The organism is Streptomyces sp. NPDC018964 (assembly GCF_044390325.1).
GTDB lineage: Bacteria > Actinomycetota > Actinomycetes > Streptomycetales > Streptomycetaceae > Streptomyces.
Window position 1 is genome coordinate 51,164 of the sequence record NZ_JBIRYZ010000030.1, and the last position, 45,338, is coordinate 96,501.

Genomic DNA, 45,338 nt, shown 5'->3' on the forward strand with positions numbered 1-45,338 from the left:
GTGGTCGGGCGCCGGGCCCCGGGGGGGGCCCGGGGCCCGTCTCGGGTCCCGGGGGTGCGGGGTTGTTTCACGCCCCCGGGGGGGGGGGGGGGCGGCCCCCCCCCCCCCACCGCCGTGCACTGCCCGCTGTCGCCTTCGACCCCTGGACCGTGGTCGGTCCCGACCCCTGGGCCGTCGCCGACGCCGAATACCGGCCCGCCGACGACAGCCTTCTTCCGACGTGGTCCTTCCACCGCGGCGGTGCGGTGGCCGATCCGGGGCTCGTGACCGACGCCGATGCGGCCGTCGGTGGTGCGGCCGATGACGATGCGGCCGCCGGTGGTGTGGCCGATGGTGACGTGGCCGCCGGTGACGCCGCCGTCGGACGCGCGTCACTGCCCGCCGTCGAGGCCGGTGCGCGGTCGCGGTCCGTGGACGGCCTCCGTCTCCCACCGGCCGGCCGTCGGGCGGCCCCCGACACCGAGGCCGCCGCCCTTCCGGCCGCCGCCCCCGTCCCGCACCACCGCATCGGTGTCGTCGTCGAGGCCCTGCTGTTCCTCGGGCGGCGGTACGGGAGCCGGCGGCTCTCCTCACGGCTCACGGACCTGGTGCACGCCCTCGACGCCGCTCCGGGATCCTGGTGGCCCGCACGCCTGCTCGGCGGAACCCTCACACGCGTGGCCGACGCGACGCCGTACACGGACGTGCTGCGGCTGCTGGCCGACCGTCTCGTGGCCTGGCGGGAGCAGCGGTACAGCGTGCCGCCGGAGCTGGGGCCCGCCTTCTGGACCGCGCTCCGGCTGCCGCTGGAGACGCGGTGCGCACTGCTGCGCCGGCTCGTCCACGCCGACGGCCCCCCGCGCGGGAACGAACCCCGTTTCCTCGACGCTGCCGCCCGGCTGCTCACCGCCGACCCCGTCGCCGTACTGCCGTACCTGATCCGCTGGTTCGAGGACGAGCGGCCGCTGCCCGCCACCCCGCACGCCACCGTGGCGACCGCCGCGCAGGCGCTCCTGCACACCCACCGGCACGCGGCCCCGGACGCGTTGACGGAGGCGCTCGCCGACAGCGCGCACCGGCGGGCCGACCAGCTGCTCACCGTGCTGGCGCGGGAGGAGCCCGCCGTGATGTGCAGGGCCGTCGACCGGTGGGCGAAGGACGGACGGCCCGCGCGCCGGGCCACGGCCGTCACCCACGGACTGCGGGTCGCGCCGTACGCGCGCGACGACACCGACCGCACCCTGCTGCGGTACGCGGCGCTCGCCGTCCTCGTCCGCACCGCCGACCGCGAGCTGCACGGCGGCGCCCTCGCCCTCCTCGTGCGCGACCCGAACAGCAGGGAGCGCCACCTCCCGCGGGCCCTGGAGCGCTTCGCGGCCGGCGACCCCCACCTCCCGCCGAGCGCGCTCGTCCCCGCCCTCGACACCCACCCGGAGCCCGTCCTCGACGCCTTCCGGGCCAGGCTCGGCGGAGCCGGCGCGGACGAGGCGTTCCGCGTCCTCGCCGACGCCGCCCCACCCGCCCTGGCCCGCCCGGTCGCCGCACTCGTCCGGGAGACGGTGCGGCGGCGGCCGGAGCTGACCGGACACGTGGCCGCGTACGCCGACGGGCGGCTGGAGGGGGGCCCTGCCGCCCGTACCGCACTGCGGCCCCTGCTCACCGGACTGCTCGACGGCGGCCCGCAACCACTCCGGGTGGCCCTCGCCGGCGTCCTCGCCGGACCCGGCACACCGGCCTCCCGCCCACTGCGCCGCGAACTGCTCGACACCCTGCTCGCCCACGAGTCCGACCCCGCCGTCCTGGAGGCGGTGCTGCGCGCCGCGGCCCGGAACACCGGCCCCGAGCCGCGCGTCCTCGTCCACCGCACCGGGCTGCTCCTCGCCCGCACCACGGAGGGCGCCGCCCGCTTCGACCGCTGCCTGGCCGACCTGGGCCGTCACGTGCCGGGCTTCGCCGCCGCCCTGGCCGGCTGGCTGGCGGACGCCCCGGGCGAGTGGGCCGTGCTCGTCGGGCCCGCCACCCGCCGGACGGTCGAGGACCCGGCCGGCGCGGGCGTCCCCGCCTGACCCCGGCCGGCACGTGCACCCCGTCACACAGTCCCCATGCCGATGCGGGCCCCCGGCGGACGGCATGGCACCCTTAGAGCTGCGCGGAGAAGTCCGCGGACTCGGGTTCGTCCGACGAGGTTTCGACAAGGAGCAGTCACAGTGCAGCGCTGGCGTGGCTTGGAGGACATCCCCCAGGACTGGGGGCGCAGCGTCGTCACCATCGGCTCCTACGACGGAGTCCACCGCGGGCACCAGCTGATCATCCGGCATGCCGTGGACCGCGCCCGGGACCTCGGCGTCCCCGCCGTCGTCGTCACCTTCGACCCGCACCCCAGCGAGGTCGTCCGCCCCGGCAGCCATCCTCCGCTGCTCGCCCCGCACCACCGGCGCGCCGAACTCATGGCGGAGCTCGGCGTCGACGCGGTCCTGATCCTCCCCTTCACCACCGAGTTCTCGAAGCTGTCCGCCGCCGACTTCGTGGTCAAGGTGCTGGTCGACAAGCTGCACGCCAAGGCGGTCGTCGAGGGCCCCAACTTCCGCTTCGGCCACCGGGCCGCGGGCAACGTGGAGTTCCTCGCCGAGCAGGGCCGGGTCTACGACTTCGACGTCGAGGTCGTCGACCTGTACGTGTCCGGTGAGGCGGGCGGCGGCGAGCCGTTCTCCTCCACGCTCACCCGCCGCCTGGTCGCCGAGGGCGAGGTCGGGGGCGCCGCCGAGATCCTCGGCCGCCCGCACCGGGTGGAGGGCGTCGTCGTCCGGGGCGCCCAGCGCGGCCGCGACCTGGGCTTCCCCACGGCCAACGTCGAGACCCTCCCGCACACCGCGATCCCCGCCGACGGCGTCTACGCCGGCTGGCTGCACGCCCAGGGCGAGGCCATGCCGGCCGCGATCTCCGTCGGCACCAACCCCCAGTTCGACGGCACCGAGCGCACGGTCGAGGCGTACGCCATCGACCGCGTCGGCCTCGACCTGTACGGGCTCCACGTCGCCGTCGACTTCCTGGCCTTCGTACGCGGCCAGGCGAAGTTCGACACGCTGGAGGCGCTGCTGGAGCAGATGGCCGAGGACGTCGAGCGCTGCAAGGCCCTCGTGGCCGCGGCCGGGAAGCCGTAACCGGTCAGCTCCTCCCGGCGTGCGCCCAGTGGCACGCGACCTGGGCCGCGCCGCCCCCGTCGAGGATCCCCGGGTCACGGCCCCGGCACGCCTCCGCCACCCCCGCCCGGTCCGCCTCGCCGCCCGCCAGGACCTGGCAGCGGGCGTGGAACCGGCACCCGGACGGGACGCGGGACGGGTCCGGGGGCTCGCCCGTGAGGACCACCGGCTCGCCCGGCGCCTCGGGGAGGACCGACAGCAGGGCCCGGGTGTACGGATGCCGGGGGGCCGTCAGGACCCGCTCCACCGGCCCGGTCTCCACGATCCGGCCCAGGTACATCACCGCGACCCGGTCGGCGATGTTCCAGGCGAGCCCCAGATCGTGCGTGACGACCAGCGCGGACAGGCCCAGCTCGGCGCGCAGCCGCAGCAGCAGGGCGAGGATCCCCCCGCGTACCGACGCGTCGAGGGAGGCCACCGGTTCGTCGGCGACGAGGAGTTCGGGCTCCAGCACCAGCGCGCCCGCGATGATCACGCGCTGCCGCTGACCGCCGGACAGTTCGTGCGGGTAGCGCGGGAAGAAGTGTTCCGGCGGGCGCAGCCCGGCCAGGGCCAGGGCACCGGCGACCGCGGCCCGCTCGTCACCGCCGTGGCCGTGGATGCGCAGCCCCTCGGCCACCGCGTCGTACACCGTGTGCCGCGGATTGAGCGAGCCGCTCGGGTCCTGCGGCACCAGCTGCACGCGCCTGCGGTACGCCTTCAGGGAGCGGCCCGAGTACTCCAGTGGCCGCCCGTCGAAGGTGACCCGGCCCGCGGTCGGCTCGACCAGACCCAGCAGGGCGCGGGCCAGCGTCGTCTTGCCGCAGCCCGACTCGCCGACCAGGGCGACGATCTCACCGGGACGGACGTCCAGGTGGACACCGTCCACGGCCCGGGCGTCCGGGGCGCCGTGCCGGCCCGGAAAGGTGACGTGCACGCCCTCGGCGCCGAGGAGGGGGGAGGAAGTGGTCATGGGGTAGGGGGCCTCTCTTCCCGAGGGGAGTCCGGTCCACCGGGCGTCGTGCCTCCCGGAGCGACCCGCACGCACGCCGCCCACCGGTCAGTGCCCGCCGCCAGGAGCGGTGGGTCCTCCGTGGCGCAGGAGTCCAGCACCACCGGGCACCGCGGGCGGAACGCGCAGCCCGACGGCAGCGCCGCCGGGTCCGGCGGATCGCCCGGCAGACCGCGCGGCGCGAAGCGTGCCGCCGGGTCGCCGATGCGCGGGAACGCGGCCGACAGCGCCCGGGCGTACGGATGGCGGGCGGCCTCGTACACCTGCCTCGCCGGGCCCTCCTCGACGATCCGGCCCGCGTACATCACCGCGAGCCGGTCGCACGTTCCGGCGAGGACCGCCAGATCGTGGCTGATCATGATCAGTCCGACGTCCTGGTCCGCGACCAGCCGCTCGATCAGCCGCAGGATCTGTGCCTGGACCATCACGTCCAGCGCGGTCGTCGGCTCGTCGGCGATGATCAGCCGCGGATCGCAGGCCAGCGCCATGGCGATCATGACGCGCTGCCGCTGACCGCCGGACAGCTCGTGCGGGTAGGCCGTCGCGCGGGCGGCCGGCAGACCGACCTGCCCCAGCAGTTCCCCGGCCCTCCTCCGCGCCCCCGCCGCGGTGGCCTTCCGGTGCAGCAGGACCGGCTCGGCGATCTGGTCGCCGACGCGCCGCACGGGGTTGAGGGAGTGCATCGCCCCCTGGAACACGAGGGACGCCCCGGCCCAGCGGACCGCCCGGACCCGGCCCCACTTCATGGCCAGTACGTCCTCGCCGTCCAGCAGGACCTCGCCGCCCACCCGGGTCCCCGCCGGCAGCAGCCGCAGCAGTGCCAGCGCCAGGGTGGACTTGCCGCAGCCCGACTCCCCGGCGATCCCCAGCTTGCGGCCCGCCTCCAGCCGCAGGTCCACCCCGCGCACGGCGGCCGCCCCGCCCGCGTACGCGACCGTCAGTCCCCTGACGTCGAGCAGGCTCAACGGGACACCCCCAGCCTGGGGTTGAGGACGGACTCCACGGCCCGCCCGCACAGCGTGAACGCCAGCGCCACCACGGCGATGGCGACGCCCGGCGGCACCAGGTACCACCAGTGCCCGGCGCTGACCGCCCCCGCCTCCCGGGCGTCCTGCAGCAGCCCGCCCCACGACACCACCGTCGGATCACCGAGCCCCAGGAACGCCAGCGTCGCCTCCGCCAGGATCGCCGAGGAGATGATCAGCGTCGTCTGCGCCAGCACCAGCGGCATCACATGGGGCAGCACGTGCCGGGACATGACGTGCCGATGCCCGCCGCCGAGCGCCCGCGCCCGCTCGATGTACGGCCGGGCCTCCACCGCCAGCGTCTGCGCCCGTACCAGCCGGGCCGTCGTCGGCCAGGTCGTCACCCCGATCGCCACGACGGTCGTCAGCAGCGAGCGGGACATCACCGTGGCCAGCGCGATCGCCAGCACCAGCGTCGGCATCACCAGGAACCAGTCGGTGATCCGCATCATCACCGTCGCGTACCAGCCCCGGAAGTGCCCCGCCGTCACCCCGACCACCGTGCCGATCGCCACCGACAGCACGGCCGCGAGCAACCCCACCAGCAGCGACACCCGCGCCCCCCAGATCACCAGGCCGAGCAGGTTCCGCCCGAACCGGTCGGCACCGAAGGGGAGTTCGCCGCTCGGGCTCTCCAGCGGGCTGCCCGGCGCGTCGGTCACGTCGGTCACCTCGGAGCCGACGAGCAGCGGAGCGGCCACGGCGAGCAGCACGAACAGCGCGAGCGTCACCAGGCCGAGGACACCGGCCCGGTGCGTGCGGTACCGCCGCCAGAACCGCGCGGCCGAGGCCCGGCGCCGTTGCCACGCCAGGGCGCGCGGGCGCGCGGCCGGGGTCTTCTCGGTCGTCATCGGCCCACCCGGGGATCGAACAGCGGATAGATCAGATCGGCGAGCGTGTTCATCAGGATCACCGCGGCGGCGAACACGAGGAACAGGCCCTGCACCAGCGGCAGATCGGGCACGCTCAGCGCCTGGTAGAACAGCCCGCCGAGCCCGGGCCAGGAGAAGACCGTCTCCACCAGGATCACTCCGCCCACCGTCCGCCCGAGGTTGATGAAGATCAGCGTCACGGTCGGCAGCAGCGCGTTGGGCACGGCGTGCCGGCGCCGTACGAGGTCGTCGCGCAGCCCTTTGGCCCGCGCGGTGGTCAGGTAGTCGCCGCCCATCTCGTCCAGCAGCGCCGACCGCGTCACCAGCAGCGTCTGCCCGTACTCCACGGCCACCAGCGTCACCACCGGCAGCACGAGGTGGTGCGCCACGTCCACGACGTACGCGAGGCCCTCCTCACCGCCCGACTCCATGCCACCGGTCGGGAACAGCCCCGGCAGCGGGCCGACGCCGACCGACAGCGTGACGATGAGCAGCAGCCCCAGCCAGAAGGACGGCAGGGAGTACAACGTCAGCGCCAGCCCGGTGTGGAACCGGTCCGCGAACCGCCCGTGCCGCCACGCCGCCCGGGTGCCGAGGACGATGCCGAGCACCGTGTACAGCACGAAGGCGGTGCCGGTGAGCAGCAGCGTGTTCGGCAGCGCCTCCGTGAGCTTGTCGACCACGGGCGCGTTGAACTGGTACGACGTGCCCAGATCGCCGGTGAGCGCCTTGCCGCAGTAGTCGGTGAACTGCTGCCACAGCGGCAGGTCCAGCCCGAACTGCTCCCGGTACGCCGCCAGTTGCTCGGCCGAGACCTGCCGTCCCCCGGTCATGAACTTCACCGGGTCGCCGGGGATCAGCCGGAACAGGAAGAAGCCGGTGACGAGGACGGCGAGGAGGGACACGGCCGCGCCGGCCACTTTGCCCGCCACGTACCGCGGACGGACGGTGGCGGCACGGCCGCCGCGGGGCCCGCGGCCGGTCGCCGGCCCGTCCTCCACCGGACCGGCGGCGGCCCCCGTGCTCCCGCCCGCGGACGCGGATGCGGATGTCGCGTCGGAGGTCATGGATTCCCGTCCGCCGCCTACTCGCGGTCCTCGGCCGTGGCCCGTCGCCGCAGCGCGGCGAACGCCCCCAGCCCCGTGAGGACGACGACACCCGCGACGATCCCGACGACCACGCCCGTCGACGACGGACCGCCGTCCCCGTCTCCGGAGTCCGCCGCCGGCACCGCCGACCACCAGCTCCAGTAGCCGTCCTGGCCGTAGATGTTGCCCGCCTTCGCCGGCATGGTGGTGATCGACTCGATGTGGTCCGTGCGGTACGCCTCGACCGCGTTCGGATACGCCATGACGTTCATGTACCCGAGGTCGTACAGCCGCGACTCCATCCGCTTGACGATGTCCGCCCGCTTGCCGGGGTCGTACTCGGCGAGCTGCCGGGCGTAGAGCTCGTCGTACGTCTCGTCGCAGATGAAGTTGTCGGTCGCGCCGGTCTCCTCCGGGGTCGCCGGGAGCGCCGCGCAGGTGTGGATGGACAGCACGAAGTCGGGGTCCGGGTTGACCGACCAGCCGTCGAAGGCGAGGTCGTACTCGCCGGCGAGCCAGGGGTCGGTCACGTTGTCCAGGCAGTCGAGCGTGACCCCGATGCCGAGGTCGCCCCACCACTCCTCGAGATACTGGCCGATCGCCTTGTCGTTCGGGTCGGTGGCGTGGCACAGCACGCGGTAGTCGAGCGGCCTGCCGTCCTTGCCGACGCGGTCGCCGTCACTGTTCTTCCGGTAACCGGCCCGGTCGAGCAGCCGGGCCGCCTCGGCCGGGTCGTACGCCAGCTCCTGGTCGGCCGACGGTTCCCAGAAGTACTGCGGGAAGCGGGGCGGGATGTACCCCGCCCCCTCCACGGCGTGCCCCTGGAACACCTTGTCGATGACGGTCTTCCGGTCCACCGCCATGAACAGCGCGTTGCGCACCCGCCGGTCGAGCAGCGAGGGGTGCCCGTCACCCATCTTCTCGCCGTTTTTCGCCCTGGCGCCCGGGTTGGTGGCGAGGGCGTAGAAGCGGCGGCCCGGGGCGTCGTTGACGTGGATGTCCTCCTCGCCCTTCAGCGAGTCCGCCTGCGCGGGCGTCAGGGAGGGCGACCCGGCGACGAACGACACCTCGCCCTTGCGCAGCGCCGACACCGCCGCGTCCTGGTCCTTGTAGTAGCGGAAGACCAGTTCGTCGAACTTGGGCGCCCCGCGCCAGAAGTCCTTGTTCGCCTTCAGCCGCACATGGCTGTCCGCCTTGTAGTCGGTGAGGACGAACGGCCCGTTGCCGACGACGGGGAAGTCCTCGTCGTTGTTGAACTTCGCGTAGTCGTCGACCTTCTCCCACACGTGCCTGGGCACGATCGGCACGTCCAGCGCCGTCATCGTGGCCTGCGGCTTCTTCAGCCGGATGACGAGCTCGGTGGGGCTCGGCGCGGTCACCTTCTCGAAGTTGGCGACGAAGCTGCCGTTGGCGGTGGCGGCGCCCGGGTCGGACATCATCGTGTTGAACGTCCAGGCCGCGTCCTCGGCGGTGACCTGCTTGCCGTCCGACCAGGTGGAGTCGGAACGGATGGTGTACGTCCAGGTCAGCTTGTCCGGCGACGACTCCCACGCGGTGGCCAGACCGGGGACGACGTGGTTGTCCTCGGGGTCGTAGTTCGTCAGGTACTCGTAGGTGAGCCGGTGGATGCTCGTACTGAGCAGCCGTACCGCCAGGAACGGGCTGAGCGAGTCGACGCTCTGGGCCACCGCGACGGTCAGCACCTTGGTGCCGTCGTCGGCCGCCCGCGCCTGATCCGGTACCGGGGTGGCGAGTCCGGCGCCGAGGGTGAGCGCGGCGGCGCCGGCCGCCATGACGAGCCGGGTGCGTCCCGGGGTGCGGTGGTGACCGCCGTACTGATCGTTCGTGTCCATGGTCGCTGACCTCGCGTCATCGCTCGGACGGGAAGGACGGGCTGATCAGATGAGTGATGAGTGTGTCTATCAGCGACGGCTACGAGCGTCAACGGCGCGTGCACCCCGTGTGGCCTGCGAAAACAAGGAGTTTACGCGCATGGTGCCGCTCATTGGTCGAGACCATTGACGCGTCCCTGGCCAACGCCTGACGGTGGATCCCGCGGACCGGGGCCGAAGGGACCGCCGGTCCGCCCGGTCCGCCCGGTCGGCCGGACGGCTCCCTAGGCCAGGTCGACCGGCCGTGTCCGCAGCTTGGCGGCGATGCGGGCCAGGGCGCGCTGGTCCGCGGCGGTCAGCGGGTCGAGTACCAGCCGGCGCACCGCGTGCACGTGGGTCGGCGCGGCCGCGACGACGACCTCGTAGCCCGCGTCGGTCAGGGCGGCGATGGTGAAGCGGCCGTCGTCGGGGTCGGGGTACCGCTCGACCCACCCCCGCGCCTCGAACCGCTTGACGACGTTGGACAGCCGGGAGAGCGAGCCGTTCGCGAGGTACGCCAGCTCGCTCATGCGCAGCCGGTGCTCCGGGGTCTCGGAGATGTGGCTGAGGGTCAGGTACTCGAAGAGCGTGAGGCCGGCCTCGCGCTGCAACGGCGACTCCAGCCGTCCCGGCAGCAGCAGGACGAGTGAGATCAGGCCGGTCCAGGCCTCCTTCTCGTCCGCGGTGAGCCACTGGGGTTCACCGGGTGGGGCACCGCTGGCGTCGGGGACTGGGGCACTGCTCATCCGGACAGGTTACCAATCGCCCATAACTTCACGCATGAAGTCAATCGTGGTATGTTCACTTCATACGTGAAGTCAATCGAGAGGATTTCCCGATGTCTGGCACCACCACGGACGTCTCCCGCGCCCCGGAGTTCTTCGTCACCCCCGGCTACGGCCCGAAACACCTGGACCTGCTGCACTACAGCCAGGCGGTGCGCGTCGGCGACCGTGTCGAGATCTCGGGCCAGGGGGGATGGGACGACGACACGAACTTCCCGGAGTCCCTGGAGGACGAGATCGTCCGGGCCTTCGACAACGTCGAGAGGACCCTCGCCGAGGCGGGCGCCACCTGGCGCGACGTCATCGCCGTGGACTCGTTCCACATCCCCAGCGCCACGGACTCCATCGGCGAGGACCACAACCGGGTCATGGTCGACCAGTTCCGCCGGCGCATGGGTGAGCGCGCGCCCATCTGGACGCAGATCGGGGTGGCGGCGCTCGGCGCACCGGGCATGCGCGTCGAGATCCGCGTCACGGCCGTCGTCGGCCACGAGGGCTGACCCGCCGCGAACAGCGCCAGGGGCGGGCCTCCCGTCACCCGGGAGACCCGCCCCTGCTACGCCGGAACGCCCCTTACTGCTGCGGGGGCGGCTGCTGTCCGGGCGGGGCCGGATAGGGCTGGCCCGGGACCTGCGGGTACGGGTGGCCGGGCTGCGCCGGGGGCTGTCCGGGCTGCGGCTGCTGGGGGTACGGGCCCGGCTGGCCGGGGACGGCCTGACCGGGCATGGGCTGACCGGGGGCGGGGTGGCCCGGAACGGAGTGACCGGGGAAGGGCTGGCCGGGGAAGGGCTGACCGGGGGCGCCCTGGCCCGGCAGCGGCGGGGCGGCGACCGGCGGAGGGTTGCCGTCGGAGGTCCACAGACCGTGCGACTGCTGATGCCGTACGAAGTCCTCGGCGACCATCGCCGCGAGGTTGAAGTACGCCTCCCGCACCTTCGGCCGCATCATGTCGAGGTCGACCTCCGCACCCGCGGCCAGGTGCTCGTCGAACGGTACGACGATCACGCCTCGGCACCGGGTCTGGAAGTGCGCCACGATGTCGTCGACCTTGATCATCTTGCCGGTCTCGCGCACCCCGGAGATCACGGTGAGGGACCGCGAGACGAGGTCCGCGTACCCGTGCGCGGACAGCCAGTCCAGCGTCGTACTGGCGCTGCTCGCACCGTCCACGGACGGCGTGGAGATGATGATCAGCTGGTCGGCGAGGTCCAGCACGCCGCGCATGGCGCTGTAGAGCAGGCCCGTACCGGAGTCGGTGAGGATGACCGGGTACTGCTTGCCGAGCACGTCGATCGCGCGCCGGTAGTCCTCGTCGTTGAAGGTCGTGGACACGGCCGGGTCCACGTCGTTGGCGATGATCTCCAGACCGGACGGCGCCTGGGAGGTGAACCGCCGGATGTCCATGTACGAGTTGAGGTACGGGATCGCCTGGACGAGGTCGCGGATGGTGGCCCCGGTCTCGCGCCGCACCCGGCGGCCGAGCGTACCGGCGTCCGGGTTGGCGTCGATCGCGAGGATCTTGTCCTGCCGCTCGGTGGCGAGGGTGGCGCCGAGGGCGGTGGTCGTGGTCGTCTTGCCGACGCCGCCCTTGAGGCTGATGACGGCGATGCGGTAGCAGGACAGCACCGGCGTGCGGATCAGCTCCAGCTTCCGCTGCCGCTCGGCCTCCTCCTTCTTCCCGCCCAGCTTGAAACGCGAACCGCCGGCCGCGGGGCGGCTGCTCTTCGCCTTCTGCTTCCTGCTGTTGAGCAGCCGGTCCGAGGACAGCTCCACGGCGGCGGTGTAACCGAGGGGCGCCGCACCGGGGTTGGTCGGCTGCCGCTGGTCGTGCTGTATGGGCTGCGGCCAGGCGGCCCCGGTACGCGGATCGACGGGCTGCTGCGGCACACCGGGTTGCTGCCCCTGCTGCGGCTGCGGGGGGATGCCGGGCTGCTGGGGCTGCTGGGGCTGCTGGGGGAAGCCGTAACCGGCGGGCGGGGCCGGGGGAGTCGGGGCGGCGCCCGGCTGCGGGAAGCCGTAACCGGCCTGCGGCGGGCCGGGCACGGGCGGGGTGCCGGGCTGGGGCTGCGCGGAGGGCTGCTGCGGGACCGCCGCACCGGGCTGGGGGGCCGACGCCGGGGCGGCGCCCGGCTGGGGGAAACCGTAACCGGCCTGCGGGCCGGGTGCGGGGGCGGCCCCGGGCTGCGGGTGCGCCGCGCCGGGGGTACCGGCGGGCGGGAAGCCGTAACCGGCGGGCGGGGCCGGGGGAGTCGGGGCGGCACCCGGCGGCGGGAAGCCGTAACCGGCGGGAGCGCCGGGCATGGGCGGGGTACCGGGCTGCTGCGCGGGGGGCTGGGGGAAACCGTAACCGGCCTGCGGGGCGGTCTGCGGATTCCAGGCGGCGGGCGCGGGCTGCGGTGCCTGGGGCTGGAACGGCGGCTGCTGGGCGGGGGCGGCCGGCTGGTCCTGCGCCGCCGCGGGCTGGGGCTGCGCGCCCGCGTCCGCCGGCTGGGCGGGCGCCTGCGGCGGCTGCGCGGGCCACTGACCGGGCGGCACCGGGGCGGCGGGGTGCGCCGACGGCACCGGGGGCACGCCCTGCGGCGCCGGGAGGGGCCAGGTGGACGGGGCGTCGGGCGCGGCCGGGACGGCACCTTGGGGCGTGTCCTCCCCGGGCGCCGCACCGGCCGGCACCGCGGCGTCCACCGGCCCGGTGTCCTCGGGCCCGGCCTTCGGCTCCGCCGGAGCGGCGTCTCCCTCCACGTCGGTCACCGAGGACTCGGCGTCCTCGGTTTCCACCTCGTCGGCCGTGACGTCCCCGGTACCGGAGACCGCGCCGGCGCCGGGCTCGCCGGCCGTACCGGAGGCTTCCCCGGAACCGTCGGCGTCCGACGGGGTGTCGGGGGTCCCCGCGGCGCTATCGGCGTCGTCGCGGGTTCCGCCTTCTTCACCGGACGGCTCCAGCCGCACCTCGGCCTCGGACTCGGCTCCGGACCCGGCCTCGGTCTCGGTCTCAGCCCCGGGCTCCGCTTCCGCGCCCGCCTCGCGCTCCGCGATCTCCCGCTTCAGCGCGGCGGCGGAGAAGCGGATCGTCGCACCGCTCTCCAGGTCACCGTTGTCGGCCTGGACACCACCGGCAGGGCCGTCCGGCACGGCCGGAGGGAAAGCCGCCCCCGGCTCCGCGGGCTCCTTCTCCGCGTCCGGCCGCTGCGGCTCGAACCCGCTCCCCACCGGAAGCCTCGGCACCGCCACCGGCTCCCCGGAGGGCGGCGCGGGCGACGTGAACGGCGCGGCGGGCGCGTGAGGCGCGAACGGGGCGCCCGACGAGGGCGCGGGCGCCGGCGGAGCGAAGGGCGCCCCAGGCGCGGGCGCGTGCGGCGGCGGAACGGGCCCACCGGAGGGAGAGACCGAAGGAGCCGGAGGAACCGGAGCGGGCGAGGAGGCCGACGGACCGGACGAAGCGGACGACGCCCCCGGCTCCGAACTCCCCGAAGCGTTCTGCGTGTACCAGGCCGGCGGCGCGTAGTCGATGGTGAACTCGCCCGTCGTCTCGATGGCGGACTCCGCGTCGGGCTGGTCATCGCCGGGTGTCGCCCAGCCCCCGCGCGTCCCGTCCCGATCGCTGCTCACAGTTCCTCCTGGTGTGGTCGAGCACCCTTGTGCCGTGCTGGGGCGACCATTTCTCGTCGTCCGACGTGTCCGAAAAGGAAACGAAGTCGTCCGAACCGGCCCTCCCTGTAGGACGCCGATGCCCGGACCCCGGGTTCTGGCGTCGCGCCGGGTACCACCCTAATCACCAGTAGCCCCGCCCCGTCAGCCCCGCCCACCTGGCAGCACCCGCGGTGGGCGTCACGCGCCGTCACCCACCGGCCGGCAAACACCTACAGGCGCGTCAAACCGCACATGACGCCCAAAAGACCGTGAGCCGTCAGGTCAGTCCATGCGACGCGGCGTCCCCACCAGACCGACCTCGGCGTCCGTCGGCTGCGTCATCACGTACTGCCGGTCCCGGTCCGTACACCACAGGGTGACACCGTCGGCGAGCGTGGGAAGCGCCTCGTACTCGGCCCGGGGCAACCCCGTCACCCGTCCGATCTCCACCGCCTCGTCGGGCGAGACGCGCTGCACACCCACCAGGCGTGCCTGACGCACCAGCCTGGGCGCGACCGGACTCAGATAGGGCAGAAGCGTGAGGACGGACTGCCAGGGCGCCGAGGTCACCCGCCCGCGCGGCGGCCGCATGCCGCAGTCCCGGATCACCAGGACGGGCCCCGTCGCCGAGGCACCGAGCGGCGGCACCCGGCCCACCTCGTGCACGGTCATCCCGGACTGGCCGCCGCCGACCGCCTGCACGACCTGCGCCCAGTGCCCGGGCCGACCGGTCTCCACCGCGACCCGCGCCCCCGTCGCCGCCGCGCGCAGCGCCAGCACCTGCGTCGTCCACAGACCACCGATGAGCAGGATGTCGAACGGTGTCGGGCGGTTCACCCCGAGGACGGCGGGCTGCCCCTCGGCGTTCACACCCACCACGACTCCGTCGTCGCCCACGGGTAGGGCCAGCATGTCGGCCTCGTCCAGGGACAGCGTGTGCCGTGGGTGCCGGGGGCCCAGCAACCCGAACCCGGTGCGCAGGCGGTCCCGCAGACCGGCGGACGGCCGCGTCCCGGTGACCGGACCGGCCGGTGGGGTGGATGTCGGCATGGCCATCAGCGGGCACCTCCGAGCGGCAGAGTGGCGAGCACACCGGGCAGTTGCTCCCGGTCCAGACGTACGATCCCGGTCCGCACCCGGCGCGCGGTCTGCTCCAGCGCGCGGCGGGCCTCGGCCAGCTCGGTGCTGCTGCGACCGGTGACCCGCACGTGTCCGGTGACCGCCACGTCCCGCTGTCCGCCGCGGGCCAGGGTCAGGCTGAACGTCGTCGCCAGCGCGGGAACCGCCGTCAACTCGGCGACGAGCTGGGGCAGACCGTCACCGGGACCGCCGAGCGGGGGCCAGCGGCGGACCCAGTACGTGGTGTGCCTGCGGTTGTCGCAGCGCCAGCTGCGGCTGGACTCCTCGGTCCGCCGCCGGGGCGCGTCGCTCTGCCCGGCCTGGGCGGTCACCATGGGGTTGGCGCACGCCGACGTACCGATGGCGGCCGTCAGTTCCTCCTCGGTCAGCAGGCTCACCCGGAAACCGGCGCCCGTCAGCCGGCTGGACAGGTGCTCCGCCGACCTCACCAGGCACTTCTGCGCCCCGAGGAGCCCGCCGCCACGCGCGGCCACCGCGTCAGGACAGAGCTCGTGGTCGAGTTTCAGCGCGATCCACATGATGCGGACCGCCGGCGAGACGCTCTGGGCCTGCAACTGCTGGTAGTTGGTCACCACGACGGACTGCTGGGGCAGGTGGGGCGCGGGCGCGGGCTGCGTGTGCAGCACGACCTGGGCCGACTCCAGCCGGATGCCGTCCACCTCCAGCGCGTCCCGGACCAGCGCGAGCGGAAGCGGCCTGCGACCGCGCTCGGCACGCAGGGCACCGGCGTCGGCCTCCACCTGGAGGACGGCGCTGAGGAAGCTCCCGTCACCCACCATGCCCACCGGCCGCCGGTCACGGTCGCCACCGTGGTCGTAGGTGTGCGTCCGCAGGTTCGGCTCGCACTCCACCGCGGGCATCAGACCGGGGTCGACGTCCGGCGGCACCGGGGCCTTCGCCGCTCTCCGGAGGCGGGCACGCAGGGCCAGCCGGCTGCTCAGCCAGTCCGGCAGGGAGTGTCCGCGCCGCCGTACGACCGCGAGCACGCAGAGGAGGACGGCGACGACGGCACCCGGCATCAGGACGAAAGGGCCGATGAGCCAGCCGCACACCACCAGGGCGGCCGCCAGCTCCAGCAGCACCAGCCGTTGGACCAGGAAGGAGCCGCCGTGCCCCGAACGCGTCCGCAGACGGGGTACGGCGGTCCTCGATATCGCCGATTGCGATCGCGACCGGGTCCGTGGCGCGGAAGCCATCACTGAAAAACCCCCGAACTCTCCCTAAAACACTGCCCGCAGGAAACCGGCAGGGCCTCAGCACCCTACCCGTGCCACACACCCGAACGCGCAGCAGGCATAGTAGGGGGCCGGACTGACAGTCGGGGTTCCAGAGGCAGCCGGGGGTGCGGGGACCGATGTCCAGTGGCCACCCACTGAACATCCACCGGTCCTCCACTTCCTCGCACGGGGAGAGAACGAAAGCAGATGGCATCACGGCGCGACGAACTGAACGCCTACACCTTCGCGAAGCGCCGCACGCTCGCGTCCTTCCTGCGCCCCTCCCCCTCGGGTTCGGAGGAAGACGCCCCCAAACCGCTCAGGGCGGTCGTACCGGGCGTCATCGTCGGCGTGGTCGTCCTCGCCGTCTTCGGCGCGATCGGCCTGTTCAGCCCCACCGCCCCGAAGGGATGGGACGAACCGGGGGCACACGTAATCGTGGCCAGCGACTCCACCACGCGGTACGTCGTGCTCAAGACGGAAGGCAAGAAGCAACTGCACCCCGTCCTCAACATGGCGTCCGCGAAACTCCTCCTGGACCCCGACAACGACAGCGTCATCACCGTCAAGGAGAAGATCCTCGACAGCGGCGAACCACCGCACGGCGCCACGATCGGCATCCCCTACGCGCCCGACCGGCTGCCCTCGCCCGAGGAGGCCGAGACCGCCAAGCGCTGGGCGGTCTGCGAACGGCCCGGCGCCGGCGGCCGCGCCATCCAGAAGGCGGCGTTCGTCCTCGCGGAGAAGGAGTGGTCCAGGACCGAGGGCTCCGGCCGGCTCACCGGGGGCGAGCTGATGTACGTCGTCGGCCCGGACGGCACCTCCCCGTACGTGGTCGACTCCCGCGGCTCCGCCTACCCGCTGGCCGACCCGGCCGACAAGGAACTCCTCAAGGCCCTCGACACCCAGGGACGCGCCCCGCAGCGCGTGTCCCAGGAGTGGCTGGACACCCTTCACCAGGGCGACCCGGTCTCCATCCCGGAGATCCCGGGCACACCGGGCGAGGAAGCGGGAGCCGCCGAGGCCCTCCGCGAGTACGACAAGGTCGGCATGGTCATCAAGGCGTACGAGGGCCGGCGCATGCAGTACTACGTCGTCCTGCCCGGCGAGGTGGCACGCATCTCCGAGTTCACCGCCACCCTGCTGCTCAACAGCGGCGACCTGGTCGGCGTCGGACAGGCGGGCGAGGCCCAGCAGGTCAGCCCCGGCGCGGTCGTCGACAGCACGGACTTCGAAGGGGAGGGCGACTGGCCGTCGTACCGGCCGAAGACGGTCAACGACGGCACCACCGCGACCTCCGGCCACAACACCGTCTGCAACGTCCTGCGCTCGGTGGACGCCAAGAACGGCAGGACCACCCTGTCCACCTGGGTGGGCACCGACTTCCCGGCACAGTTGCCCACCGGCTCGTCCAGCGCCTACGTCACCCCGGGCTCCGGCCAGCTCTACCGGCAGTTCCAGGGCACGGAGACCGACGCCGGCGGGGTCTTCCTGGTCACCGACACCGGACTGCGCTACGCCCTGCAGTCCAACAGCGACAGCGCCACGGACGACGAGGGCATCGGAACCTCCGACAAGCAGCGTGAGCAGACACTCAACGAGGCCAAGATCGCCCAGACCCGCCTCGGCTACGAGAAGGTGGCGCCCTCTCCCGTCCCGGCCCAGTGGTCGACGTTCCTGCCCACCGGGCCGCGCCTGTCGGAAGCGGCCGCGCGGCAGCCGCAGGGTTCCTAACCGCCACGGCCCGTCAGGAAGCGACCAGACATGCCGACACACACCCGCACCGGACGCGACGCCACCGAGCGGACCGACGACGTACGCGCGGCCCGACACCCTCGCGCACTGCCGCGCACGACGCTGACCGTGCTCACCGCCACCGTCCTCACGGGGACCGTCCTGGTGTTCCCGGCGGCCCCCGCGGCACGGGCGGACGACACCGGACGGTGCACGTTCCCGTCCAAGAAGTACGAGGGCCGCCCGTGGGCGCTGCAACGCGTCAACCTCGACGCGCTGTGGGCACAGTCGAAGGGGAAGGGCGTCCGGGTCGCGGTGATCGACACGGGCGTCGACGTGAAGAACCCCCAGCTCTCCGACGCCGTCGACGCGTCGAAGGGCAGGAACTTCCTGCCGACGAAGAACGCCGAGGGCGAGAAGATCGAGCGCGGCAACGCGCAGGGCACCACCGACACCGTCGGCCACGGCACCCGCGTGGCCGGCATCATCGCGGCCCGCCCCGCCGAGGGCACCGGCTTCGTCGGTCTGGCTCCCGAGGCCACGATCATCCCGATCAAACAGAACGACGCGGAGGGCAACGGCACCGCCGAGACCCTCGCGGCCGCGATCCGCCACGCCGTCCAGGCGGGCGCCGACGTCATCAACATCTCCCAGGACACGGCCAACGCCGTCCGGCCCGACCCGAGCCTGGAGGAGGCGGTCGACCACGCCCTGGACCAGGAGGTCGTGGTCGTCGCCTCGGCCGGGAACGACGGCCTCGGCGGCAACGTCAAGGTCACCTACCCGGCCTCCTACGAGGGCGTCCTCGCCGTGGCGGCGTCCGACCGCAACAACGAGCGGGCACCCTTCTCCCAGTCCGGTGAGTTCGTGGGCGTGGCCGCCCCCGGCGTCGACATGGTGTCCACCGTCCCCGGCAACGGCCACTGCGCGGACAACGGCACCAGCTTCTCCGCCCCGTACGTGGCCGGGGTGGCGGCACTGCTGAAGGCCAAGTTCCCGAAGTGGACCGCCCGCCAGATCGTCGCCCAGATCGAACAGACCGCGGAACGCTCGATCCCCGGCCACGACCGCCTGGTCGGCTGGGGCGTGATCGACCCCGTCAAGGCCCTCACGGACGTCGATCCGGCCCGCCCCGTGGAATCCCCCCGGGCCGAGGAGGGGGCGATCCACGCGAAGGCACCCGCCGTGGCCCCCCTGCACTTCGGCGAGACGGCCGAGGAACGCAACACCCGTCTGGGGACGTACGTGGTGGTCGGAGGCCTGGTCCTGGCGGCGGGCCTGGCCGGGGCGGCGGTCGCGGTGAGAGACGCACGACGCAGGCACGGAGGCCGAGGAGGCCACGCATGACGCAACTGTCGATGATCTGCCTGATCCTGGCCGCCGTACTGCTCGCGATGGCCTGCCTCAAGGCGGACCGCGTACGGGCCTGGCGCGAGTCCCTCAACCCGTCGGCCCCGGACGTCCCGGACTCGGCCTTCGTCGTCACGCGCCTGGTGCTGGTCACGATGGCCGTGCTCCTGACCGTCGCGGGATGCCGCGGCCTGGCCGTCGAGGACGACGCGAAGTGGAGCGCCGACGAACTGACCAGCGCCGTGGAGGGCGCGGTGACGGCCCTGGACGGCACGTCGAGACTCGAGGGCGCCAGCGGCAGCGACGCCGCGGTCGACGAGGAGAACGCCACGATGATCGAGACCGAGGTCGTGGAGCACGGCGGCGGCGACGCCCCGCAACTCGGAGTCGACGCCAGCCCGACCGCCGGCAACACGGCCACCGACTCGACCTACACCGTCTCGGGCGACGGCGCGGGAGTCGCCTTCTGCGTCCACGTGCAGCGCACCCGCTCCAAGAAGCACGACCAGCTGTTCCCGAGCCTCGGCGCAGGCGACGGAACGAGGATCCCGGGCTACGCGTACACGGTGACAAGCCGCAAGGGCGCCTGCTGACCCCTGCTCCGACGGATCGGCGACGGCCGAGTCGCTGCCGGGCACGGCGACCCGCGCCTTGTCCCTCAACCGGTTGCAGAACCCGAAGGCGGCCTTGCCCCTACCCCGGTTGCTGGCGTAAAGGTTCTGGGTGGATCCACCCGTTCCGGCCGGGATGGCAGGTGAAGCGCACCTGGATGTCGACATCATGTCCACATGCGCGGTGCGATGGGAGCATCGGTCGAACGTCGGCCGAAAAGGCACCTACAGGGCACAGCCGTAACTGAGTTGGCACACATCACGATTGGCTCTGTCGTACCCGTTGGTTAGAGTGGCGATCACGACTGGTTTGCGAACGTAGGGCGCACAACTGGCCAACTGGCCGGCCTCGGCCGACGGTGTCACGGGGAAACGGGGAGGGAGCGACGTGCTTCCAGCAGACATGGTGGGTGGCGTGTCCGCCACCAGGGCACTCAACTTGGAAGTCGCCGACGAGGCGCTGACCACGTTCGTGAAGCGTGTGGACGGCGTACTGCGCGACCTGGAGAGCTCCGCCGCCAACCCCACGCGGGTCGGCGGCCAGACCATCAAGCCCACGTCGCTGAACAGCGGCAGCACGGCCGCCTTCCCGGAGGCGCACGGGCTGTACCTCCAGTACAACCGCGTCCACGAGGAACTGACCGCGCTCTCCAGGACACTGCACCTGCAGATCGAGGCGATCGGCATCGCCGTCAGGGGCGCGCACGTGGGCTTCGACAACCTCGAAGAGGAACAGCGCCATCGTTTCCATGAGATCCAGGCGCAGATCGGACAGATTCAGGACGCCAGGGACGGCGAACAGCGCGCCAAGGGCGGGGACACCAGCGGGAGCCTGTGACGATGACCGACAACAAGCACGAGGCGGACCTGGAGCGGGTCTCCCAGCAGAACTTCCTCACGGACTTCACCCGAGGCGTCGAGGAGCGGCCTGCGATCGACCCCTTCAGCAGACTGATGCGCACGGCGGTCGAAGCGACCCCCGTCGGACAGGCCCTGCAGGGGCGCACGAACTTCGAGAACCACAGCCTCAACGCCATGGTCGACCTGGTCGAACAGACCGACCCGGAGGACCTGGAGTCCTCGGGCAAGGCCCTGTGGTCGGCGCGGGACGCCATCAAGGACGCGGCCAAGGAACTGGACGGCCACATCGAAAGGGTCCACTGGGTCGGGGAGTCGGGCGAGGCGTTCCGCAAGTGGGGGCGGTCGCTCGTCACCGACACGTACGCGCTGAGCGACTTCGCCGGCGGGGCGGGTGACCAGATCACCGCCGCCGCCGTGGGCCTTGCGGACGTCCGCAAGGCGATGCCCCCTCGCGACACTCGCGCGGAGGCCACGCGCCCCGGCCAGTTCCCGAAGGACGAGCGGGTCGAGAGCAACGACGAGTACACCGCGGCCCTGAAGGTGGAGAAGAACCGCCAAGAGGCGATCAACCAGATGAACCGGTTGTCGTCGTACTACGCGGTGTCCCAGGAACAGTTGGCGGCGCTGGAGCCGCCGAAGTTCAAGACGATGCCGGATGTGGGGGTGCCGAAGCCGGAGCCGGGATACGACCCGGGGCCGGTCGGGAGATTCGAAGCGCCGAATTCTGGTGTGGTTCGGGGAACCGAGCCAGGAGGCACCGAAGAACGCCGCCTGGCAACTGCTGTGGATGGGCATACTGCTTCGCAGAGCATGCGCGGTCCCGCAGTACCAGAGGATGCCGCCATGGATCGGAGTATCGACTTCGGCGCACCCGTCGGGACGACCATTGACAGCGTCGGCACACTGCCGCCCCCGACAGCGACCGCCGCAGGACAAACGACGCCCACTAATGCCCCCGGTACTGCCAGCGGGACGGCCAATCCCGCCACGAACGGCTTCGGTGCTCCACTTCCTCCGGTTCTCTCGGGCCATTCCGACGGGCGGTCAAACGGCGCGCGTCCTACCTTGCCTGTCACGGCTCAAGGGCGGACGAGTGCGGTCCGTGGGAGCGCTTCGGGCGTGACGCCAGGACACATGGCGGCCGGAGCGCCCTTGGGCCAAGTGGGTCGAGCAGCAGCCACGGGAGCGCCGGTCGCTCAGGGCAGGACCTCCGCAGCCCCGTCGTTCCCCATGGGGCCGGGGGTGAGCGGTGGTACGCCGAGGGCCGGCGGTACGGCGGTGCCGCGGACGATGGGCAGCACGGTCACCGGTGCCGGCAGCACGGGCGGCGTAGTCGGAGGTCGTCCCTCGACTGCTACCGGGGGCCCGGTGAGAGGCGGGCAGAGGATCTCTCAGGGCACGGTAGTCGGTGCCGGAGCAGTCTCCGGTTCCCGGCCCGAGGTCGGCGGACCCGGACAGTCCGGTGTCTTCGGAGCGGCTGGTTCCCCTGCACGCCCCGGTTCGAGCACAGGCAACGCCCGAGGAGGCTCCGCTGTGCCCGGAATCGTCGGGAACCCTGCTGGACGACAGTCCGCCGCCAACGCAACGCGCAACGGCATGACTCAAGGCGGAACCGGGCTGGTACGGGGTCCCGGTGGCCGTGGCAAGCCTGGTAAAGACCGCAGAGCGGAGAGGACGCAGCGGCCCCCGCGCGTGGCCGGAGACGAGGAGACGGGCGAAACCGGCAAACCGCGGCACGATGCGCCGCCAGTCAACTAAGCGCTAGCGAGGACTCACCACACCATGAAATCAGGGACACGTCGAGGGCGACGCGTACGTGCCATGGGCGCCGTCGTGAGCGCCCTGGTCACGGCGAGCGTGGCGTTCGCCCCGGGTGCAACTGCCGCCGATGTCCAGTCGGAGCAGTGGTACTTGGAACCCATGCAGGCCGAGCAGATGTGGAAGGTCAGCACGGGCAAGGGCATCAAGGTCGCGGTCATCGACTCCGGAGTCAATCCCCATACGGATTCACTCAAGGGTCAAGTCCTCGCCGATGAGGTCCCCGAGAGCGTTGCTTACGGCGCCACTGACGACTACAGCGGTCATGGAACGACTATGGCCGAACTGATCGCCGGTACAGGAGCGAACGGTGGTATCCAGGGACTTGCCCCCGGAGCGAAAATCGTTCCGTATCGGATCCAGATGAAGGAACAGAAGGACGGTGAGGAGAGGCAGAATACTGCTATGCAGCTGGAAGCCCTCCGAGCTGTTGCAGACACCGACGCACAGATCGTCAGTATGTCATTCGGCTCAAGTACTCCTTACCCTGAGATTGAAGCGGCGATTAAATACGCCGCTTCAAAGGGCAAGCTGTTGATTGCTGCCGTGGGAAACGATGGTGAAGAATTCATCGATTATCCGGCGGCCTACCCATATGTCCTGGGTGTCTCGTCCATTGATGAGTCCAGCAGAGTGTCGGATTTTTCCTCCTACGGGCAGTACGTTGACCTTGTGGCTCCAGGGGAAAACATCCCGGCATACTGCCAACCTGATTTCACTACCTACTGCCACGACCTCCAGGGCACAAGCCAGGCCACCGCCATCACCGCAGCTGCCGCCGCCCTCATCTGGTCCGCACACCCCGACTGGACCGCTAACCAGGTCACCCGCGCACTGATCGACACCGCGGGCCGCAAGTGGGCGAAGGACAAGCCGACGCAGAAGTCCGGATACGGAACCATCCGGCCGCGCACGGTGCTCGCGGACCCGGACTACGACGCTGGCGACCCCTACTCCGATCCGCTTGGCAAGTGGAACAAGAAGGATGGGGAGAAGCTGGTGACGGAGATCGCGCCGTCCTCGGCAGCTCCCTCCCCGTCTGCAACAGGCACGTCACAGGGCGCGGGGTCCACTTCCGCGGACAAGGCGGCCGGAGCAGGATCGAAGACGGAGACCGTGTCCGCGGAGTTGTCGGACGACAGCAACACGCTGTGGATCGCCTTGGGTGCCGCCGCGGCGGTGATCGTGATCGGCGGGATCGCCTTCGGGGTGGTGCGCGCACGACGCGCACGCTGACACCAGCTCCGCCGCCCGCTCGTACCCGCCCGGCTCGAGAAGACCGGAAGACTGAAGGGCCGAACCGGGTGGGAGCCGTCGTATCACCGCCGTAAACCACTGAGCCACACCAGTTGGAATCCAGAACAGAGACAGGGAGGGCCGGCTGACCATGGCCGTCGACCAGAAACTCGAAGATGCAGCAGTAGTCAAGCTGCAGAAGGACATGTACGAGAAGTTCGAGAACATCCGGAAGCGGGTGCGCAGCCTCCAGGGTGTGATCGACAGCCTCGAGGGCCAGTGGCACGGCATCGGTCGTGCCGCGTTCGACACCAAGCAGTACGAGATCAACACGTCCCTGCAGAACATGGGTCGCGTCCTCGCCGACGTCATCGACGCGATGACCACGGCGCGCAACATCAAGGACAGCAAGGAAGACGAAGTCCGCGCCTCCGTGAACAAGATCAACGTCCTGGACGGCGCCCCCACGGTGCAGTCGTCCCCGTTCAGCTCGTTCTGAGCCGGCGGAATTCCCGGTAATCGGTCAACAGCACACACGAGCGAGACGAGGTAGACAGAGATGAGCCGTAACAACGAGGGACTGCAAGTCGGCTATGACGGTCTCGACGTCGCGGCGACCACCATCGCCAACGAGGCGAAGCAGCTCGAGGAGGACCTCCAGCAGCTCCGGCAGATGGTGGTCAACAGCAAGCAGTACTGGACGGGTAAGGCGCAGGACACCTTCGACGAGAAGCTGCGGCGCTGGGACAAGGAGGCCAGCGACATCCACCAGGCCCTGATGGGCATCGGACATGTCGTGGGTTCGTCCGGCGGTACGTACATGGAAGGCGACCTGGCGGCGTCCCGGTACCTGCAGTGATCCCTTTCCCGTAACCGGCCGTCACTCGTCATGACCGCCGGATCGGATCGGGGGCACCGCCGTCCCCCAGCCCGTACAGCCGTAAGGCCCCTGGCAGGAACGATCTTGCAAAAGAGAGATCCGGCCGAGGGGCCTCACGTGCTTACTGGTGTTGGTGCCACATACGTCATCGTGCGACGAGCGACAAAGTCGACTTCTTGTCCAGGAGCGCCTTTGAAGCGGGCTCTCAGGACTGGCAGCCGAGCTTCTTCTTGTAAGCGTCGAAATAGGAGGGGGCGAGTTTCTCCAGCAGGGCTTGCGTCCCTTTGTTCCACCTCATGTCTTTGACTTCCACGGATACGACGTCGCCTTCCTCGCTGACTCCAGGGCACGGGATCACCGTTGCTACCCCGCGATGCCATGAGGCGTATGCATTCCCCTTAAAGTAGCGAAAGTCTTTCACCTCGTAGTCCTGGAAAAGGTCGCGCAGTTTGTATCCGCTTTCGTGCCAGTTCCCGTCGCTGACTACGGAGTCGTTTCCGTCTACGTACATGTGGCAGAACTGGCCCTCGGTAAGGCTGAAGGGGCCCGTGTCCTGCTCCAGTTTGTCGCCGTCGTCGAGTAGGGATTCCAGGACTTCCTTGTCGGCGGGGATCCCGCAGATGTTGTCCGGGGCGGGATACGAGAGTCCCTTGCTCGATGAATCACACGCTGTGAGCATCATTGCGAGCATGGCGGCAATGAAAAGTCGCTTAGGTTGCAAGGATCATCTCCTTCTCCTATTCTTCCCCGACCTGTAGAGAGCAGATGATCGGGTGGCGGATCAACTGCCGGAGTGGTTTTACGTACCGTCGCCCGAGGAATTCCACTGAGCGCCATCGGAATGACTTACGCCCGCTTGAGTGCGAACGGCTCGCTCGATGGCCTCTCTGGTTTTTGCATCAACTTCTTCGTGATGTGAGAAGTAGGTGGTGACGGCTACCGCGGATGCATCCATTGCTGCCTTTCTTCCTTCCGAGTATTCCTTCCCCGCACTGAGCTCTGCCTCGTCCGTTGTGTCCTTGTTAATGCTCTTCAGGACGCTTTCGGTCACATCCTCGGCCAGCCAATTGACCGGTTCTCCCACGACGGAGAAGGGGGCGGGAATGGCCCCTGTCCCCAGCCCCACGATCCGGTTGACCCACTTCGCGTTGTCGGCCGCGGCCTCGTTGAATTCCTTGTTCTCGGCCGTGTGGTAGTCGTAGATCGCATCGGCCCGCGAGTTGCTCATGATGCCTGCGATGGCGGCCCCCGGTGCCACCAGGTCCCCGACGCGCGCACCGTCCTCCGCGGTCAGATCCTTCCCCTCCACCTTCAGGAACTCCTGCACCACGTTCGCCGTGTACGCCTGCTGCGCGGAGGTGATCGCGTTGTACGCATCCGGATCCTGCCCGACCAGACCCAGGAACTTCTGCGCGTCCCCGTACCCGAGATCGGCGGCCGCTCCGTTGACCGGGAAGGTCTTGCTGTCGGCGCTCTCCATGTACATCGACCGCTGGAAGTCGCCGATATAGTCCGCCGAGATGTTGCCCAGACTGTCCCGCAGTGCGTGGAGCGGGCCGGTCTTCTCCTCCCCCAGGTCCCCGTTCATGTTGTGCGTCAGCAGGTCCGGATTCTTGGAGAACTTCTCCACGATGTCGTGGACCAGCTTCGCCTGAGCCTCGCTGTGCTTGACCGAGGGGTCGATCGTGCTGCTGTCGTACGGGTGGCCCGTCGCGGCGGCCTCCAGCGCGTGGCCGAGGGCGTTCGGCCCGAAGTTGAGCGCGTTCTTCGCCGCCTCCTCATCCGCGAGGACGTGATGGCTGTTCGTGTCGATCGTCCACTCGAAGTCCTTCTTGGTGAAAAGGTCGAGGTAGGACTTGAAGTCCGTCTTCTCACCGGACTTGACCGTGCCGTCCTCGTTGTACGCCGTGGGCTTCTCCGTGAAGAACCGCTCGGCCGCCTCGGGACTGTGTCCGAGCGCCTCGAGCACGCTGTTCAGCGGATCGTTGCCGCTGCCGAGCTTTCCGGAAGGGTTGAACCCGTAACGGTCGTCGCTGGTGCCGGGCCTGCTGGACACGAAGCGGTGCGGATCGTCCTGGTGGAGTTGGGTGATGTGCTCCGCGATGGGGGTCAGGAACGCCGGGTCGTAGTTCCCGTAACGGAGCAGGCCGCCCAGGACCTGGTAGCCGTAGGGCTTGCTCCACATGCCCCGTTCCCACTCGATCTCCTGGGTGCCCAGCTTGCGGAACTCCGCCCCCCACCACGAGGGCAGATGTTGCCGGTCGCCCTTGACGCTCTGTGGGGTGTAGGGGTCGGTCGCGTTGGCCAGGGCGTGGCCCATGTACTTCTGCAGGTCCTGCACGCCGGCCAGGCGGGTCTTCGAGGCGTCCCCATTGGTGCCGTCGATCGACATGGCCGCGTAGAACTCGAGCGTCTGCCTCGGTCCGCCCAGACCCTCGAAGAACTCGGTCGCGAACTCGCCGTCCTTCTCACGTCCGTTGTGGCGCAGCAACCTGTTCAGCTCGGCGAGTTCACGGTCGGTCATGTCCTCGCGCCTCTTGGCGAGTTCCAGCGCCCGTTCGACCTGCGCGTCATCGAGTGAACCGTACTTCGCGTGACCGGCGTTGTGCGGGTCGCTCCCGTGCGCCCGCTTGAGCGCCAGCTTGGTGGAGAGGTCGATGTCGTTGGCGTGCGCGATCTTTCCCGTGATGGAGTCGGCGTAGCGCTGCCGGTCCTGCTTCGTGTCGTCCTTGCCGTCCTTCGCATCGGCGCCGGATTGGGGCTGGACGCCCACACTCACCGTTCCGTTGCCGTTGTCCTGGACGGTGTAGCCCTTGCCCTTGGCCTCGTTGGTGAGTGTCCTGACGCTCTTCTGCAACGCTTCCAATTCACGGTGAGCGTCGTCCAGGACCTGGAAAATGCTATTGGCCTCCGTGTGGAGGTCCGCGAACTCCTTGGCGGTCTTGTCCACGAACCCCCGTGTGACGCCGGCGTTCACACCTTCCCAGCGTGCGCGGTCGGACTTCTTCTTGAGGCCGTCACGTGCGTCGGTCTCGAGCTGTCTCAGGTTGGTGACCGCCTTCTTCCAGTCCGATACCGCGGTCCCCAGCCTGCCGAGGTCGACCTGCATCAGGTCGTTGTAGGTGATGGACATGCCTGAGCTCCCCCGTGCTACTTGAAGTACTTGCCGAGCTCCGAGGCGGGCACCGCGGACCCGTTGCGGTTCTTGATGACGGCGGCGATCTCGGCATCGTCGTCGGCGTGCCGCTTCTTGCTGAAGTCCAGGTGGTTCGAGATGTGGGCACATGCCTGACGGACCGCCTTCACCTGGCTCTCCCAGACCGTCAGCGTCGTCATGAGCTCGTCACCCATGGTGAAGTTGGACTTCGACAGCGCCGACGCCGCCTGGTGCGTGGAACCGGCATGGTCGGAGTTCATACCGGCACCGGCGATGTCCACCTTCTTCACGAGGTCGGCGTGCAGGACGAACGCGTCATGCCCCACCGCGCCGAGGTCGTCCTGCTGTACGACCAGGTCGGGCTTGCCGCCGGCGCCCGGCCCCTGAGCAGGCGCCTGGTTCACCCGCATGTGCGTCGACTGCCGGTCGGCAGCCCGAGCCTTCAGCTGTTCCCACTCGTCCCACGCCATGGGTCCACTCCTCCACTGCTGTCAGCAGGACACGGCCTGTCGGTTCTCCTCCGCGCGGCGCCTTCGGGAGGAGCCGCGCGGACGTCCTCGGCCAGTCTCCGGCCCCACCGGACCGGAGACGGCCGCTACCGGTCAGAAAGCCTCCTCCGCCACCAACCCCGTCTGCACCAACGGCCGCCCCCGCCGCCGGGAGACGAACACGCCCCGCCCCGGAGGCATCGGACGCGGACGTACGCCGCCCAGCAGATCGCCCTCGGCCGGATCGCCACTGAGGACCACGCCCTGTGCGCCGAGTTCCTTCAGCCGCTGCATGAAGGGCTCGTATCCGGAGCGGCTCGCGCCCGCGGTGGAACGGGCGATGATGAAGCGCACGCCGACGTCCCGGGCGAGGGGGAGCATCTCGGTCAGGCCGGCCAGGGGGTTGCCGCTCGACGTGGCCACCAGGTCGAAGTCGTCGATGACGATGTAGACCGTCGGCCCCCGCCACCAACTGCGGTCACGCAGCTGCTGCGGCGTGACGTCCGCGGTCGGTGTGCGCCGCTGCATCAGTTCGGCGAGCGCGTCCATGTGGTGCTGCATCTGGTTCGACATGGGGACGTACTCGGCCAGGTGCGAGGGCGGGGTCACGCCCAGCAGGGAACGCCGGTTGTCGATGACGAACAGCTTGCAGGTGTCGCCGTCGTAGCGCTCGGTCAAGCGCCGGATGAGCAGCTTCAGCAGGTTCGACTTGCCGGACTCGCTCTCTCCGAAGATCAGGAAGAAGGGATCCTGCTCGAAGTCGACGAACACCGGTTCCAGGTTGTCCTCGTCGAGCGCGAAGGAGATCCCCTGACGGGGGAACCGGTCGCCCGGGGGAAGCTGGTGGGCCGGGAACTCCCTCGGCAGCAGGCGCACCGCCGGAGCACCGGGCTGCTGCCAGTGCCGGGCCACCTCGGTCCCGAGCGCCTGGGTCGCCTCCGCGAGGTCCGTGTCGGAGGACAGGCCGTCCATCCGCGGCACCGCGGCCATGAAGTGCTGCTTCTGCGGGGTCTGGCCGCGGCCGGGCACCCCCGTCGGCACGTTGGCCGCGACCTTGCGGTCGAACTCGGAGTCCATGGGATCACCGAGCCGCAGCTCCAGGCGGTTCATCAACTGGTCCTTGAGGTTGCCGCGGACCTCCATGGAGCGGGAAGCGGTGAGGATCAGGTGGATGCCGTAACCGAGGCCGCGGGTCGCGATGTCCAGCACGATCGGTTCCAGCGCGTCGTAGTCCGTGCGGAAGTTCCCCCAGCCGTCGATGACCAGGAAGACGTCACCCCAGGGCTGGTCGGTCACGGAGATGTCGCCCCGCGCACGGCGGGTACGGAACTCGGCGATCGAGGAGATGCCCGCCGTACGGAAGTACTCCTCGCGGCGCGTCATGACGCCGTACACCTCGGCCGCCGTACGCCGTACCTTCTCGGGGTCCAGGCGTGACGCCACACCGCCCACGTGCGGCAGCCCCGCCACGGCGGACAGGCCGCCGCCACCGAAGTCCAGCCCGTAGAACTGCACTTCGTGGGGGGTGTGGGTGAGCGCGAAGGACGCGATGATCGAGCGCAGCAGCGTCGACTTCCCGGACTGCGGACCGCCCAGGATCTGCATGTGGCCGGCCGCGCCGCCGAAGTCCACCCACAAGGGGTCACGGCGCTGTTCGTACGGCTTGTCGACGAGGCCGACCGGGATGACGAGCCGGCCCGCGCCCTCGTAGCCGGGCTGGGTCAGGCCGCGGCCGGGCACCTCGGTGAGGCCGGGCAGCAGCGCGTCGAGCGACGGCGGGCTGTCCAGCGGGGGCAGCCACACCTGGTGCGCCGCCGGTCCCTGCGCCTCCAGGCGCCGCACGACGACGTCGAGGACGGTGTCGGCCAGCGCGTCGTCCGTCTCGCCGTCCGTCGCGCCGTCGGCAGCGTCGCGCTGTCGCGGAACCGCCACGTACCGCACCGGAACCCGCGAGGCCGTGAACAGCACGGGCCGGCGGTCGACGGGCAGGGGGCCGTCGTACGACGCTGCCCGGTCGGCGCCCGAGCGGTACACACCGGAGACGTACGCGGCCTTGAAGCGCACCATCTCGTCCGTACCGAACTTCAGGAAACCCGAGCCGGGGACGTTCGGCAGCTCATAGGCGTCCGGGACGCCGAGGGCCGCCCGCGACTCGGCCGCCGAGAACGTGCGCAGACCGATCCGGTACGACAGATAGGTCTCGAGCCCGCGCAGCCGGCCCTCCTCGAGGCGCTGCGAGGCGAGCAGCAGGTGCACGCCCAGCGACCGGCCGATGCGGCCGATCTGCACGAACATCTCGATGAAGTCCGGCTTCGCGGTGAGCAGCTCGCTGAACTCGTCGATCACGAGCACGAGGGACGGGATCGGCTGCAGCGGGGCACCGGCGGCGCGGGCCTTCTCGTAGGCGTGGATGTTGGCGTAGTTGCCCGCGTCGCGGAGCATCTCCTGGCGCCGGTTGAGCTCACCGCGGATGGAGTCGCCCATCCGGTCGACGAGGGTGAGGTCGTCGGCGAGGTTGGTGATCACGGCCGCCACGTGCGGCAGCTGGGCCATGCCCGCGAAGGTGGCGCCGCCCTTGAAGTCCGCCAGCACGAAGTTGAGGGTCTCGGAGGAGTGGGTCACGGCGAGGCCGAGCACCAGGGTGCGCAGCAGCTCCGACTTGCCGGAACCGGTCGCGCCGACGCACAGGCCGTGGGGGCCCATGCCCTCCTGCGCCGCCTCCTTCAGATCGAGCATCACGGGCCGGCCGTCCTCGCCGACGCCGATCGGCACCCGGAGCCGCTCGGACTGCGAGCGCGGCCGCCAGGTCCGTCGCGGGTCCACCGCCGCGGCGTCACCCAGGTTCAGCAGGTCGGTGAACTCCAGGTTGGACAGGAGCGGTTCGTCGTTGTCCCCGCCCGACGCCATGCGCAGGGGGGCGAGCTGCCGGGCCAGGGCCTCCGCCGCCTCGTACGAGAGCCCCTCGGACGTGCCCTCGTAGACCATGCCGTGCGCCGACTCGAGGCGCAGCTCCTTCGGGCGGACGACGACGGAGAGGTCACCGCGTCCGGCGGTGAGGTTGCCCGGCACCACCTCCAGCACCGTCACGCCCTGCAGGCCCTCCGGACTCGCCAGCAGCGACGTCGGCGGCAGCGAGACGCCGTCGAGGACGACGACCAGGTGCGGCTGCTCGGGGACCGGCGGCCCGCCCGGGTGGAAGCGCGGACGGCCCTGGAGACGGGTCGAGAGCAGCTCCTCCAGCTCCACCGGGTCGGTCGTGACGAGGCGCATGCTGCCGGCGCCGTCCGCGGCCGTCGGGGACTGCGCGTGGGGCAGCCACTTGGCCCACTCCCATTCGGGTGCCGACTCGTTCCCGGTGGCGATGGCGAGGACCAGGTCGTCGGGGGAGTGCAGCGAGGCCAGGGAGGCGGTGACGGCACGGGCCGTGCCGCGCACGCTCTTCGGGTCGCCGCTGAGCGTCACGTGGTAGAAGGCGCGCAGGGATATCGCCATCGGGAGGGCGTCGAGGGTGCCGTGGGTGGCCACGAAGCGCTGCATGGCCCCGGCGGTCAGCGGCTCCAGCTGATCCACCGGAGCGGTCTCCGGCGGAACCAGGGGAGTGGCCAGGGCCTGCGGGCCCAGGCCCACCCGGACCTGCCCGAAGTCCGCGTCGCCCGAACGCCGTTCCCAGACCCGGCTGCCCTCGGCGACCAGGGCCCACAATTGCTCCGGTGAAGGATGCAGGTAGTACTGGGCGTCACGCTGGGCCTTCGCGGTCTCCTGGGTGGTGAGCCGGACCTGCGACAGGTAGCGGAGGTAGTCCCGGCGCATGTCCGCCAGCTGCCCCTGGTTGCCGCGTCGGTAGCGCACCAGCATCGCGATGCCCATGGCGACGGTGGAGGCCACCATCACCATGCCCATGATCTTCATGAACGGCTGGGCCTGCGGATTGAAGAAGAACACCACGGACCCGCCCATGCCGAGCATGGGCAGGAGTTGCATCAGAGCGCCCTCCTGCTGGCCGCGCGGCAGCTCCGGAGGCGGTTGCAGCACGACTTCGTTCGTGGGCACGTCCTTCGGCAGCGCACGTGGCGGACGTTTGACGACGATGTGACTCACTCGCACCAATTCCCTTGCCGAACGGATCCGTTCCGCCCGCCGTCCCGTGTTCGGCGAACATTGATCGCGCTGCGCGATCCTACTGACAGCCGCCGACGGTGGTGAGCGGTAGGGTGCCGTCAGACGTGTGAGCAGTTGCGAATCGGCCGCCGAAGTCGGTGCCCCGCGCGACGTGCGGCACACGCGTGGTCCGTCGGCCCGGGCCCGGACAGGCCGGCCGGCGGGCGGATCGGACGAGAGCACCGCCCAGGGACCGCGCGCGACGGTACGCGCGGGTCCACAGTACCGACGAGGGGGAACAACAGGTGAGTACGACGGCCTCCGCGCCGGCCGGCACGGCCGGCGGACCGGGCACCGGAGCCCCGTCCAGGGCAGGCACGGGGCTCGGCTTCTGCCGGGTCACCATCGTGGCCCCCGACAGCCGCGTCGACGTGGCGCTGCCGGACGACGTGCCGGTCGCCGACCTGTACCCGGAGATCCTTCGGTTCTCCCAGCAGAGTCCCGCCGAGGGGGCACCGGTCGGCTACCACCTGGTACGCCGCGACGGGACCGTTCTCGACAGCGCCCGATCCTTCGCGGCCCAGCGCATCCTGGACGGCGAACTGCTCACGCTGCGCCCGTTCTCCGAGTCGCTGCCCCCCGCGGTCTTCGACGACGTGTCGGAGGCGGTGGCATCCGCCGTCACCCGCGACCGCACCCTGTGGGACGGCGATCTCACCCGCGTCGCCGGCCTCGTGGCGGGCGGTGTCCTTCCGGCGCTGCTGGCGTTCGTGGCCTGGAGCTCCCAGGTCCGCCACGACATGCACGGTCTGCAGGGCATCCTCGCCGCGGTCACCGGGGTCCTGCTGATCACCTTCGCGTGCGTCCGCGCACGCGTGTACGACGACCGCGGCTCCGCGGTCGCCCTCGGGCTGGGTGCCCTGCCCAACGTCGCCGTGGCCGGCTCGGGACTGCTGCCGCTCGCGGAGGGCCAGGGCATCGGGCGGCTCCAGTTCCTCCTGGCGTGCGCGGCGGTGCTGGTCGCCTCCGTCGTCCTCGCCCTGGTGTCGCCGGGCGGCGACAGCCCGTTCGTGGCCTTCCTCCTCGCTTCCGCGATCGGCCTGCTCACGACGTTCCTCGCGATGCTGACGCGGCTGGAGCCCACGGAGACGGCCGCCGTGTGTGCGCCCCTGGCGGTGTGCGCCCTCGCCTTCCTGCCGGGCCTGTCCGTGCGCTTCGCGCGGCTGCCCATCGGCTTCGAACCGCCCAGCGCGTCGCGCGGTGCCTACCTGACGGAGGAGCAGGACGCTCCGGAACCCGTCGACACCGAGCGCATCCTCGCCCAGGCCCGTCGTGGCCACGAACTCCTCGTCGGACTCGTCGGCGGATGCGCGTTCGTCGCCGTGGGCGCGTCGATCGTCCTCGGCTTCTCCGGCGGCGTCTGGGCGCAACTCCTCGCCCTGGCCACCGGCGTCGCGATGCTGATGCGGGCCCAGCTGTTCCGGTACACCGCCCAGGTCGCCCCCGTGCTGGCGGCCGGACTCCTCTGCCTGGTCTTCCTCGGTCTGGGGCTGGCGATGAACCCTCCGGCGCACGACTGGCGCGACGCGCTCCAGGGCGACACCACCGCCCTCGACATCCGCAGCGTGTGGCTGACGGCGGCCGTGGCCGTGACCGTCGCCCTGGTCACCGCCATCGGTCTGATCGTCCCCCGTCGCGGGGTCACGCCCTTCTGGGGCCGGTTCATGGAGATCGCCGAGGGCTTCGTGCTGCTGACGCTGGTGCCGCTGGCGCTCGCCGTCTTCGACGTGTACGCGTCGGTGCGGTCGATGACCGGCTGACGCGCGACGCCCGGCAGGGCGCCGACGCGCGACACCCGGTGGAACTCCGGCGTACGAAGCCCGGTGGAACGCGCACGCGCGGGCGCCTTCCACCGGGTGTCGCGGAGCGGTCACTCCGCCTCGGGGCCCGCCGGCTCCAGGTCGAACTCCCCGTCCCGCGCGCCCAGCACGAAGGCCCGCCACTCCGCCTCCGTGTACCGCAGCACGGTGTCCGGGTCGAGCGAGGACCGCATGGCCACGGCACCACCGGGCAGGTACGCGATCTCGACCCGCTCCTCGTGCTCCTCGGTGCCCGGCGCGCCGTGCCACTCGACACCGGAGATGTCGAGGGCGTAGAGCTCGTCCCTCTCCCGCTCCTTGCGTGCCTTGATCTCCTCAGCCGTCTCCGCCATGCCGCAGCGACCCCTTCCCGACGTACGAACGATCCGGATGCTCACCCTAGTGGCCCACGACGTCCGGTCCGGCCGGTTCGGCGGACCGGGGGAGAGGCACCCGTCACCGGCTGCTATCCTGAGCGACGGCCGTTTGTGTACGCGCCCCCGGAGCGAGTTCGCCCTGGAGGTCGCGCCCAGCGGATCCCCGCCTTCCGAGTCATGGAAGACCCCCCGAGACGAAGACCGGGGGCACTCGGTGGCCACTCACAGACCATGAGGAGTACGCGTGTCGCTCGACGCCGCAGTGAAGAAGCAGATCATCTCCGAGTTCGGTACCAAGGAGGGTGACACCGGCTCCCCCGAGGTCCAGGTCGCTCTGCTCTCCCGTCGGATCTCCGACCTGACGGAGCACCTCAAGACCCACAAGCACGACCACCACTCCCGTCGTGGTCTGCTCATCCTGGTCGGCCAGCGCCGCCGGCTGCTGCAGTACCTCGCCAAGAAGGACATCCAGCGCTTCCGTGCGCTGGTCGACCGCCTCGGCATCCGCCGCGGTGCGGCGGGCGCCAAGTAAGACGCCGTGAAGGGAGCGGTTCCCTGGAGAAAGGGGACCGCTCCCTTTGCTGTACGTGCGGAGTGTCACCGCGCCTTTGTAGTGTGGTAGCACAACGCAAGAGACACGACTCGGTGTGATGCCCCGCACCGCATGGGTATGCGGTCCCCAGGGCACCGCCGACCGACGTCATCGGACGTCACGACGCACGAGGAGAAGCGCACCTCGCCGCCGCCGGTCCTCGGTAGTGGCCCCCGGAGAGTGAACCCCGGGAGCTTCGATCGAAGACCGGCCCGCACCAGTGGAGCGCTTCTCCGTCCCCGTCCCCCCGCCACACGGGCGAGGCGGGACGAAAGACGACAAAGTAACGGAGAAAACGCTAGTGGAGAACGAGACCCACTACGCCGAGGCCGTCATCGACAACGGCTCCTTCGGCACCCGCACCATCCGCTTCGAGACGGGCCGCCTGGCCCGCCAGGCCGCCGGCTCCGCCGTGGCCTACCTGGACGACGACACCATGGTGCTGTCGGCCACCACCGCCTCCAAGAACCCCAAGGACCAGCTCGACTTCTTCCCCCTCACGGTGGACGTCGAGGAGCGGATGTACGCCGCGGGCCGCATCCCCGGCTCCTTCTTCCGCCGCGAGGGCCGGCCCTCCGAGGACGCCATCCTCACCTGCCGCCTCATCGACCGCCCGCTGCGCCCGTCCTTCAAGAAGGGCCTGCGCAACGAGATCCAGGTCGTCGCCACCATCATGGCGCTCAACCCCGACCACCTGTACGACGTCGTGGCGATCAACGCCGCCTCCGCGTCCACCCAGCTGGCCGGCCTGCCCTTCTCCGGCCCGATCGGCGGCGTCCGCGTCGCGCTGATCAACGGCCAGTGGGTGGCGTTCCCGACGCACACCGAGCTCGAGGACGCCGTCTTCGACATGGTCGTCGCGGGCCGCACCCTGGAGGACGGCGACGTCGCAATCATGATGGTCGAGGCCGAGGCCACCGAGAAGACCATCAAGCTGGTCGAGGGCGGCGCCGAGGCGCCGACCGAGGAGGTCGTCGCCGCCGGTCTGGAGGCCGCGAAGCCCTTCATCAAGGTGCTCTGCCGGGCCCAGGCCGACCTCGCCGCCAAGGCCGCCAAGCCCACCGGCGAGTTCCCGATCTTCCTGGACTACCAGGACGACGTCCTCGAGGCCCTCACCGCCGCCGTCAAGCCGGAGCTCGCCTCCGCGCTGACCATCGCCGGCAAGCAGGAGCGCGAGGCCGAGCTGGACCGCGTCAAGGCGCTCGCCGCCGAGAAGCTCCTGCCGGAGTTCGAGGGCCGCGAGAAGGAGATCTCCGCCGCGTACCGCTCGCTGACCAAGTCCCTGGTCCGTGAGCGCGTCATCAAGGAGAAGAAGCGCATCGACGGCCGCGGTGTCACCGACATCCGCACCCTGGCCGCCGAGGTCGAGGCCATCCCGCGCGTGCACGGCTCGGCGCTGTTCGAGCGTGGCGAGACCCAGATCCTGGGCGTCACCACCCTCAACATGCTCCGCATGGAGCAGCAGCTGGACACCCTCTCCCCGGTGACCCGCAAGCGCTACATGCACAACTACAACTTCCCGCCGTACTCCACCGGCGAGACCGGCCGCGTCGGCTCCCCGAAGCGCCGCGAGATCGGCCACGGCGCCCTCGCCGAGCGCGCCCTGGTCCCGGTCCTGCCGACGCGCGAGGAGTTCCCCTACGCGATCCGCCAGGTGTCCGAGGCCCTCGGCTCCAACGGCTCGACGTCGATGGGCTCGGTCTGCGCCTCCACCATGTCGCTGCTGAACGCCGGTGTGCCGCTGAAGGCCCCCGTCGCCGGTATCGCCATGGGCCTGATCTCCCAGGAGATCGAGGGCGAGACGCACTACGTCACCCTCACCGACATCCTCGGTGCGGAGGACGCCTTCGGCGACATGGACTTCAAGGTCGCCGGCACCAAGGAGTTCGTGACCGCCCTCCAGCTCGACACCAAGCTGGACGGCATCCCGGCCTCCGTCCTGGCCGCCGCCCTCAAGCAGGCCCGTGACGCCCGCCTCCACATCCTCGACGTGATGATGGAAGCGATCGACACGCCGGACGAGATGTCCCCGAACGCGCCGCGGATCATCACCGTGAAGATCCCGGTCGACAAGATCGGCGAGGTCATCGGCCCCAAGGGCAAGATGATCAACCAGATCCAGGAGGACACCGGCGCCGAGATCACCATCGAGGACGACGGCACCATCTACATCGGCGCCGCCGACGGCCCCTCCGCCGAGGCCGCCCGCACCACGATCAACGGCATCGCCAACCCGACGATGCCCGAGGTCGGCGAGCGCTACCTGGGCACGGTCGTCAAGACGACCACGTTCGGCGCGTTCGTCTCCCTGCTCCCCGGCAAGGACGGCCTGCTGCACATCTCGCAGATCCGCAAGCTGGCCGGCGGCAAGCGCGTGGAGAACGTCGAGGACGTCCTCGGCGTGGGCCAGAAGGTCCAGGTCGAGATCGCCGAGATCGACTCCCGCGGCAAGCTCTCCCTGATCCCCGTGATCGAGGGCGAAGAGGGCGCCTCCGACAACGACAAGAAGGACGACGCCGACCAGTGACGTCCCGTAGCTCCAAGGCGACGGCCCGCACCTCCTCGGAGGCGCGGGCCGTCGCCCGTACCCAAACCCTGATCAAGGGCGAGAACGGCATCGGTACGGTCCGCAGGACCACCCTCCCCGGCGGCCTGCGCATCGTCACCGAGACCCTGCCCTCGGTCCGCTCCGCGACCTTCGGCATCTGGGCCCACGTCGGCTCCCGCGACGAGACCCCGGCCCTGAACGGCGCCACCCACTACCTGGAGCACCTGCTCTTCAAGGGCACCTCCCGCCGGTCCGCCCTGGACATCTCCTCCGCCCTCGACGCCGTCGGCGGCGAGATGAACGCGTTCACGGCCAAGGAGTACACGTGCTACTACGCACGCGTGCTCGACACCGACCTGCCGCTCGCCATCGACGTGGTGTGCGACATGCTGACCGGCTCGCTGATCCAGGAGGAGGACGTCGACGTCGAACGCGGCGCCATCCTCGAAGAGATCGCCATGACCGAGGACGACCCGAGCGACTGCGTGCACGACCTGTTCGCGCACACCATGTTCGGCGACAACCCCCTCGGCCGCCCCGTCCTCGGCACGGTCGACACGGTCAACGCCCTCACCGCCGACCGCATCCGCCGCTTCTACAAGAAGCACTACGACCCGACCCACCTCGTGGTCGCCTGCGCCGGCAACATCGACCACAACAAGGTCGTACGCCAGGTCCGGGCCGCCTTCGAGAAGGCCGGCGCCCTCAAGAACGTCGACGCCGAACCGGTCGCCCCGCGCGGCGGCAGCCGCGCGCTGCGCACCGCCGGCCGGGTCGAGCTCACCGGCCGCAAGACGGAACAGGCCCACCTCGTCCTCGGCATGCCGGGCCTGTCCCGCACCGACGAGCGGCGCTGGGCCCTGGGCGTGCTGAACACCGCCCTCGGCGGCGGCATGTCGTCCCGCCTCTTCCAGGAGGTCCGGGAGAAGCGCGGACTGGCCTACAGCGTGTACTCGTACACCTCGGGCTTCGCCGACTGCGGCCTGTTCGGCGTGTACGCGGGGTGCAGGCCCTCCCAGGTGCACGACGTGCTGAAGATCTGCCGCGACGAACTCGACCGGGTCGCCGAGCACGGACTGCCCGACGACGAGATCGAACGCGCCGTCGGCCAGCTGAAGGGCTCCACCGTCCTCGGCCTCGAGGACACCGGCGCGCTGATGAACCGTATCGGCAAGAGCGAACTGTGCTGGGGCGAGCAGATGTCGGTCGACGACATGCTGGCCCGGATAGCCTCGGTGACCCCGGACGACGTCCGCTCGGTCGCCCGCGACGTCCTGGGACGGCGGCCCTCCCTGTCGGTCATCGGCCCGCTCAAGGACAAGCAGGCGTCCCGTCTGCACGACGCCGTCGCCTAGGGTCTGTTGTCCGGATCAGGTCGCAGGAAACCGGCGGCGCCTTGCCGACGTCGGTGAGCGGGGTCTGGTGCGTGCCGCTGCAAGGCGGAGGAGGGAGTCGACGTGATGAGGGTCCCTCCCACGCGAGCGAAGCCGAGCGTGAGGAAGTCGGCGAGTGACCACAACGCGGCAGACGCACGCACCGGACCCCGTGTCTGCGGCAGGATCCGAACGACAGGCCCCGACCCCTCCCGGTAAGGAAACAAGGAACATGAGCAAGCTGCGCGTGGCGGTCCTCGGCGCCAAGGGCCGGATCGGTTCCGAGGCGGTACGAGCCGTCGAGACCGCCGACGACATGGAACTGGTGGCCGCCCTCGGCCGGGACGACAAGCTGGAGACCCTCGCCGAGAACGGCGCCCAGGTCGCCGTGGAGCTGACCACCCCCGCCTCGGTCATGGGCAACCTCGACTTCTGCGTGCGCCACGGCATCCACGCCGTGGTCGGCACCACCGGCTGGACCGACGACCGCCTCGCGCAGCTGAGGGGCTGGCTGGAGCAGTCCCCGGGGACGGGCGTGCTCATCGCGCCGAACTTCTCCATCGGCGCCGTCCTCACCATGAAGTTCGCGCAGATCGCCGCCCCGTACTTCGAATCCGTCGAGGTCGTCGAGCTGCACCACCCGAACAAGGTGGACGCCCCCAGCGGCACCGCCACGCGCACCGCCCAGCTCATCGCCGAGGCCCGCCGCCGGGCCGGCAGCGCGCCCGCCCCGGACGCCACGACCACCGCCCTCGACGGCGCCCGCGGCGCCGACGTCGACGGGGTCCCGGTGCACGCGATCCGGCTGCGCGGACTCCTCGCCCACCAGGAGGTCCTGCTCGGCGGCGAGGGCGAGACCCTCACCGTCCGCCACGACTCCCTGCACCACAGCAGCTTCATGCCGGGCATCCTGCTCGGCGCCCGCCGCGTGGTGACCACTCCCGGCCTGACCTTCGGCCTGGAACACTTCCTCGACCTGAACTGAGCCCGAGCAGACCCCCATGCGCGCGAAGATCTCCTACGCCATCACGGCCGCCGTCCTGGTCGTCTACTTCGTCCTGGCCGGCAGCCGCGGCGTGCTCCTCATCGAAGCGGGCACGCCCCTCACCGTCACCTTCGGCGTGGCGGTGCTGATCCTGCCGGTCATCGGTGTCTGGTTCCTGTGGAAGAACACCGAGTTCGTCCGCGACGCCAACCGGCTCGCCGCCCTGCTCGACGCCGAGGGCGGCCTGCCCGTCGACGAGCTGAAGCGGCTGCCCAGCGGCCGGATCGACCGTGACTCGGCCGACGAGGTCTTCGCCCGCCGCAAGGCCGAGACGGAGGACGCCCCCGACGACTGGCGCAGCTGGTTCCGGCTCGCCGTCGCCTACCACGACGCCCGCGACACCCCTCGCGCGCGCAAGGCGATGCAACGGGCGATCGCCCTGCACAAGACCTCTCACTGAGCGCACGGGCCCCGGAGCAGGGGCCCGGAGCCGCTCAGTCGCGCCGGTACTCGGCGGCCCACGCCTCCACGGTGTCGGCCGCCCGGTCGAAGGCCAACTGGTCCCGCCCCAGGAAGTCCGCGTTGTGCGAGGTCAGCAGCGGCACCGACGACTCCGCCGAACGTCCCCGCCGGACGAGGACCAGCGCCTGCCCCTGCACCGTCCGGGGCAGCCCCAGCCAGCGCACCGGCTGCTGCGCCGTGCGCACGGAGACGACCTGCTCCCAGGACGTCGTACGCGTGCTCACAAAGGCCACGTGGCGCAGCCCCCGGGAGCTCACCCACACGCCCATGCGCAGCAGCCGCAGCGCACAGGCGACGCCGACCAGGGCGATGGCGAAGACCGCCCCGGCGGACGCCGGCGTCGCCGTCGTCGCGATGATCACCGCCGCGAACAGCACGAACGACGCGAGCAGCAGCAGGAGCGCCGCCGCCCCCACCCGCCACGGACCGGGACGGTACGGGCGCCGCCAGTGGTCCCGGTCGTCGTACGGCAGGGCGACATCGTCCGCCGTGTCGAAAGCGCGGTCGGCCGTCAGGAAGGGCAGGGGCACGACGGGTCCTCACTCGATCCATGCGTCAGCAGTGCCCGGTGAGGCTATCGATCCGTGCCGCCGGTCACCACCCTCGGGGGTCCGGACGGAGCCGGTGCCACGATCCGGGGTGACTCAGCGCCCCTCGGCCGCCTGTGATTGCTGTGTCCCCGACCCCGAGGAATCGGCGGACAGCGCCGGCATCCCGACGACCAGGGAGCCCACCAGCCCGGCCACGAGGGTGAGCCCCAGCAGCCAGCGCCCGGCCAGCTGACCGACGGAGGCCCGCTCACGGGGCGGCGGTGCGACATTGCTGCGGAACCTGTCGGCCTCGGCGACAAAGGCGAACGGTACGGGCTCGCGTCGACCGGACATCTGGTGCACGTCTCCTTCGTGTGTCGAACGAATCGCTGTCACCACCACAGACGAACGACGGCCCCGCGAGGTGCCCACTTTCGCCGAATTCGCAGAAGTTCGCCGCCGTTCACCGTCGTATGTCGCCTCCCGGCGCCGAAGGCCCGACTGTCGGTGCCGCGCCGTAGAGTGGGCGCCGCCCGAGAGACGTGATGGAAGGATCCCCCGCGCCGTGACCGACACCCCCGCCGACGACCTCAAGCCCGACTTCCGCAGCGATGTGACCGTCGAACTGGTCAAGCACACCGCGTCCGACGCCGACGTGCTGTTCGCCGCCCGCGTCTCGACCGTCGGCGAGCAGTCCCTGGCCGAGCTGGACAAGGATCCCGCGCGCTCCAAGGGCCTGATCAACTACCTGATGCGGGACCGGCACGGCAGCCCCTTCGAGCACAACTCGATGACCTTCCTCATCAGCGCTCCGATCTTCGTGTTCCGCGAGTTCATGCGGCACCGCGTGGGCTGGTCGTACAACGAGGAGTCGGGCCGCTACCGGGAGCTCCAGCCGGTCTTCTACGTCCCGGACGAGTCCCGCAAGCTGATCCAGGAGGGCCGCCCCGGCAAGTACCGCTTCGTCGAGGGCACCCCGGCCCAGCAGGAGCTCGTCGGCCGAGCCATGGAGGACTCCTACCGGCAGGCGTACGAGGCGTACCAGGAGATGCTCGCCGCCGGCGTCGCCCGCGAGGTCGCCCGCGCGGTGCTCCCCGTCGGCCTGTACTCGTCGATGTACGCCACCTGCAACGCCCGCTCACTGATGCACTTCCTCGGCCTGCGCACCCAGCACGAGCTGGCGAAGGTCCCGTCCTTCCCGCAGCGGGAGATCGAGATGGTCGGCGAGAAGATGGAGGCCGAGTGGGCCCGTCTCATGCCGCTCACGTACGCCGCCTTCAACGCCAACGGGCGCGTGGCCCCGTAGGACCGCGGTTCGAGCCTGCGAGTACATGTGTACGGTTCAGCCTCGCGAGGTGTCCGTATTGCGGCATTTCGTGAAGTTCATCTAGCCTGATCGAACGGGCCCGGTACTGCCTGAACCCCCGAGCAGGCAGTGCCGGGTCCCCCCTTTCCCTCACCTCGTCGACTCCCCCGAGGGAAGACCACGACCTGAGCAACGAGTAGCGTGTAACCCATGGCTCCGACCTCCACTCCGCAGACCCCCTTCGGGCGGGTCCTCACCGCCATGGTCACGCCCTTCACGGCGGACGGCGCACTCGACCTCGACGGCGCACAGCGGCTCGCCACCCACCTGGTGGACGCAGGCAACGACGGCCTGATCGTCAACGGCACCACCGGCGAGTCCCCCACCACCAGCGACGCGGAGAAATCGGATCTCGTACGGGCCGTCGTGGCGGCGGTCGGCGACCGCGCCCACGTCGTGGCCGGAGTCGGCACCAACGACACCCACCACAGCATCGAACTGGCCCGCGCCGCGGAGCGCGCCGGCGCGCACGGCCTCCTGGTGGTCACCCCGTACTACAACAAGCCGCCGCAGGAGGGCCTCTACCGGCACTTCACGGCCGTCGCCGACGCCACCGGACTGCCGGTCATGCTCTACGACATCCCCGGCCGCAGCGGCGTCCCGATCGGCACGGAGACGATCGTCCGTCTCGCCGAGCACCCGCGCATCGTCGCCAACAAGGACGCCAAGGGCGACCTCGGCCGCGCCGGCTGGGCCATCACCCGCTCCGGCCTGGCCTGGTACTCCGGCGACGACATGCTGAACCTGCCCCTGCTCTCCATCGGAGCGGTCGGCTTCGTCTCGGTCGTCGGCCACCTCGTCACCCCCGAGCTGCGCGCCCTGGTCGAGGCGTACACCTCCGGAGACGTCCAGAAGGCCACCGAGATCCACCAGAGGCTGCTCCCCGTCTACACGGGCATGTTCCGCACCCAGGGCGTGATGACCACCAAGGCGGCGCTCGCCCTCAAGGGCCTCCCCGCCGGACCCCTGCGCGCTCCCATGGCCGAGTGCACGCCGGAAGAGATCGAGCAGCTCAAGATCGATCTTGCCGCCGGCGGGGTACAACTCCAGTAATCAGACTTCGCGCGCCCGGTCGCGCAGATGTACCTCACAACTGAATAAGCGGGCCACCGGTGCCCGTACCCCGCCCGACAACTGCTTCTGCACGAACGTCACGCGCGCCACGTGCCCCACCGGTACGTGGCGCGCGTGTTTGAGGAGAGTCTTTTGAGTCATCCGCATCCTGAACTCGGCCCGCCCCCGCAGCTCCCCGCGGGCGGCCTGCGCGTCACCCCGCTCGGCGGTCTCGGCGAGATCGGCCGGAACATGACGGTCTTCGAGTACGGGGGCCGCCTGCTGATCGTCGACTGCGGAGTGCTCTTCCCCGAGGAGGAGCAGCCCGGAATCGACCTGATCCTGCCGGACTTCTCGTCCATCCGGAACCGCCTCGACGACATCGAGGGCATCGTCCTCACCCATGGCCACGAGGACCACATCGGAGGCGTCCCCTTCCTCCTGCGCGAGAAGCCGGACATCCCGCTGATCGGCTCCAAGCTCACCCTCGCCCTCATCGAGGCGAAGCTCCAGGAGCACCGCATCCGCCCGTACACCCTCCAGGTGGCGGAGGGACAGCGCGAGCGCATCGGCCCCTTCGACTGCGAGTTCATCGCCGTCAACCACTCCATCCCCGACGCGCTCGCCGTGGCCATCCGCACGCCCGCCGGCATGGCGGTCCACACCGGCGACTTCAAGATGGACCAGCTCCCGCTGGACGGCCGTCTCACGGATCTGCACGCGTTCGCCAGACTCAGCGAGGAAGGCATCGACCTTCTGCTCGCCGACTCCACGAACGCCGAGGTCCCGGGCTTCGTCCCGCCCGAGCGCGACATTTCCAACGTCCTGCGCCAGGTCTTCGCCGGTGCCCGCAAGCGGATCATCGTGGCGAGCTTCGCCAGCCACGTCCACCGCATCCAGCAGATCCTGGACGCGGCGCACGAGTACGGCCGCCGGGTCGCCTTCGTCGGCCGTTCCATGGTCCGCAACATGGGCATCGCCCGCGACCTCGGCTACCTCAAGGTCCCGCCGGGCCTGGTCGTGGACGTCAAGACCCTGGACGACCTGCCGGACAGCGAAGTCGTCCTGGTCTGCACGGGCTCCCAGGGCGAACCGATGGCCGCCCTGTCCCGCATGGCCAACCGTGACCACCAGATCCGCATCGTCGACGGCGACACGGTGATCCTGGCGTCGTCGCTCATCCCCGGCAACGAGAACGCGGTCTACCGCGTGATCAACGGCCTGACCCGCTGGGGCGCCAACGTCGTCCACAAGGGCAACGCCAAGGTGCACGTCTCGGGCCACGCCTCGGCCGGCGAACTGCTGTACTTCTACAACATCTGTCGCCCGAAGAACCTGATGCCGGTGCACGGAGAATGGCGCCACCTGCGCGCCAACGCCGAACTCGGCGTCCTGACCGGCGTGCCGCACGACCGCATCGTCATCGCCGAGGACGGCGTCGCCGTCGACCTCGTCGAGGGCAAGGCCAAGATCTCCGGCAAGGTCCAGGCGGGTTATGTCTACGTCGACGGCCTCTCCGTCGGTGACGTCGGCGAGCCGGCCCTCAAGGACCGCAAGATCCTCGGTGACGAGGGCATCATCTCGGTCTTCGTCGTCATGGACTCCTCCACCGGCAAGATCACGGGCGGCCCGCACGTCCAGGCCCGCGGGTCCGGCATCGAGGACTCCGCCTTCGGCGAGGTGATCCCGAAGATCACGGAGGTCCTGGAGCGCTCGGCCCAGGACGGAGTCGTGGAACCCCACCAGTTGCAGCAACTCATCCGCCGCACCCTGGGCAAGTGGGTCTCCGACACCTACCGGCGCCGGCCGATGATCCTGCCTGTGGTGGTAGAGGTCTGACGATCCGTCGGACCGCACCCGAGCGGCCAGGGAGCGGGGCGCCTCGATTTGCATCGGGGCGCCCCGCTCCAGTACGTTTACAACTCCTCCCGATCGGGCACCCGACCACCTCGTACGTCGGAACCGTCGCCCGGCAAGGGAGGGGGAAATCCGACTCAGAATCTCTGATAAAGTCGGAACCGCCGGAAAGGGAAACGCGGAAGCGGAACCCCGGAAAGCACCGAGGAAATCGGATCGGAAAGATCTGATAGAGTCGGAAACGCAAG

At 70.7% G+C, this 45,338-nt stretch carries 35 protein-coding genes and 1 pseudogene; 20 read left to right on the forward strand and 16 right to left on the reverse strand.

The genetic code is table 11. The annotated features are described in order from the left end of the window. Positions 1-485: 485 nt before the first annotated feature. Positions 486-2,045 (forward strand): annotated as a pseudogene (locus tag ACH5AO_RS33200) (serine protease); the annotation flags it as partial. A 141-nt stretch (positions 2,046-2,186) separates the two neighbouring features. After that, the gene (locus ACH5AO_RS33205) at positions 2,187-3,140 is read left to right on the forward strand and encodes a bifunctional riboflavin kinase/FAD synthetase (RefSeq protein WP_398931219.1); all 954 of its coding nucleotides are present in this window, start codon (positions 2,187-2,189) and stop codon (positions 3,138-3,140) included. Positions 3,141-3,144: 4 nt separating this feature from the next. On the opposite strand, the gene ACH5AO_RS33210 is transcribed toward ACH5AO_RS33205, so the two are convergent. The 6 genes from ACH5AO_RS33210 to ACH5AO_RS33235 all read right to left on the reverse strand — a co-directional run bounded on the left by ACH5AO_RS33210 (position 3,145) and on the right by ACH5AO_RS33235 (position 9,772). Next, entirely contained in the window at positions 3,145-4,131 is a 987-nt protein-coding gene (locus ACH5AO_RS33210; RefSeq protein WP_398931222.1) for an oligopeptide/dipeptide ABC transporter ATP-binding protein, read from the reverse strand. Next, positions 4,128-5,135: an ABC transporter ATP-binding protein gene (locus ACH5AO_RS33215; protein WP_398931224.1), complete on the reverse strand. Its 1,008-nt coding sequence runs from the start codon at positions 5,133-5,135 to the stop codon at positions 4,128-4,130. The genes ACH5AO_RS33210 and ACH5AO_RS33215 overlap by 4 nt, the downstream gene beginning before the upstream one ends. Next, positions 5,132-6,046: an ABC transporter permease gene (locus ACH5AO_RS33220; RefSeq protein ID WP_398931227.1), complete on the reverse strand. Its 915-nt coding sequence runs from the start codon at positions 6,044-6,046 to the stop codon at positions 5,132-5,134. Before ACH5AO_RS33220 ends, ACH5AO_RS33215 begins: the two co-directional genes overlap by 4 nt. After that, a complete protein-coding gene (locus tag ACH5AO_RS33225) occupies positions 6,043-7,134 on the reverse strand; it encodes an ABC transporter permease (protein WP_398931229.1) in 1,092 nt (363 codons plus the stop codon). Before ACH5AO_RS33225 ends, ACH5AO_RS33220 begins: the two co-directional genes overlap by 4 nt. A gap of 17 nt (positions 7,135-7,151) precedes the next feature. Further along, positions 7,152-9,008, reverse strand: a complete 1,857-nt coding sequence (locus ACH5AO_RS33230) for an ABC transporter substrate-binding protein (RefSeq protein WP_398931231.1) — start codon at positions 9,006-9,008, stop codon at positions 7,152-7,154. Between the two features lie 263 nt (positions 9,009-9,271). Continuing rightward, positions 9,272-9,772 carry a MarR family winged helix-turn-helix transcriptional regulator gene (locus ACH5AO_RS33235; RefSeq protein ID WP_398931233.1) on the reverse strand — a complete coding sequence of 167 codons (501 nt, stop codon included), beginning with the start codon at positions 9,770-9,772 and terminating at the stop codon, positions 9,272-9,274. A 92-nt stretch (positions 9,773-9,864) separates the two neighbouring features. Here ACH5AO_RS33235 and ACH5AO_RS33240 point away from each other — a divergent pair, with 92 nt between their 5' ends. Beyond that, positions 9,865-10,311, forward strand: a complete 447-nt coding sequence (locus ACH5AO_RS33240; protein WP_398931236.1) for a Rid family hydrolase — start codon at positions 9,865-9,867, stop codon at positions 10,309-10,311. A gap of 73 nt (positions 10,312-10,384) precedes the next feature. Here ACH5AO_RS33240 and ACH5AO_RS33245 read toward each other — a convergent pair whose 3' ends face one another. The 3 genes from ACH5AO_RS33245 to eccE all read right to left on the reverse strand — a co-directional run bounded on the left by ACH5AO_RS33245 (position 10,385) and on the right by eccE (position 15,774). Beyond that, positions 10,385-13,417: an SCO5717 family growth-regulating ATPase gene (locus ACH5AO_RS33245; RefSeq protein ID WP_398931237.1), complete on the reverse strand. Its 3,033-nt coding sequence runs from the start codon at positions 13,415-13,417 to the stop codon at positions 10,385-10,387. 303 nt (positions 13,418-13,720) lie between these two features. Then, the gene (locus ACH5AO_RS33250; RefSeq protein ID WP_398931239.1) at positions 13,721-14,494 is read right to left on the reverse strand and encodes a hypothetical protein; all 774 of its coding nucleotides are present in this window, start codon (positions 14,492-14,494) and stop codon (positions 13,721-13,723) included. Further along, positions 14,494-15,774: a type VII secretion protein EccE gene (gene eccE / locus ACH5AO_RS33255; RefSeq protein ID WP_398931241.1), complete on the reverse strand. Its 1,281-nt coding sequence runs from the start codon at positions 15,772-15,774 to the stop codon at positions 14,494-14,496. The genes ACH5AO_RS33250 and eccE overlap by 1 nt, the downstream gene beginning before the upstream one ends. 228 nt (positions 15,775-16,002) lie before the next feature. Here eccE and eccB point away from each other — a divergent pair, with 228 nt between their 5' ends. From eccB to ACH5AO_RS33295, 8 genes are all read left to right on the forward strand, one after another. After that, entirely contained in the window at positions 16,003-17,529 is a 1,527-nt protein-coding gene (eccB, locus tag ACH5AO_RS33260; RefSeq protein WP_398931243.1) for a type VII secretion protein EccB, read from the forward strand. A gap of 129 nt (positions 17,530-17,658) precedes the next feature. Further along, positions 17,659-18,876 (forward strand): type VII secretion-associated serine protease mycosin, encoded by a 1,218-nt coding sequence (gene mycP / locus ACH5AO_RS33265; protein ID WP_398931283.1) that lies wholly within the window; start codon positions 17,659-17,661, stop codon positions 18,874-18,876. Continuing rightward, the gene (locus tag ACH5AO_RS33270; protein ID WP_398931245.1) at positions 18,873-19,472 is read left to right on the forward strand and encodes a hypothetical protein; all 600 of its coding nucleotides are present in this window, start codon (positions 18,873-18,875) and stop codon (positions 19,470-19,472) included. The genes mycP and ACH5AO_RS33270 overlap by 4 nt, the downstream gene beginning before the upstream one ends. 406 nt (positions 19,473-19,878) lie before the next feature. Continuing rightward, positions 19,879-20,328 carry a hypothetical protein gene (locus ACH5AO_RS33275; RefSeq protein WP_398931247.1) on the forward strand — a complete coding sequence of 150 codons (450 nt, stop codon included), beginning with the start codon at positions 19,879-19,881 and terminating at the stop codon, positions 20,326-20,328. 2 nt (positions 20,329-20,330) lie between these two features. Continuing rightward, the gene (locus ACH5AO_RS33280) at positions 20,331-22,109 is read left to right on the forward strand and encodes a hypothetical protein (protein WP_398931248.1); all 1,779 of its coding nucleotides are present in this window, start codon (positions 20,331-20,333) and stop codon (positions 22,107-22,109) included. A gap of 63 nt (positions 22,110-22,172) precedes the next feature. After that, positions 22,173-23,405 (forward strand): S8 family serine peptidase, encoded by a 1,233-nt coding sequence (locus ACH5AO_RS33285; protein WP_398931250.1) that lies wholly within the window; start codon positions 22,173-22,175, stop codon positions 23,403-23,405. Between the two features lie 151 nt (positions 23,406-23,556). After that, positions 23,557-23,904 (forward strand): WXG100 family type VII secretion target, encoded by a 348-nt coding sequence (locus tag ACH5AO_RS33290; RefSeq protein ID WP_030834540.1) that lies wholly within the window; start codon positions 23,557-23,559, stop codon positions 23,902-23,904. A 60-nt stretch (positions 23,905-23,964) separates the two neighbouring features. Further along, the gene (locus ACH5AO_RS33295) at positions 23,965-24,264 is read left to right on the forward strand and encodes a WXG100 family type VII secretion target (protein ID WP_398931253.1); all 300 of its coding nucleotides are present in this window, start codon (positions 23,965-23,967) and stop codon (positions 24,262-24,264) included. 226 nt (positions 24,265-24,490) lie between these two features. On the opposite strand, the gene ACH5AO_RS33300 is transcribed toward ACH5AO_RS33295, so the two are convergent. The 4 genes from ACH5AO_RS33300 to eccCa form a co-directional block, all read right to left on the reverse strand. Further along, a complete protein-coding gene (locus tag ACH5AO_RS33300) occupies positions 24,491-24,976 on the reverse strand; it encodes a hypothetical protein (RefSeq protein ID WP_398931255.1) in 486 nt (161 codons plus the stop codon). Between the two features lie 108 nt (positions 24,977-25,084). Continuing rightward, positions 25,085-27,418, reverse strand: a complete 2,334-nt coding sequence (locus ACH5AO_RS33305; RefSeq protein WP_398931257.1) for a hypothetical protein — start codon at positions 27,416-27,418, stop codon at positions 25,085-25,087. Between the two features lie 17 nt (positions 27,419-27,435). Beyond that, positions 27,436-27,912: a hypothetical protein gene (locus tag ACH5AO_RS33310; RefSeq protein ID WP_398931259.1), complete on the reverse strand. Its 477-nt coding sequence runs from the start codon at positions 27,910-27,912 to the stop codon at positions 27,436-27,438. A gap of 132 nt (positions 27,913-28,044) precedes the next feature. Then, on the reverse strand, positions 28,045-32,028 hold the full coding sequence (gene eccCa, locus ACH5AO_RS33315; protein ID WP_398931260.1) for a type VII secretion protein EccCa: 3,984 nt from the start codon (positions 32,026-32,028) through the stop codon (positions 28,045-28,047). Between the two features lie 305 nt (positions 32,029-32,333). Here eccCa and eccD point away from each other — a divergent pair, with 305 nt between their 5' ends. Continuing rightward, positions 32,334-33,848 carry a type VII secretion integral membrane protein EccD gene (gene eccD, locus ACH5AO_RS33320; protein ID WP_398931263.1) on the forward strand — a complete coding sequence of 505 codons (1,515 nt, stop codon included), beginning with the start codon at positions 32,334-32,336 and terminating at the stop codon, positions 33,846-33,848. 110 nt (positions 33,849-33,958) lie between these two features. On the opposite strand, the gene ACH5AO_RS33325 is transcribed toward eccD, so the two are convergent. After that, positions 33,959-34,240, reverse strand: coding sequence for a DUF397 domain-containing protein (locus tag ACH5AO_RS33325; RefSeq protein WP_398931264.1), 282 nt, complete (start codon positions 34,238-34,240; stop codon positions 33,959-33,961). A gap of 268 nt (positions 34,241-34,508) precedes the next feature. Between ACH5AO_RS33325 and rpsO the strand changes: the two genes are divergently transcribed. The 5 genes from rpsO to ACH5AO_RS33350 all read left to right on the forward strand — a co-directional run bounded on the left by rpsO (position 34,509) and on the right by ACH5AO_RS33350 (position 40,222). Continuing rightward, positions 34,509-34,796: a 30S ribosomal protein S15 gene (gene rpsO, locus ACH5AO_RS33330; protein ID WP_004924725.1), complete on the forward strand. Its 288-nt coding sequence runs from the start codon at positions 34,509-34,511 to the stop codon at positions 34,794-34,796. 361 nt (positions 34,797-35,157) lie between these two features. After that, positions 35,158-37,383, forward strand: coding sequence for a polyribonucleotide nucleotidyltransferase (locus ACH5AO_RS33335; RefSeq protein WP_398931266.1), 2,226 nt, complete (start codon positions 35,158-35,160; stop codon positions 37,381-37,383). After that, positions 37,380-38,759, forward strand: a complete 1,380-nt coding sequence (locus ACH5AO_RS33340; RefSeq protein WP_398931268.1) for a M16 family metallopeptidase — start codon at positions 37,380-37,382, stop codon at positions 38,757-38,759. The genes ACH5AO_RS33335 and ACH5AO_RS33340 overlap by 4 nt, the downstream gene beginning before the upstream one ends. A gap of 250 nt (positions 38,760-39,009) precedes the next feature. After that, a complete protein-coding gene (gene dapB / locus ACH5AO_RS33345) occupies positions 39,010-39,762 on the forward strand; it encodes a 4-hydroxy-tetrahydrodipicolinate reductase (RefSeq protein ID WP_398931269.1) in 753 nt (250 codons plus the stop codon). A gap of 16 nt (positions 39,763-39,778) precedes the next feature. Beyond that, positions 39,779-40,222, forward strand: a complete 444-nt coding sequence (locus tag ACH5AO_RS33350) for a hypothetical protein (RefSeq protein ID WP_398931271.1) — start codon at positions 39,779-39,781, stop codon at positions 40,220-40,222. Between the two features lie 34 nt (positions 40,223-40,256). Here ACH5AO_RS33350 and ACH5AO_RS33355 read toward each other — a convergent pair whose 3' ends face one another. Then, on the reverse strand, positions 40,257-40,814 hold the full coding sequence (locus tag ACH5AO_RS33355) for a hypothetical protein (RefSeq protein WP_398931272.1): 558 nt from the start codon (positions 40,812-40,814) through the stop codon (positions 40,257-40,259). A gap of 114 nt (positions 40,815-40,928) precedes the next feature. Further along, positions 40,929-41,168 (reverse strand): hypothetical protein, encoded by a 240-nt coding sequence (locus ACH5AO_RS33360; protein ID WP_398931274.1) that lies wholly within the window; start codon positions 41,166-41,168, stop codon positions 40,929-40,931. Positions 41,169-41,379: 211 nt separating this feature from the next. Here ACH5AO_RS33360 and thyX point away from each other — a divergent pair, with 211 nt between their 5' ends. The 3 genes from thyX to ACH5AO_RS33375 all read left to right on the forward strand — a co-directional run bounded on the left by thyX (position 41,380) and on the right by ACH5AO_RS33375 (position 45,072). Beyond that, positions 41,380-42,120 carry an FAD-dependent thymidylate synthase gene (thyX, locus tag ACH5AO_RS33365; protein WP_398931276.1) on the forward strand — a complete coding sequence of 247 codons (741 nt, stop codon included), beginning with the start codon at positions 41,380-41,382 and terminating at the stop codon, positions 42,118-42,120. A gap of 210 nt (positions 42,121-42,330) precedes the next feature. Beyond that, the gene (gene dapA, locus ACH5AO_RS33370) at positions 42,331-43,233 is read left to right on the forward strand and encodes a 4-hydroxy-tetrahydrodipicolinate synthase (protein ID WP_398931278.1); all 903 of its coding nucleotides are present in this window, start codon (positions 42,331-42,333) and stop codon (positions 43,231-43,233) included. A 153-nt stretch (positions 43,234-43,386) separates the two neighbouring features. Continuing rightward, the gene (locus ACH5AO_RS33375; protein ID WP_398931279.1) at positions 43,387-45,072 is read left to right on the forward strand and encodes a ribonuclease J; all 1,686 of its coding nucleotides are present in this window, start codon (positions 43,387-43,389) and stop codon (positions 45,070-45,072) included. Positions 45,073-45,338 lie beyond the last annotated feature (266 nt).

Excerpts from the sequence above, each read along its gene's own strand:
- ACH5AO_RS33350 (WP_398931271.1), top strand. The coding sequence starts at position 39,779 with ATGCGCGCGAAGATCTCCTACGCCATCACGGCCGCCGTCCTGGTCGTC.
- ACH5AO_RS33285 (WP_398931250.1), top strand. The coding sequence starts at position 22,173 with ATGGGCGCCGTCGTGAGCGCCCTGGTCACGGCGAGCGTGGCGTTCGCC.
- eccE (WP_398931241.1), bottom strand. The coding sequence starts at position 15,774 with ATGGCTTCCGCGCCACGGACCCGGTCGCGATCGCAATCGGCGATATCG.
- ACH5AO_RS33225 (WP_398931229.1), bottom strand. The coding sequence starts at position 7,134 with ATGACCTCCGACGCGACATCCGCATCCGCGTCCGCGGGCGGGAGCACG.
- ACH5AO_RS33220 (WP_398931227.1), bottom strand. The coding sequence starts at position 6,046 with ATGACGACCGAGAAGACCCCGGCCGCGCGCCCGCGCGCCCTGGCGTGG.
- ACH5AO_RS33305 (WP_398931257.1), bottom strand. The coding sequence starts at position 27,418 with ATGTCCATCACCTACAACGACCTGATGCAGGTCGACCTCGGCAGGCTG.
- ACH5AO_RS33295 (WP_398931253.1), top strand. The coding sequence starts at position 23,965 with ATGAGCCGTAACAACGAGGGACTGCAAGTCGGCTATGACGGTCTCGAC.
- eccB (WP_398931243.1), top strand. The coding sequence starts at position 16,003 with ATGGCATCACGGCGCGACGAACTGAACGCCTACACCTTCGCGAAGCGC.
- ACH5AO_RS33250 (WP_398931239.1), bottom strand. The coding sequence starts at position 14,494 with ATGGCCATGCCGACATCCACCCCACCGGCCGGTCCGGTCACCGGGACG.
- ACH5AO_RS33325 (WP_398931264.1), bottom strand. The coding sequence starts at position 34,240 with ATGGCGGAGACGGCTGAGGAGATCAAGGCACGCAAGGAGCGGGAGAGG.
- ACH5AO_RS33280 (WP_398931248.1), top strand. The coding sequence starts at position 20,331 with ATGACCGACAACAAGCACGAGGCGGACCTGGAGCGGGTCTCCCAGCAG.
- ACH5AO_RS33235 (WP_398931233.1), bottom strand. The coding sequence starts at position 9,772 with ATGAGCAGTGCCCCAGTCCCCGACGCCAGCGGTGCCCCACCCGGTGAA.
- ACH5AO_RS33240 (WP_398931236.1), top strand. The coding sequence starts at position 9,865 with ATGTCTGGCACCACCACGGACGTCTCCCGCGCCCCGGAGTTCTTCGTC.
- dapA (WP_398931278.1), top strand. The coding sequence starts at position 42,331 with ATGGCTCCGACCTCCACTCCGCAGACCCCCTTCGGGCGGGTCCTCACC.
- ACH5AO_RS33360 (WP_398931274.1), bottom strand. The coding sequence starts at position 41,168 with ATGTCCGGTCGACGCGAGCCCGTACCGTTCGCCTTTGTCGCCGAGGCC.
- dapB (WP_398931269.1), top strand. The coding sequence starts at position 39,010 with ATGAGCAAGCTGCGCGTGGCGGTCCTCGGCGCCAAGGGCCGGATCGGT.
- ACH5AO_RS33300 (WP_398931255.1), bottom strand. The coding sequence starts at position 24,976 with ATGCTCGCAATGATGCTCACAGCGTGTGATTCATCGAGCAAGGGACTC.
- ACH5AO_RS33310 (WP_398931259.1), bottom strand. The coding sequence starts at position 27,912 with ATGGCGTGGGACGAGTGGGAACAGCTGAAGGCTCGGGCTGCCGACCGG.
- ACH5AO_RS33230 (WP_398931231.1), bottom strand. The coding sequence starts at position 9,008 with ATGGACACGAACGATCAGTACGGCGGTCACCACCGCACCCCGGGACGC.
- ACH5AO_RS33210 (WP_398931222.1), bottom strand. The coding sequence starts at position 4,131 with ATGACCACTTCCTCCCCCCTCCTCGGCGCCGAGGGCGTGCACGTCACC.
- ACH5AO_RS33270 (WP_398931245.1), top strand. The coding sequence starts at position 18,873 with ATGACGCAACTGTCGATGATCTGCCTGATCCTGGCCGCCGTACTGCTC.
- ACH5AO_RS33290 (WP_030834540.1), top strand. The coding sequence starts at position 23,557 with ATGGCCGTCGACCAGAAACTCGAAGATGCAGCAGTAGTCAAGCTGCAG.